This window comes from Paraburkholderia madseniana (assembly GCF_009690905.1).
GTDB classification, from domain to species: domain Bacteria; phylum Pseudomonadota; class Gammaproteobacteria; order Burkholderiales; family Burkholderiaceae; genus Paraburkholderia; species Paraburkholderia madseniana.
In genome coordinates this window covers 1-44,736 of record NZ_VOSW01000076.1, presented here as the reverse complement: position 1 = coordinate 44,736, position 44,736 = coordinate 1, and the positions used below count along the sequence as shown (strand labels likewise).

The following is a 44,736-nucleotide window of genomic DNA, read 5'->3' as shown; positions in this document are numbered from 1 at the left end:
CGCCGCTGGCCCACGACGAACGCCTGTTCCGCTTCGAGTTTCCGGAGCGTCCGGGCGCGCTGATGAAGTTCTTGTCGTCGATGGCGCCGAACTGGAATATCAGCCTGTTCCACTATCGCAACCAGGGCGCGGACTACAGTTCGATTCTGGTCGGCATCCAGGTGCCGGTAAGCGAGAACAGCGAGTTCGACCGCTTTATCACGACGCTTGGTTACCCGTGCTGGGAAGAGACGCAGAATCCCGTGTACCGATTGTTTCTCGCTTGATCTTATTGGACTAAAACGCGCAGATGGCTCTTTCGCTTGTCGACAAACTGGTGGTGGCAATCTCGTCGCGCGCGCTGTTCGACTTCGAGGAAGAGAACTGCGTGTACGAGAAGGGCAACCTGCAAGCGTATGAAGCATTGCAGCGTGAGCGGCTAGCTGTGCCCGCCAAACCGGGTGTCGCGTTCCCGCTGATCCGCAAGCTGCTGGCCTTGAATGCCGGTGGCCATCGGGTCGAAGTGGTGATCCTGTCGCGCAGCGATCCGATCAGTGGATTGCGCGCATTTCATTCGTGCAGGGAGTATGGGCTGGCGATCGAGCGTGGCGTGTTCACACGTGGGCGCGCGCCATTTGGTTATCTGAAACCGTTGAACGCCTCGCTGTTTTTGTCTGCGAATCAGGACGACGTGCGCGATGCATTGGCTGCCGGATTTCCGGCCGCGCGCGTCTTGCCCGAATCGGCGAAAATGGCGAGCAAGTACCCGGACGAGATCCGGATTGCCTTCGACGGCGACGCCGTGCTGTTTTCCGACGAAGCCGAGCGTATCTTTCAGAAAGATGGCTTGCGGGCATTCGTCGGCCATGAGATTCACAACAAGGATTTGCCGCTTGCGGATGGGCCTTTGAAGCCGTTGCTCGAAGCGCTGCACCGCCTGCAGAAACTCGCGGACGAAGCCGCACCGATGCATATTCGTACGGCATTGGTGACGGCACGCTCGGCCCCCGCGCATGAGCGCGCGATTCGCACATTGATGGCGTGGAACATCGAAATCGACGAAGCGATGTTCCTCGGCGGCCTCGACAAGAGCGCGTTTTTGCGCGAGTTCGAGCCGGACTTTTTCTTCGACGACCAAATTGGCCACTGCGAATCGGCCCGCGTCGTGACGGCGACGGGGCACGTGCTGAGTGGCATCGTGAACGCATCATGACACCCGAACAATCACCGCTGGGTAAGGCATCCACTTACACCGAACAATATGACGCTTCGCTGCTCTTCCCGATTGCCCGAAAGAATGCGCGCGAGGCGATTGGGATTGGCGCGCAGTTGCCGTTTTTCGGCACGGACATCTGGAACGCTTACGAGCTTTCCTGGCTGAACGCGCGCGGCAAGCCGCAGATTGCGGTGGCGACTTTCTTTGTGCCGGCTGATTCGCCGAACATTGTCGAGTCGAAGTCGTTCAAGCTTTATCTGGGGTCATTTGCGCAGACGGCTTTCGAGTCGATGGAAGTTGTGCGCGACACGATCAAACGGGATGTTTCCGCTTCATGCGGCGCGACGGTGTCTGTTCATCTGGCGGCGCCCTATGAGTTCGGCAAATTGCAGATGGAAGAGTTTGACGGGTTGTCGCTGGACCGGCTCGATCTCGATACCGATGTTTATCATCCTGATGCTTCGTTGCTGAAGGCTGCGTTTGACGAGTCGCCTGTTGAGGAGACGTTGGTTTCCAACCTGCTTAAGTCGAATTGTCCCGTGACGGGGCAGCCTGATTGGGGCAGTGTGCAGATTCATTATGTTGGGCCGCAGATCGATCATGCGGGCTTGCTGAGGTACATCATTTCCTATCGGAATCACACTGGGTTTCATGAGCAGTGCGTCGAGAGGATTTTTATCGATGTGCTTAAGGCCTGCCGGCCGGTGAAGCTTGCTGTTTATGCGCGGTATACCCGCCGCGGCGGGCTGGATATTAATCCGTTCCGGACGAATTTTAATTTGCCTATGCCGGATAATTTGCGGTTAGCGCGGCAATAAGGGGGCGTGGTTTTTTTGCCTGCGCGGCGCTTGTTGTCAGTGTTCTTAGGGCGTTGGCCTTTCCTTGAAATGTTAGTGGTCTATTAACAATTCAAGGAAAGGCCAAAGCCCCAGGCACACAGACAAACAAGCGCCGAGCAGGCAACCAAACCCCAAATCAGCGCCTGCGGCAAACAAAAAAGACCATCAAGCCGAAGGCTTCTTATACGCCACGCAATCAACCTCAACCCGACAATCAATCACCATCGAAGAAACCACACACGCCCGCGCCGGCGGATTCTCCCCAAAGTACTCCCGAAACACCTTATTGAACGAAGCAAAGTCACGCGGATCATCAAGCCACACACCACAGCGGACAACATGCTCCGCCCCATACCCAGCTTCCTTCAGAATACCGAAAACATTCTGAATCGCCTTGTGCGATTGCTCAACAATGCCACCATTGATCACCTCACCATTTTCCATCGGCGTCTGCCCGGAAACGAACAACCAGCCATCCGCTTCGACCGCCCGAGCAAAGGGCATATGTTGACCACCCGTACCCTTGCCACCTTCAACACCATATCGCTTCATCATCCAACTCCTTAAAAAGTCAGGCACGCGGCGCGAGCAACGCCACAACCGCTTGTCACATCAATCAGAAAACAAAAAAATCAAAACGCGCCGTGCGCATCACCCTTCGACGCCGCACCACGCGCCACAAAATGCCCTGCCCGTTCGCCGGTCACCGCGCCATCGCGATACGCCAACACGCCGTTCACCCACACAGCATCAATTCCATCGGCCGCCTGTTGCGGCTTCTCGAACGTCGCCGCGTCGCGCACTTTGGCCGGATCAAACAACACCAGATCCGCGTGATAACCGATGTGCACCTCGCCGCGCTGCGCCAAACCAAACCGGCGCGCAGACAAGCTGGTCATCTTGCGCACCGCCTCTTCAAGCGGCAGCAAACCGGCGTCACGTACGTAGTGCCCAAGCACGCGCGGAAACGCGCCCCACAACCGCGGATGCGGCAACGGATCGTTCGGCAATCCATCCGAGCCAACCATCGTCGCGGGATGCGACAGAATGCGCCGCACGTCGTCCTCGGACATGTTGTGATACACCGCGCCCGCCGGCTGCAAACGCTTGCCGGCCTCCTGCTGCGTGACGCCCCACTCGGCGGCAATCTCCCTGATCAGCTTGCCCGCCATCTCGGGATGCGGCTCGGACCACGTGATCGTGATGTCGATGTCGCCCGTCACCTGCTTCACGTCGAGCGTCGACGAACTGCGGTTATACGGATAGCAATCGCAACCGATCGGCTGCAAACGACGCGCGCCTTCCAGCGACTTCAGCACCTCTTCGCTACGCCCCCAATTCGACGGCCCCGCGCACTTCAGATGCGAAATCACCACCGGCACATGCGCGTGACGGCCCACCCGATACGCTTCGTCCATCGCGTCGAGAATCGCGTCGAACTCGGTGCGCATATGCGTCGTGTAAAGCGCGCCGGCGGCGGCGAGCGGCTCGGCCAGCGCCATCACTTCTTCAGTCGGCGCAGAGAAGGCGGAGCCATAGGCAAGCCCCGAACTCAGACCCAATGCCCCGTTCGACAACGCCTCTTCCAGTTGCGCGCGCATTCCGTCGATTTCCTTCGCGGTCGCCGCGCGGTCGAGCCGGTCCATCTGATTGCTGCGCAATGCCGTGTGCCCAATCAGCGCGCCGACATTCACTGCCGGACGCGCGGCGTTCACCGCTTCGACGTACGCAGCGAAAGTCGGGTACTGGAACGCATCGCGCTCGCCAAGCAGATTCATCGGATCAGGCGGATCGCCCTTCAGCGATACCGGCGACGCACTGATCCCGCAATTGCCGACGATCACCGTCGTCACGCCCTGCGTGATCTTCGGCAGCATTTGCGGCGACCGGATCACGTGCGTGTCGTCATGCGTATGAACGTCGATGAAGCCGGGCGCCAGCGCGCGGCCGTTCGCCTCAATCACCTCTTCGGCGAGCCAGTTCGACAGGTTGCCGATCGCGGCGATGCGGCCGTCGCGGATCGCGACGTCGCGTTCTACCGGCGGCGCGCCCGTGCCGTCGTACAGTTGCGCGCCGACGATCAGCGTATCGGCGGCTTCGGGATGCGAATGCATGGATCAGTCTCCTAACGGTTGTCGGTCGCCGCCGCCACGGTGCGCGTCGAGCGCGTGCTTCATGCGGCGCAGCAATTCGCGGCTCTCGTCACCCTGACTCACGGCAAGTTCAGTGACGAGCACATCGAGCGCCATCATCATCGCGTAACGCGACGACGACGGTTTGTAAATGAAATCGGTTTCAAAGGCGACGATCGGGATTACCCAATCGGCCAGTTTGGCCAACGGCGAAGCCGGCGCGGTCAGAGCGATCACGGTCGCCCCGTAGCTGCGCGCGATCTTGCAGTTCTCGACCATCTCGGGCACACGACCGGTGGTGGACAACGCGATCACTACGCACTCGCGCGACACGGTGCTCGCCACCATGCGCTGCAACAGGCCGTCCTGATAGGTCGCAACCGGCCGGCCGAGGCGCACGAGCCTGAAGCGCATTTCGTCGGCAAGCGCGGTCGAGCCGCCGCCCATGCCGAAAACGTAGATCATCCGAGCGGCGCGCAACGCGGCTGCGGCTTCGGCTAAAGGCGCCTGACGAAGAAGTTGGTGGTTATGTGCTAGCGCCGTTTGCAGTTCGTCGAATACGCGGGTGGCGATCGGCTCGGGCGCGTCGGTGGGTCCGCTCGCCTGCAGGAAGCGCTGACCGACAGCGGCCGCCTGCGCGAGCCGCAGCTTCAACTCCCGCACGTCGCGGCAACCGACCGCCTTGGCAAAGCGCGTCACGGTCGCGACACTCACCTCCGCCTGCTGGGCGAGCGCGCCAATGCTGGCGCGCGATGCGCCGGTCAGATCGTCGAGAATCAGCGCCGCTACCTTCCGTTCGGCCGAACGCAGTTCCGGCGCGCATTCGGCGATGCGCGCGACGATATCGAAGGCCAGCGGTTCGGCGGTCAGGTTCATTGCAGGCTGTGGGGTGTCTCGCGAACGCTTACAAAGCGCTTCGGGAAAACTATGGTACTAAATAACATTCCTCCAACCATCGTACTTTCGGTAACATGGTAAAGTCAACTTTGATTCGATTTAACTGGACGATGGAGCAGGGAGACATGAAAGTTACAAACTATCAGGGCGCAACGATTGATCCTTATAGCAAGGGCTTGGGCATGGTTCCGGGCACCAGCATCCAACTCATGGATGCTGCGCGCCTCGAGTGGAACCTGCTGAACGAAGACGTGAGCCTGCCTGCCGCCGTGCTGTACGCGGATCGTGTGGAACACAACCTGAAGTGGATGCAGGCATTCGTCGCAGAATACGGCGTCAAGCTGGCGCCGCACGGCAAAACCACCATGGCGCCGCAACTGTTTCGCCGTCAGCTCGAAACCGGCGCATGGGGCATCACGCTCGCCACCGCGCATCAGGTGCGCGCGGCGTATCACGGCGGTGTTTCGCGGATCCTGATGGCCAACCAACTGGTCGGCCGCCGCAACATGATGATGATCGCCGAATTGCTGAGCGACCCTGATTTCGAGTTCTTCTGCCTCGTCGATTCGGTCGAAGGCGTCGAGCAACTGGGCCAGTTTTTTACGTCGGTACGCAAGCCGCTGCAAGTATTGCTCGAACTCGGCGTGCCGGGTGGCCGCACCGGCGTGCGCGACGAAGCGCAGCGCAACGCGGTGCTTGAAGCAATCGCGCGCTATCCGGATGTGTTGAAGCTGGCGGGCGTCGAGTTGTATGAAGGTGTGCTGAAAGAAGAACACGAAGTGCGCGAGTTCCTGCAGAGCGCGGTCGCTGTGACGCGCGCACTCGTTGAGGAAGGACGATTTGCCCGCACGCCGGCCGTTCTGTCAGGCGCCGGCTCGGCCTGGTACGACGTGGTCGCGGAAGAATTCGTGAAGGCCTCGGAGACCGGCAAGGTTGAAGTCGTGTTGCGGCCCGGCTGCTATCTGACGCATGACGTCGGCGTGTATCGCAAGGCGCAGACGGACATCTTCGCGCGCAATCCGGTCGCGAAGAAAATGGGCGAAGGCTTGCTGCCGGCGCTGCAACTGTGGGCATATGTGCAGTCGATTCCGGAACCGGATCGCGCGATCATCGGCCTCGGCAAGCGCGATTCTGCTTTCGACGCAGGCATGCCGGAGCCGTCGCGCCACTATCGTCCGGGCACCGAAGCGCCACGCGATATCGCGGCGAGCGAAGGCTGGGAGATTTTTGGCTTGATGGATCAGCACGCGTATCTGCGGATTCCCGCGGGCGCCGATCTGAAGGTAGGCGACATGATCGCGTTCGACATCTCGCATCCGTGCCTGACGTTCGACAAGTGGCGTCAGGTGCTGGTGGTCGATCCGTCGTATCGCGTCACGGAAGTGATCGAAACGTTCTTCTGATCGTGATAGAACCGGCGCGTTTCACCGTGAGGTGGCGCGCCGTTTGTTGCAGTTGAGTCGGGCTTAAGCCTAGCGAGCCGGGCCGGCCTCCGCCGTGTCGGACACCTGGGCAGCCGACGCGGCTGCCGCGCCAGTCGTAGCAGCCACTTCGCCGATCCGCACTTCCAGCATCTTCAACGCCCCCGACAACGCGCTCAGCGCTTCGTCCGGCAACGCCGCCATCGTGTCGTGCAAAAAAGCATTGCGGCGCGGCAGGCTGGCTTCGGTCGCCGACCGTCCCGCTTCGGTCAAACGCACATTGGTCACGCGGTTGTCGTGCGTATCCATGCTGCGAGCAATCCAGCCTAAACCCTCCAGCGTTTTCAGCTGCCGAGTCAGCGCGCCCGGATCGACGCGCAAGCGCTCGACCAGCCGCTTCTGCGAAGATTCGCCGGCCTGCTCGTGCAGCGCAAGCAGAATGCGCCAGCGCGGCAACGGATGGCCCACGTGGGCTTCGAACGCCGACATGAACGCCCGATAAGTGCGGCCGAATTGTTGCATGACGGCGACGCGGTCCTGTTCTTCCATGATCTGTCAGTAAAACGGTAAGGCGAAAAAATCAGTCCGCGTGAATCACCGGCTCGAGCTTGCGCTGGAGCTTGACCGGCGGCACACGGCGGCTTTGCCACACGGACACCACGGCGATGATCGCCGCGAGCGCGAGACCCAGATGAATTGCTGAAACGAGCGCCTCGCGTGCACTCTCAAGCAGCATCGCGCCGTTGTGACCCGCATGCGTCAACTCGCCGAGCAAGGTGGTTTGCGCATCGCGATTGATGAGGATTTGCGGGTCGCCGAGATCGGCAAACCACTGCGACGCGTGATCGTTTTCCAGCGCGCTGCGCACGCCGCTCGCGTACATATGGCTGATCAGCGTGCCGGTCAGCGCCGTGCCAATCATCCCGCCGATCATCCGCAGCGACTGCAGCAGCGCGGTAGCGATACCGAGGTGTTCGCGGCCCGCAGTCTGCTGCGCGAAGATCGTCAGATTCGGCATCACGAAACCGAGGCCGAGGCCGCCGAGCACCATGAACGACATCAGCAGCCATTGCGGCATGGCACGCGTCGCGACGACCACGCCGAGACACGACAGCGCCACCAGCGCAAAGCCGACGTACAGCATCAGATTCGGATTGCGTACACGCGAGACGATACGTCCGTTGGCGATACTGCCGATCGTGATGAATACGACGAGCGGCGTAATGACGAGCCCCGCCTCTTTCGGTGACATCCCGAAACCACCTTGAAATAGCAACGGTGCGTAGAACAGCAACGAGAACATCGTGAAACCGCCCAGCACGGCGAGCGTGAAGAGCGCGGCCAGACTGCGATTACGAAACATATCCACCGGCAGAATCGCCGTCGGGCAGCGCTTTTCCCACTGCCACAAGCCGTATGCCGAGGCGACGCTCAGTGCAAGCAGCGCGAAGGCGCTCAAGGTGACGCCGTGCTTCGGCAACAACTCGACGAACAACTGCAGCGAGCCAAGAGCCACTGCGATCAACAACGCACCCGGCCAATCGAGCCGCATCTTGCCTTCGTGCTCGATGTGCCGCAGGTGCGGCAGGAAGCGCCAGACGAAAAATAGCGACAGCAAGCCGACCGGCAGATTCACATAGAACACTGAGCGCCAGCCGTAGTACTGCGTGAGAAAACCGCCGAGCGACGGCCCCACCGCGTTCGCAATCCCGAACGCCGAACTCATCAGCACCTGCCAGCGCAGTCGCACGACCGAGTCGGGAAATAGATCAGGAATGCACGCGAAGGCTGTGCCGACCAGCATGCCGCCGCCAATGCCCTGCAAGCCGCGCGCGAGCACGAGGAACAGCATGTTGTTGGCAGCGCCGCAGAGCACCGAAGCAGCAGTGAATACGACGATCGATGCGATCACAAATGGCTTGCGCCCGTAGTAATCGCCGAGGCGGCCGAAGATCGGCACGGTGATCACCGAGGTCAGCAAATACAACGTGCCGACCCACGCGTAGAGCTCGAAACCCTTCAGCTCCGCGACGATCGTGGGCAACGCGGTGCCGACCACGGTCTGGTCTAGTGCGACCAGCATCGAAACGAAGGAAACGCCGAGCATCGCCAGCAGCGACTCACGGAACGGTAAAACTTGCCCACTCGAGTGGTGGGCCGCGGTATGGACAGCCATTTTTTGATGGGGCAACAGTTGACTCGTCAAACGATTTGGAATCATACCATGAGGTGATGCTCTAAGCTGGAACGCGCCGGTGCGGCTCACCGCATCGGCAATCGACTGAAGAATGGACAATACATGACGCCAGGGAGGCACATGGAGCCGAGTTCGCTCGCAGCACAATCCTTATCGGACGACGACCTGAGCGCGCTGCGACGCGCGAAACACGAACTGGAGAGCCCCGCGCTGGCGATGAAACTGGCGAGCATCGTCGGCTCGCCGCTCGAGAAGCTGCTCGCGCGCATGCCGGCTTTTGCCAACGAAAAGGTCACGGATGCGACGGAACTGGCATTGCGCAAGTGCCTCTCGATCGCGCTGCGCACGCTGGGGCGGCAGGCTGGCGCCTCGCCCCTCGTGGTGCCCGACAAGCCGAGCAACCTGCTGCACAAGTTCGCCGTGGCGACCACCGGCGCGGCCGGCGGCGCATTCGGTCTGTTCGCGCTGCCAGTGGAGTTGCCGGTCACGACCACGCTGATGTTTCGCTCGATCTGCGACATCGCGCGCAGCGAGGGCGAGGATCTGTCGTCGATCGACACGCAACTGCAATGCCTGACGGTGCTCGGCATGGGCGGCACCTCGAAAGCCGACGACGACGCCGACTTCGGCTACTTCATCATGCGCGGTGCGCTGGCACAGGCGGTATCGAAGGCTTCATCCGAAATCGCGACGAAAGGCTTCACCGCGCATGGCTCGGCGGCCTTGTTACGCTTACTCAACACGATTGCCGCGCGCTTTTCGGTGCAGGTGAGCGAGCAGATCGCCGCCAAGTCGATTCCGGCGATCGGGGCGGTGCTTGGCGCGATGGTCAATACGGTATTCATCGACCACTTCCAGCAGGTCGCGCACGGCCACTTCACCGTGCGGCGGCTGGAGCGGCAATACGGCCAGGAAACGGTCGAAGCCGCCTATCAGGCGATCGACGTCACCCTGGCTGGCTGAGCGGCCGTGTCACGCCCGCTCGTTGCACTCGTCACGCGCCGCACGAAGGCCGCGGCGCGGTCGAGCGCGCGGCCGCCCTCCGGGATGAACGGCGTGAACAAGGGCCAGACGTGCGGCATCTTCTTCCACACCTCAAGTTCGCAATCGACGCCCGCCGCGCGCGCCTTGTCGGCAACGCGTTGCGAGTCGTCTAGCAATACCTCGGTGCTGCCCGCCATGATGAAGAGCGGCGGCAAGCCGTTCAGGTCGGCATAGACCGGCGAAGCGTAGGGATGCGTGGCGGGCGTGTCGCCGAGATAAACCTGCGCGGCCCGCGCGATCGCGGGACCGCTGAACATCGGATCGAGACCGTCGTTGGTGCGAATGGTGGCGCCGGCAGCCGCCAGATCGGTCCACGGCGAGAACAGCAGGCAGCCTGCCGGTAGCGGATCGCCGGCGTCGCGCAAGGCGACTACGGTAGCGAGTGCAAGGCCGCCGCCCGCTGAATCCCCCGCGATCACAATCGACTCGGGCGGCGTGCCGTCCGCGACCAACTGACGATAGGCCGCGGTTGCATCGTCGAGCGCGGCCGGGAAGCGATGCTCGGGCGCGAGACGGTAGTCGAGGGAAAAGATCGGTGCGTTCGCACGCGTGGCGAGGTCGAATACGAGCGAGCGATGCGTACGCGGCGAACAGAAATAGTAGCCACCACCGTGGCAATACAGCACGATCGGGCCGCTCCCGGAAGTGGACACGCCGTCAGCCGGCTCGATCCACTCACCCTGCAGTGGCCAATTGTCCGGCCCGTACGATTCGCGCAGACGCCAACCGCCCGGCACACGCGGCGACCAGGCGCGCTTGGCCGTCAGCGCACGCGCCTTCTCGACATTGATACTCGGCTTGAGGGTCTGCGGTCGAAACTGCTTACGCAGATACCAGCACGCGAGTGCACTTTGCCAGCTCATCAGGACACGCTCCTTCGATAGTGTCCCACATGGTACGTGCAGTCGCCGCCGCGCCGGTGGACGGCGGCTTCTAATCCCGAAAAGGCGCCCGCGCCACCGGGCAAGGTTTTCCTCGTTTTCCTCTGGCCTAGTTCGCCGGCAAAACCTGTCCGCGAATCTCGCCCGTCGGATTCTGCTCAGTATGGACGTTGAAGTACCACTGTCCCGCCATCAGGTCCGTCACCTGCTGTTCGGTGAGCGCCGCCGATCCTTTGATCGGGCTCGCGAGCGCGTCCTTCCCGATCGGCACCTGGACCTTGGCGTTCTGCCCGACCGGCGCAGGACCGTGGAAGTGCGCGGCGGTTGCCGGACCACTCAGCCCTTCATAGGTGATCGTCCATTGCAGGGACTTGGTCGACGTATCGAACGTGGCGTTCAACATGCCGTGCCCGTGACTCACGCGCGGCGGCACTTCGCTCGACGGCTCGAGATCGGCCTTCAACGCCACCGTATCCGCAAAGGCGACGCCCGACGCCAATGCCCACACCACCACAGCAAGATTCAGTTTTCGAAGCGCAATCATGGTCTTCTCCGGACTTTGATGCACCGCCGCACCGACATTTCGGTCACGCGCAGAGCCACCACATACTAGTGCAAATCCGTTGTAGCTGTTTGCGTCGGGGTCAAATGACATCGCGGCGATCTGCGCGACGCCTTCTTCGATATTTACAAACAGTTAATTGCGCAATTTGTACTGAATCTTTTGCGTCATCCCGACTATGCTTCCGGTTGCGAGAAGTGACTCCTTCATCGAGGGATGTCTCCAAATCTTTAACGCGGCTTCGGCCGCGTTTTTTTTCGTCCTCTCGATTCGACGCGTGGATTTACTCACGAGCGCGCGCCAATGCGATCGCCCAAGCGAGGCGCTACAGCCTCGCTTCCGTGCGGTGCGGTGCGGTGCGAAGCAGCGTCACGCAAGTAATGCAGCCTGCTCCTCGATTCCATCGAGCATCGCATTGCACTTGCGCGCCAATGCCAGCCCGTCGCTGCGCAAGCGTTCCGGCGTCTTGACGGTGATATCCCGGCGGTAGTCTTCCAACGCGTTGAGCAGCGGCGGGTATTGCAACACGCTCGCCGCGCCTGCCACGCGATGATGCCACTCGCGCAGACGCTCGACCTCGATGCGTTCGAGTAGCGGCGACAATGCCTGCACGTCTTCGCGCACCGATGAAACGAATGAATCGAGCAACGCCTTAACGGTCGATTCGCTCCCCCACAACTGCGTCATGTGACTCAGGTCGACCGGGACAAATGGCTCTGCGCCGCCATGCGCATCCGGCCCGGAAACCGGCGGTGCGTTGACCGCTTCAGCAGGAGCAGCTTGCCATGCGCTGTCAGTGCCGAACCAACGGCTCAGGTACTCGCGTAGCGTAGCAAGTCGCGTCGGCTTGACGAGGCAGTCGTCCATGCCGGCGTCACGACATAGCTTCAGGTCCTCCGGCGCGGTGTTCGCGGCAGATCGATTGGCCACGCACGAACATTCTTATAACTTCTGCCTTTCTGGGGGACAATCGCGATACAGGCGGCAACTCGCTCGCGTCGTCTCGAGGCTGGGCAAGCGCTTCGATGATGGAGCGGCCGACGTACACCTCACCCCTCCTGCTCGCCTCTATCGCTTGCTTCCGGCATCGTCAGGTCGGTGACGAGCACATCGCATGGCGTGCTCTCCAACAGCGTGATCAATGAAGTGGGCGTAGCCGCTTCGCCGACAATGGCGACACCGGCGCGCATTTCCAGCGCGGCCCGAACGCCAAGCAGAACGAAAGGATGATCGTCCGCAAGAATGACTCGAACGTTCGTCATGATTTGTCTCCGTTGTTGTAGGCATACTCAGCAAACGTATAGGGAAATACCGCTCGCTTCACGCGTGCTCTAATGGCCCAGTGGCGTTGGATGCCACACTAGGGGCGGCCATGAAACCACTGCTACAAACCGGAGAAAATCGGAGCGCTCTGAAACCCGCCAACAATTTGATAGTCCATTGCGAAACTATCAAAGCAGGAATGCGCAATTATGCAAATCGAATATGCGAGAATTTTTCCGTCGCTGTTTGTTTGCTTCTGAAAAGCACTGCAGCGACGAGAGCGCGCGCCGCCGCTCTCGTCGCGTGAAAAATAACGAATTTGACCAGCAGCATGACGCCACCGGCCACCATTACTTCATCATGTGGCATCACAAGCGCGTGCCGCCGTCAGCTTGCTAACGCGAGCAGTGCGCGGAAATACCGGTAACGCGATCAAGGCGCATGCACTGGCTACCGCCCACACCATCGGCCACGAACCCACCGACAACAGCAGCGGAATCGCGAGCGGCGTCAGGAACAACGTGAGAAAGACGCAGGTATTGCCGATCGCGAGTGCGGTGCCTGCACGGCTCGTCCCCGCGAGTGTCGCGAGTTCCGTGAAGGCAACGCCGTGCCATGCGGATGCGCTTATGCCGCCCAGCACGATCATCAGCGCGACCACCGCTGTCATCGCCGTATGGTGCATCCCGGCCAGACCCGTCACCAGCGCGAGCGAGGCGAACAGCACCGCGGTCAGCACGCTGCAGGCGCGCATGTAAGCACGTCGATTGCCGCGCCGGTCGGTCCACGCACCGCTCCAGACCCGCGCAATCGCAGCGCCCGTTTGCACGGCCGCCATCGTCAAACTGATCGCCAGCACACCGGCGCGGCCGAAGTCGTGCAGGAAGACGGTCCCGAATGTCACGATGGCAATCTGCGGCACACACAACGCGCCGGCGCCGAGCGCCACGCGCCAGATGCCGATGTCGCGTAACGGCGAAACCTTCACCGGCACCGCACCTGCACCTGCTCCGGCAACCGCAGCGTTGCGAGCCGGACCCACACCGTTCCCTTCGACGTGCGAAGGCTCGTGCAACCACCACCATGCGAACACCGCAGTAATCGCGCACGCAAGGCCCAGCACGGTGTACGCGCTGGCAAAGCCGAATCGCGAGGCAAGCGCCGGCAAGATCAGCGCGCCCAGGCCTCCACCGGCCGGCACCGCAGTCTGCCGAATGCTCATCGCGAGGCCGCGCTCACCTTCGCGAAACCAGGCCATCACCGCACGGCCACTCGAACCGTTGACGCTGCCGCCGAGTAGGCCGACCAGCAACAAGCCGAGCGCGAGCGTCGCCACGCCCGGCACATGCGAGCCGGACGGCACCGCGAACAACGCCAGCCCGGCTAGCGCCGCGGCAGTCGAAAGAAGCCCCAGCAACAGCACGCGGCGATCACCCCAACGATCGGTCAGGAGTCCCCATGGCAACTCGCTGACCGCGATGCCCAAACCGAGCATGCCGAGCACCAGCCCCAGCCCGTCGTTGCCGAGGTGATAGCCCGAACGCAAAAACACGGCCGTGGTCGGAATCCCTGAGAAAGCGGCCGAAAAGCTCGCGTTCGCCGCAAAGCCGACTCCCAGCACTTTCCACCGATGGCTCGCCGTACGCTCACCCGGCACCCGCACGGCGGCAATCGAATCGTTTCCCATGACAGCCTCTGCAATGAATGAATTGGAGGTATCCTACGGCTGGGCAATCCATCGGAAAAGCCGGAAAATCAGATGATTTCCATCGGATACACCGAATCATGAGCCAGCGCGGATTTGACCTGACGCAGTTGCGCACCTTCGTCGCCGTCGCCGAATCGGGCAGCGTTTCGGCGGGCGCGGAGCGCGTGTTCCTGTCGCAGTCGTCGGTGAGTGAGCAACTGAAGAAACTCGAGGAACGCGCTGGCCAGCCACTCTTCGTGCGCAGCAAGCAGGGTGTGACCGCCACGCCGGCCGGTAGCCGCCTGCTCGATCACGCGCGCCGCATCATCGCCATGAGCGAGGCGGCGTTCGAGGACCTGCAAGGCCGCTCGCTCGACGGCGAACTGCGCATCGCCATCACGGACTACTACCGTCCGCTCGACATCGCGCGCATTCTCAAGACATTCTCGGAACAGCATCCGCGCCTGAAACTGCACGTCACCGTGCAGCCGAGCGCGGTGATCGATAGCAGCGCCGGCGACGATGCGTCGTACGACATCGGCCTTTCGTTGCGGCTCGTCACCGGGAACGCACGCTCCACCAACCGGCGCGGCAGCGCGCAAAGCACCGTGGTGCGGCGCGAGAAACTGCTATGGGTCTGCGCGGCCGATGCCAGTCCGCGGCCGGCCACGCCTTATTCATTGGTATTGCTACCGTCGAGTTGTCAGTTGCAGCGCTTCGTCGTGAAACTCCTCGATGAGCACAAGGTGCCGTATCTGGTGTCGCATTCGGCCTCGGGAGTGGCTGGCTTGCAACTAGCGCTGAAGGCCGGGCTGGGCATTTCCTGCCTGAACGAATCATCGATCGGCGGGGGCCTGGTAGCCTGTCCGCAGAGCGTCGGGTTGCCCGCACTGCCCGCTGTCGAGTTTCATCTGTTGCCGGGGCGAATCGGCGAAAGCGAACGCGTCAGTAATGCACGCACGGCGTTGATGCATCTCTTCAGTTGACGCGCTCCGCGTCGATGCGCGCGCTGCGACTCAAGGAACACGACAGAAACGCAGCGCATCAATCGCATTCGGCGATGCAGTCCGCACTCGAACCAGACACAGAACAAATATCGATGGCGCTCTAATCGACGCCTGTGCTGATAAAATACGCCACCAATTGACCTATCAAATTTTATTGACGCATCGGATAAATTCCTGCAACCTGCTACACGTCTGCCGCACGCATCAAGCGTTATTACCGCAGCCCGAAAGCCGCCACCCATTGGCGCACTCAGGCAGATCATTGCTTTATATAGAAGTTGCATTGCCGCATCGCTTCAATACTGTGCCTCCTTAATAAGTCCGTTTCGATTTGCTGTTCATGCAGTCGTTATGAAAAAGAATTGGCAGGCTTGTCATGCATCGTTCATCGAATCCGATGAGTGAATTCACGAGCGAATGCATGAGAAATAAATAGCGAAAATAACCGTTCCCTCGGCGAGGCCTCGCGTGCATCGTAGATCTATCGGATTTTCGATTCTGGTGGTGCTTTACGTCATGTGGCGTGGCGCGGCGTTCGCAGCCACCGACGCGTCAGCCGCGATGCCCTCTGCCATGGACGAGCGCGTGCGTGCCTGCACCTCGTGTCATGGCGTGCAAGGCCAAGGTCTGAACAATGATTACTTCCCGCGCATCGCCGGCAAACCGGCCGACTACCTGTTCAATCAGTTGAGTGCGTTTCGTGACGGCGGCCGTACTTATCCGCCAATGGGCTATCTGCTCGCCTTCCTGCCCGACGACTATCTGCGCAAGATCAGCCAGTACTTCGCGGACCTGCAACCGCCCTACCCCAATTCCGATCACACCGACGTCGCACCGGCAGTGCTCGCAGCCGGACAACGGCTCGTCACCCAAGGCGACCCGGCACGCAAGATCCCGGCGTGCATCGCGTGTCATGGAGCGCGCATGACGGGTACGCAACCTGGCATTCCGGGACTGCTCGGCCTGCATGCGAGCTACATCGCCGGGCAGATGGGTACGTGGCGCTCGGGCACACGTCACGCGCTTGCGCCGGACTGCATGCATTCGATCGCCGTCAAGCTGACCGACAAGGACATCACCGCGGTATCGAGCTGGCTCGCGCGCCAGCCGCGCCCTGCCGATCCGCGGCCCTCGCCGGCGTCCGCTGAGCGGCTGCCGCTTGCATGCGGGAGCCAACCGCAATGAAGCCGACCTTCCGCTCGAGCCGCCCTGTTGCGTATGCCATGACGAAGCGCCGTCGCACCGCTGTTTCGCTCGTCTCCTGCTTGCTGGTTGCCGGCTTGATCGTCGGTGGCGGCGCCGCGCTTTTCAGCGCACCGCGTGCGTTGTTGATCGCAGAGGCGAGCGCGGCTGAAGCCGTGCCTGTCGCCACGACCGCCACGACCGCAATGGCCACTGCCGACAAAACCGACACCCGTCCCGACATCGTCAAACGCGGCGAGTATCTGGCGCGCGCCGGCGACTGCGTCGCCTGCCATACCGCGCCGCGTGGCAAGCTGTTCGCCGGCGGCCTCGCCATGGATACGCCGTTCGGCACGCTGTATTCGCCGAACATCACGCCGGACGCGCAGTACGGCATTGGCACATGGAGCGAGGACGCGTTCTTCAAGATGATGCGCACCGGCCGCACGCCGGACGGCACTCTGCTCTACCCTGCGATGCCGATCGCTCAGTACACCAAGGTCACACGTGAAGACTCGAACGCAATCTTCGCGTACCTGAAGTCTGTGGCACCGGTACGCGAGCCGAACCACAAGCACACGCTGCGCTTCCCGTTCAATCAGCGCAAGCTGCTGTACGGCTGGCGCACGTTGTATTTCCGTGAAGGCGAGTTCCAGCCGGACCCGACCAAATCGGTCGAATGGAATCGCGGCGCGTATCTCGTCGACGGGCTCGGCCACTGCACGATGTGCCACACCAAGATCAACATGCTCGGCGGCTCGTCGCAAAGCGAACAGTTCGCGGGCGGTCTGATTCCGGTGCAGAACTGGTACGCGCCCTCACTCACATCCGATAAAGACGGCGGTCTCGGCGACTGGAGCATCAAGGACATCGTCGATCTGCTGCAAGCTGGCATTTCCGATCGCGGCGCTGTGTACGGGCCGATGGCCGAAGTCACCTATCACAGCCTTCAGTACATGACGGAAGATGACGTCAAGGCGATGGCCGTCTATCTCAAGACGTTACCGGACAACCGCGGCCGCAAATCGGGCCCGTCCGCACCGACCAATACCAACGTGTTCGCACTCGGCGAAAAGATCTACGCCGACAAATGCGCGCTATGCCACGGCGCGAGCGGCGAGGGCCAGTTGCAGCACTACCCGCCGCTCGCACGCAACCAGTCGATCGAAATGGACTCCGCGGTCAACCCGATCCGTATCGTGCTCAATGGCGGTTTCCCACCCGGCACCGCGCGCAATCCCGAGCCGTACGGCATGCCTCCGTTCGGTCAGGAGTTGAACGACACCGATGCCGCCGCCGTCGTCACGTATATCCGCACTGCGTGGGGCAACCACGGCCAGCCGGTGACGTCCCGCGAGGTCAACGAATTGCGCAAAGCGCCGCTGCACTGAACCTGAACCGCTGCACCGGAGAATCTCCAGATGGAAGCGAACGATACCCGCAGCGCGGCCCCACCTACGGATGAAGAAGTGGAACGCGTCGTCGCGGCCGGCCCGCACGGTGCGATCGCCGTGGCCGGTGTCGCCACGCTGATCGTCATAGCGATCTGGTTCGGCTTCTACTTTCTTGTCTTTCTGCCGCGCGGCGTCATCCACTGACTATGTCGACTGATTCCAATCACCAACCGGGCAGCGGCCACGAAGTCGCCTTACGCGCCGAGCGCCGCTGGGCGATTTTCGCCACGGCGCTGATCGTGCTGATGCTCGTCGTCATCGTGTTCTCGGGGCTCCATTGGGCGATGATGCCGCCGTCGCGGGTCGAGACGATCGATCCTTCGCGCCTGCAACTGTCGGGCGAGTTCGTCGAAGACAACCTCGGCAGCGCCGTCGAGCCGGACGGTTCGGTCGTTGTGCGTTTCGTCGCGCAGCAGTATTCGTTTACGCCGCAATGTCTGCTGGTGCCCGCCGACACGCCGATCACGATCCGCACCACCAGCGCCGACGTCGTGCACGGGTTGCTCGTGACCGACACCAACATCAACACGATGGTCGTGCCCGGCTATGTCGCTACGCTGAATACCCGCTTCGACCAACCCGCCGATCACACCATGCCGTGTCACGAGTTCTGCGGCTTCGGCCACCAGACCATGTGGGCGCACGTCAAGGTCGTCGACAAAGCCACGTTCTTCGAGCAAGCCCGACAATCACGGAGGCTCAGCTGTGTTTCACGCTAAGCGACTCGTTCTCGCGCATTTCTGGCTGGCCTTCATCGCGTTTCTGGTCGCGCTGCTGCTCGGCGCGTGGCAGATGCTGGTACGCAGCCCGCTGGTGCCGTGGGTCGGCGACCCCGAACTCTACTATCGATCGGTGACCGCGCATGGCTCGGTGATGGCTTACGTGCTGCCCACCCTGGTTTCAATGGGCTTTGGCTACGCGATCGTCGAACTCGCGCTGGCACAACGGCTCGTCGGTCTGAAATGGGCGTGGGCCGCGTTCATCATGCTGGCAGTTGGCGCGGTGATGGCTATGGTGCCGGTCGCGCTCGGCAAAGCTTCGGTGCTCTACACCTTCTATCCGCCGATGATCGGCAGTCCGTTCTATTACCTTGGCGTGGTGCTGGTGGTGGTCGGCTCGTGGATCTGGGTCGCGCTGATGCACGTGAATCTGCGCATCTGGAAGCGTGCGAATCCTGGCAAGCCCATACCGCTCGCGATGTTCGCCAACGTCGCAGGCGCGTATCTGTGGGCATGGACCGCGATCGGTGCGGCGCTCGAAATCCTGTTCCAGATCTTGCCCGTCGCCTTCGGTCTCACCAACACGATCGATGCCGGCCTCTCGCGCATCCTGTTCTCGTGGACGCTGCATGCGATCGTCTACTTTTGGCTGATCCCGGCTTACATCGCGTACTACACGCTGGTGCCGCGTGCGATCGGCGGACGGCTCTATAGCGATTCGATGGCGCGCGTGTCGTTCATTCTGTTCCTCGTATTCGCGATGCCGATCGGCATTCACCACCTGTTCGCCGATCCGCAGGTCGGCTCGGGCTTCAAATTCCTGCATGCGGTGTTCACCGGCATGGTGTCCGTGCCGACGTTGCTGACGGTGTTCACCATCTGCGCTTCTGTGGAAATCGCCGGACGGTTGCGTGGTGGCAAAGGCGCGTTCGGCTGGTTGACCACGTTGCCGTGGCAGAACCCAATGATGCTGGTGATCGCATTTTCGTTCGTGATGCTGGGTCTTGGCGGTGCGGGTGGCCTGATCAACATGAGCTATCAGTTGAACTCGTCTGTGCACAACACGCAGTGGGTGACCGGACACTTCCATCTGATTTTCGGCGGGGCGATCGTCATCATGTACTTCGCGATCGCGTACGAACTGTGGCCGCAACTGACCGGCCGCGCGATTGCATCGGTGAAACTGGTGCGTACGCAACTGTGGCTGTGGTTCATCGGCATGATGGTGGTGACGCTGCCGTGGCATTACGTCGGTCTGCTCGGTGCGCCGCGCCGCATGGCCTACTACGACTACAACATGCCGGGGATGGAATCGCAGGCGTTCTGGGTGGGGATGTCGGCGGTGGGCGGAATGATCCTGGTGGTGTCGGGCATGCTGTTCATCTACATCCTCGCGAAGTCGCAATTCGGGCCGCAGGTACAGCAGCAGAGTTTCCGTTTCGCGAGCGCGGTGCAGCCAGTGGAGCACGTGCCTGCCGCGCTCAATAGTTTCGGCTTGTGGGTGGCGTTGATGATCGGGCTGACGGTTGTCAACTACAGTGTGCCGATCGTTCAGTTGCTCAGATTGCCGCAGACGTCCGTGCCGGCAGTTGTCGTTGGAGCGCAGCGATGAGTCAGGAACGCGTCTTCAGCTTGCGCAACCCGTGGTTCACGGCGAGCCTGGGCGGCACGATTGCGATTGCCGTGGTGGCGATACTGATCGGCTTCATCTGGTTGCCATCGGCGAACAGCGGATTCAGCGAGCGCGGCTTATGGGCGACGATTTGCAGCGCGGCAGGCGCGCCGTCGAGTTGGTACGGCGGCGCCAATATTGCCGGTCCGGCGCCGAGCGAGGTGGTGGTCTTGCCGCCTTTGCGGCGGGCGCGCGCTGACACGAATTCGATTGGCCGCGGCGCGACGATCGCGACGCAGAATTGCTCGATGTGTCATGGCGTGCTAGGCACGGTGCAGGTGACGGCGCCCGCGTTGGCCGGGCAGTATGCCGACGTGGTCTATAAAGAGTTGCGCGACTATCAGAACGGTGTGCGGCAGAACGCGGTGATGCAGCCGATTATTGCGGCTCGCAGCGATCAGGATCTGCATGATTTAGCGGCTTATTATGCTTCGCTGTCTCGCGCGCCGGCGGCCGAGGTTTTGCCTGTAGGCGTTGGACCGGATGCGAATGCTGTGAAGCTTGCGATGCAGGGTGATCCGCAGCGGAATATTGCACCTTGTGCGGCCTGTCATGGACAGTCGGATCGTAAAGGGGCTGCGCCCTGGCTTGGGGGACAGTCGTCCATTTATCTCGCTGCGCAGATGCGCGCGTTTGCTTCCGGTGCCCGGCATAACGATATCAATGAGCAGATGCGGAATGTGGCTCGGCAGATGACCTCGGCGGAGATCGATAGCGTGGCTAAGTATTACGCGGCGCAGCAGTGACCGTTTGAGCCTGGTTTAGCCTTTGCGGCGCTTAACCGCGAATAGCATGTCAGAAGGCCCGCACTCAGCGGGCCATTTTTTGCCCAATGTCTTACGCGCGGCTCGCGCCTTTTTCATTGCTTCTGCGTGGTGGCCTCTAGTGCCGGTTAATGTGCAACGGCGGCGGCCTGTGCACCCGCTTCTGCTCGCGACGCGACCTTTGTGCGCACCGGTTTGGGTCGCGTGGTATCTGCGGGTTTCGCGTTCAGCTTTTCATCTGATTTCTTCCGCACTGCCTCAGACAGAAGGCTCGCGGCACGTTTGGCCGTGATGCGGCTATGAGGCACGTCCTTCGCATCAAGCGCGATCACCTGGTACAGTTCGCGGTCGCATTCAATCTCGCGCTCGTATCCTTCGCCAGTTTCGACAAGCAGTTCCAGCAACGCTTGTTGGCTTTGCCGTTCTTCCCTTGTCATGCAGGGAGTCCTACGTATTGAGGCCGCAAGCGTAACCAGTCGCTTAAGTTGATCCAACTGCCGGTTGCACAAATCGAAAGCTGAGAGCGCGAGTTTCTCGTACTGGAGCGCATCAACGGGCGCGCGTGAGGTTGCTTGAGGGTTCTTGGTAGATTTGCTCATGGTGCGATTTCCGGTTCGTTCCTGAATCGCCCGACACTCGCTGAAAGGTGAGCGGGCACGTGGTGAGGTTGACAGACCGGGCGAAATACGAAACCGGCGAGCCTCTCGGCTTCCTCACCACGACCCGCCCATTGAACGCGGCGCGCGTAGGTGAGCACTACCCACTTTCGCGGGCAGTGCCGTACTTCGCTGCGGGCTGTCAAACCCGCGCCGTTTTGTCTAACGGCAGGAACAATCTAACGCACCTATTTTTTAAGACGATCAACCAAACAGGCTAAACGCGCGAATTATAACTAATCTTTACATTTGGCCTGGCGCGCACCCTGTACTGATTTTCATGCAGCGCACGCAAGCGCTCGATCACCCTTCAGCACACTAGGTGGTCTGCCGCATCAAGCCGCTACAAACTCACCCGCATCAACCTTCCGCGGCGCAGCCGCGGCCCCACCTTGCCGACCGGCAAGAGAAGAGTCCCCACTCCCCGTCTGAAACACAGCCACCGCCGAAGTCAACCTGCGAGCCTGCTCCTCCAGCGAACCAGCCGCAGCAGCAGCCTGCTCAACCAGCGCGGCATTCTGCTGCGTCACCTCATCCATCTGCGCAACAGCCAGATTCACCTGATCGATCCCGGTGCTCTGCTCAAGCGCAGCAGCCGCGATCTCACCCATGATCGAACTCACGCGCGAAATCGAATTGACAATCTCGGTCATCGTCGACCCCGAGCGCTCGACCAACTGCGAGCCCGCCTGCACGCGAGCCGTCGATGCATCGATCAACCCTTTGATCTCCTTTGCCGCCGCGGCGCTTCGCTGTGCCAACGACCGCACTTCGCTCGCCACCACCGCAAACCCACGCCCTTGCTCTCCCGCGCGCGCCGCCTCGACCGCCGCGTTCAACGCGAGAATATTGGTCTGGAAAGCAATGCCTTCGATCACGCCGACAATGTCGGCAATCCGGCGCGAGTCGTCGACGATGCCATGCATCGTGCCCACCACCTGCTCCGTCAGATCGCCACCCTGCGCAGCAAGACTCGATGCACCCTGCGCCAGCGAACTCGCCTGCTTCGCGTTGTCCGCGGTCTGCTTGACCGTCGAGGTCAGCTCTTCGATGCTGGCTGCCGTTTCTTCAAGCGACGCGGCCTGTTCCTCGGTACGTTGCGACAGATCAGTATTACCCGCCGCAATCTCGCTCACGCCCGTATCGATGGATTCCGTACCGTGACGCACAGCGTTCACCGTCTCGATCAGCGAGTCCTGCATCTTGCGCAACGCCGCTGCGAGACGGCCCATTTCGTTATTGCTCGTCACGTCGATCCGGCCGGTCAGATCGCCATTGGCAATTCGCTGAAACTGCGCAATGGTTGCGTCGACCGGGCTGACAATGGCCCGCACCATGACCGCCCGTCCGATCAAGGCGCCCAGCAGCGACAGCCCCATACCGATCGCCACCGTAATGCAGATTGCGTAGAACAGATCCTGTGCATCCTGATAACGCTGTGCGCCGTGATCGATTTGCAATTGCTCGAGCGTGAGCATGGCCTTCTCGTACGCGCTGTAGAGCGACGACAGCTTGTGCGCCTGCAACTGCTCAAATGCGGTCTTGTCGCCGGACTTGAGCGCGGCCAGCGCCGGATCGACGCCCTCGTGCAGGAAGGTGTCGCGCTTGTCCTGCATGTCCTTGATCAGGCGCTGTTCGTCGACATCCGTGCTCGCGCGGCTCACATAGTGGGCAAGGCGATCGTTCGATGCTTTCTGGTACTGATCAAAGCGATTGAGCACCGCGTTCGCACCGTCCTGATCGTTCAGGTCGACCAACGATGCGTAGGTCGCCAGCGCCAGACGCAGGCGCAGCAGTTGTCCAGCGCTACCTTCGAGGTCGGCGACTGCGGGTGTGTCCACGGTGTACATCTGTTGCAGCGACGCGTTGCTCGAACGCAACGACAACAGTCCGGCTGCAGCGCCGAACAGCAGCACCACGCCGAAGAACACAATCATCAAGGTAAGGCAGGTGCGAATCGACAGATTTTTAAGCATCGGACTGGTCTCCATTGGGCTGCCTGACCGAACGTTTCAGAAAATTAGCCTCGGCCACGCGTGCTGCGCCCAAGCCCATACGGCCAGGTCCGCAACCTTTGTTCAAAATTTAAGCGAATGCCACATAGATGGTCTACGGCGGGATTACAGAGAACTTTATGGTTGATGGCGCATACGGTTGCGATACATCAACATACGAGCGGAAGTCGGCCGCTGTTTGAGCGGGGGCATTTGCGGGACTACCCGGGTGGTCGGCAGGCAGTGGTTGGTAGAAAGTGACGAATCGCGCGTCTCCGGAGCATTTCTATGTCAGAAATAGGCTCGGCCCTGCTGGTTTTCGCCTTACTGCTTGTCGGAACCGGCTTTGGCGTGTGGGTGCGACCGTTGCTGCCTGAGGAGCACAAGGCACACGAAACCGTACAACTCATCCAGCTGGTTATCGGCATGTTGGTGACGTTTGCCGCTTTGGTGCTGGGGTTGATGACGGCGTCCGCGAAATCCAGTTTCGATACCGAGTCGAATGATTTGCGCACCTATGCGGCCGACCTGATCGAGTTAGACACGACCTTGCGGGAGTACGGCAGCGATACCGATGAGGCCCGCAACCTGCTGCGCGTGTACACCGCGGCGGCGATTGCGTCGACATGGCCGGGCGAGCCGGCTCCAGCCGGTGACTATCCGAAGAACATCGGAACACAGGACAACTCGCAGAAGCTGGAGAACGTACGGCTCGGCGACATGCTAACCGCGGTGGGCAGGCAGTTGCGGCAATTGCGAGCGCACGACCCATTACAACAGCGCGCGCTCGATGATGCCTTGACGCAATATCGGCGAACTGTGGATGCCCGATGGAAAATCATCGAGGAAGCGCACAGCTCAATTTCTCTGCCTTTCTTGATGACGCTGACGTTCTGGTTGTGCGTGATTTTTCTCAGCTTCGGATTGATCGCGCCGCGCAATGCGTTGGCGCTGGTCACGATCTCGCTTGGGGCCGTGTCGATTGCTTCCGCTATCTATGTGATTGTCGATCTGGATACACCGTTTTCCGGGCCGATTGTCGTTTCCAGTTTGCCGATGAGAGATGCACTGGAGCACCTCAGGCGGTGATTTTTTGACTTTGGCGGCGGCGTTATCCCGACTGAGTGCGCGGAGCACGCACGTCTTTCCGCCTAATTGATGCCGATGCGCAAATAAAAAACCCGCGCTCCATAGGAGGGCGGGCTTTTACCAACAAAAAACTATTTTAGTCAGAATTAGAACGGAATATCGTCATCCATCTCATCAAACCCACCGCCGGCCGGCGCGCTCGGACGGCTCGAACCACCACCGCCGCCACCGCTGCCGCCACGCGAAGCGCCGCCGCCCGAAACCGCGCGACCGCCACCGCCGCCGCTACGCTCCGACGGCTCACCGCGGCTGTAACCACCTTCGTCGCCACCGCCGCCACCCGTCGAACCGCCACGGCCACCCAGCATTTGCATCTGCTCGGCGACGATTTCGGTCGAGTAACGGTCGGTGCCGTCCTGAGCCTGCCACTTGCGGGTGCGGATGCGCCCTTCCAGGTACACCGACGAACCCTTCTTCAGATATTCGTTCACGATTTCAGCAAGCCGGCCGAAGAACACCACACGGTGCCATTCGGTTGCTTCCTTCATTTCGCCGGACGTCTTGTCCTTGTACCGATCCGTTGTCGCAAGGCGGATGTTCGCCAGTGCGTCGCCGCTCGGAAGATAACGGACTTCCGGATCGGCTCCGAGATTGCCGACGAGAATGACCTTGTTCACGGATGCCATGAGTTTCTCCTGTTGATTCTGTTACGGGCGGCGCGGCAACGCGCGGTTCGCGTCTGATGGCCGGCAGGCCGGAGACCAGAACTGCGCCTCTGCCCGCCACCGGGTGAGTTCTGTCAAGAAACGCCGGGCCGTCCCAAGTTTCCTTGCCCCCCTCGGGGGGCCTGGCGCGGAGCGCCAGGGTTGGGGGCGCTCTTACGCCTTGCGCGGCGGCTGTTTCATATTTGCCGCGATTATAAGCCAGCAAAAGACGAGTCCCGAGCAAGTAAAAAACACCGCGCTCTGACCGTCCGCCTTGAGCAGCCAGCCGCCGACCACCCCACCCAGCGCAAGACCGATCGACTGCGTGGTGTTGTACACGCCCGCCGCCGCGCCCTTGCGGGTTCCCGGCGCCAGTTTCGACACCAGCGAAGGCTGTGACGCTTCAAGAATATTGAAGCCCAAAAAGTAGACAAAGAGGATCGCCGCCACAGTCAGAATCGTATGCGGTGCGACGCCCAACAACAACTGTCCGATCAGGATAAGACCGATCGCGGAAAGCAGCACGATTTTCATTTTTCCGCGTTTTTCGGCGGCGATGATCGCCGGGACCATCATCACGAATGAGAGGCCCATCACCGGCAAATACACCTTCCAGTGCGACGCGACCGGCAGGCCACCGGCTTCGAGAATACGCGGCACGACGAGGAACAACGCAGTTTGCGTGGCGTGCAGCACGAGCACGCCGAAGTTCAGGCGCAGCAGTTCGACGTTATGCAGCACCTCGGCGAACGGCGCGCGCACATGCACTGGCTTGGGCGCATCCGGCACGACCCACAGCACGAGGCCGATCGCCAGAATCGAGAAAATGCCGACCAGCGTGAACAGGCCGCTCATGCCGACCCACTGGAACACGATCGGCGCACCGACGATCGCCACCGCGAACGAAACGCCAATACTGCCGCCGACCATCGCCATCGCCTTGGTGCGATGCTCTTCGGAGGTGAGATCGGCGATAAACGCGATCACCGCGGACGACACCGCGCCCATGCCCTGAATCACCCGCCCGACGATGATCCACGTCATGTCGTGCGCACCCGCCGCGACGAAGCTGCCAAGCGCGAAAATCAGGAGACCGATCGCAATGACCGGTTTGCGGCCGACCTTGTCGGAGATCCAGCCATAGAAGATGTACAGCATCGACTGCGTCACGCCGTACGCACCCAGCGCGATCCCCACCAGCAGCACGTTGTCGCCGCCGGGGATGGTCTTCGCGTAGATCGAGAACACCGGCATGATCATGAAGAGACCGAGCATGCGCAGCGCGAAGATGGCGGCGAGCGACACGGTCGCGCGCATTTCAGGCGCGCTCATGCGTGAGGATGTTGCGGACGGATTGGACATCGGGAACGTTCTTTGAATGAGCGGGGCGGCAAACATACGGCGCGGCATTCGGGCCGGCGGCCTTGCCAGACGCTCGTCCGGCGCCTCGCGGCGCCTTGTACTCGCGAAAAAGGGCCCCAGTTAGACCTCTTTCCCGCGGCGCTGGACCGCAGCCTTACAGCTTGCCTTGCACCTTGTTCGGGCTGTCAGGAAGCCGTAACGGCGGTCTTGAAAAGTCGTTATAGTAGCAGGTTTAGCCTCCTCCTCTTTCCGCCAGGTCACGGGCCAAGTCTTGGAATAACGCGTGGAACAAATCCGTATCCGTGGGGCTCGCACCCACAACCTGAAGAACGTCAATCTCGACCTCCCACGTCACAAGCTCGTCGTGATTACGGGCCTATCCGGCTCGGGTAAATCGTCGCTGGCGTTCGACACGCTCTACGCGGAAGGACAGCGGCGCTACGTCGAAAGTCTCTCCGCCTACGCCCGCCAGTTCCTGCAATTGATGGAAAAGCCAGACGTCGATCTGATCGAAGGCCTGTCGCCGGCGATCTCGATCGAACAGAAGGCGACCTCGCACAATCCGCGTTCCACGGTTGGCACCGTCACCGAAATTCACGACTATCTGCGGCTATTGTTCGCACGGGTCGGCACGCCGTACTGTCCGGACCACGAAATTCCGCTGGAAGCGCAAAGCGTCTCGCAGATGGTCGACGCGGCGCTCGCCCTGCCGGAAGAGACCAAGCTGATGATCCTCGCGCCGGTGGTGGCGAACCGCAAAGGCGAGCACGTCGAGCTTTTCGAAGAGATGCAGGCGCAGGGCTTCATCCGTTTTCGCGTCCGCTCGGGCGGCGGCACGGCCAACGAAGGCGTCGCGAAGATCTATGAAGTCGACTCGCTGCCGAAGCTCAAAAAAAACGACAAGCACACGATCGACGTGGTCGTCGACCGGTTGAAAGTGCGCGGCGATATGAAGCAGCGCCTCGCCGAATCGTTCGAAACGGCGCTGCGTCTCGCCGACGGCCGCGCGATCGCGCTGGAAATGGATACGGACAAGGAGCATCTGTTCAGCTCGAAGTTCGCCTGCCCGATCTGCTCGTATTCGCTGCAAGAACTGGAGCCACGCCTCTTCTCGTTCAACAACCCGATGGGTGCGTGCCCGGAGTGCGACGGCCTCGGCCAGATCACCTTCTTCGATCCGAAGCGGGTTGTCGCGCATCCGTCGCTGTCGCTGGCGGCGGGCGCGGTGAAGGGCTGGGACCGGCGTAACCAGTTTTACTTCCAGATGCTGCAAAGTCTCGCGGCGTTCTACGAGTTCGACATCGACACGGCCGTCGAAGACCTGCCGGAGAAAGTCCGCAAGATTCTGCTGTTCGGTTCGGGCAAGCAGGAGATTCCGTTCTCGTACATCAACGAACGCGGCCGCACTTCCGTGCGCGAGCATGTGTTCGAAGGCATCATCCCGAACCTGGAGCGGCGTTACCGCGAGACCGATTCGGTCGCGGTGCGCGAAGAGCTCGCCAAGTATCAGAACAACCAGCCCTGCCCCGCTTGCGCCGGCACGCGGCTGCGTCGGGAAGCCCGCTTCGTGCGGATCGGCTCGAACAGCGACGCGCGCGGCATCTTCGAAATCAGCGGCTGGCCGTTGCGCGACGCGCTCGGCTATTTCCAGACGCTGCGGCTCGAAGGTTCAAAGCGCGAGATCGCTGACAAGGTCGTCAAGGAAATCGTCGCGCGCCTGATGTTCCTGAATAACGTCGGGCTCGACTACCTGTCGCTGGAACGCAGCGCGGAAACGCTGTCGGGCGGTGAAGCGCAGCGGATTCGCCTCGCCTCGCAGATCGGTTCGGGTTTGACCGGCGTGATGTACGTGCTGGACGAGCCGTCGATCGGTCTGCATCAGCGCGACAACGATCGGCTGATCGCCACGCTCAAGCATTTGCGAGACCTGGGCAACTCGGTGATCGTCGTCGAGCACGACGAAGACATGATCCGCATGGCCGACTACGTGGTCGACATGGGGCCTGGCGCGGGCGAGCACGGCGGCATGGTGATCGCCGAAGGCACGCCCAAGCAGGTCGAGGCGAACGCGGCTTCGATGACCGGGCAGTACATGTCCGGTGCCCGCAACATCGAATTCCCGGACGAGCGCAAGGAACCGGACGAACGCCGTCTGCGCATCGTCGAGGCGTACGGCAATAATCTGCAGCACGTCTCGCTCGATCTGCCGGTCGGCCTGCTGACCTGTGTGACCGGCGTGTCGGGTTCGGGCAAGTCCACGCTGATTAACGACACGCTGTATCACGCGGTCGCGCATCACCTGTATGGCTCGTCCACCGAGCCGGCGCCGTACGAGTCGATCGAAGGTCTGGAGCATTTCGACAAGGTCATCAACGTCGACCAGTCGCCGATCGGCCGCACGCCGCGCTCGAATCCGGCCACTTACACGGGCCTGTTCACGCCGATCCGCGAGTTGTTTTCGGGCGTGCCTGCGGCGAAAGAACGCGGCTACGAAGCGGGCCGCTTCTCGTTCAACGTGAAGGGCGGCCGCTGCGAATCCTGCCAGGGCGACGGCGTGCTGAAGGTGGAGATGCACTTTCTGCCGGACGTCTACGTTCCCTGCGACGTCTGTCACGGCAAGCGCTACAACCGCGAAACACTGGACGTCCAATACAAAGGCAAGAACATCAGCGAAGTCCTCGACATGACGGTGGAGAACGCCTACGAGTTCTTCAAGCCGGTGCCGGTCGTGGCACGCAAGCTGAAAACCTTGCTAGACGTGGGTCTCGGCTATATCCGGCTAGGCCAGTCGGCCACCACCCTGTCGGGCGGCGAGGCACAGCGCGTCAAACTTTCGTTGGAACTGAGCAAGCGCGACACCGGTCGCACGCTATACATCCTGGACGAGCCGACCACCGGTCTGCACTTTCACGACATCGCATTGCTGCTGGAAGTCATTCATCGTTTGCGAGACCAGGGTAATACTGTCGTGATCATCGAGCATAATCTCGATGTAATAAAAACTGCCGACTGGGTCATCGATCTCGGCCCCGAAGGCGGAGCCGGCGGCGGTCAGATCATTGCGCAAGGCACGCCGGAGCAGGTTGCCAAGTCGAAGGCAAGTTTTACCGGTAAGTATCTGGCGCCTCTGCTGAAACGCATTGCCAGTAGAAAGTAACGCTGCACAACACGGGTTGGAGACGGAATAAGCCATGGCCAAGCGGAATCAGGCGAGCGACGACGGGCAAGTGCAGGACCTCCGCCCACGCCCGGTCAGGCTGACTAGCGACATGAGCCTGCCGAAGCTGTCGGCGGTCGAAATCGGCAGTTATGTGCTGATGCTGATCGGAATGTGGGCGATCATCGAACTGAAGCTGCTCGGCGCCTTGCTGGCCGGGCTGCTCGTGTTTCAACTCGTGCACACCATCGCGCCGCGCATCGAACGGCATATGTCGAGTCAGCGCGCGCGCTGGCTCGCGGTGGTGATCCTCTCGACAGTGATAGTCGGTGCACTGACGGGGTTGACGCTCGGCATCATCGAACATTTCGAGAGCGACGTGCCGAGCGTGCAGAAACTGCTCGACCAGGCGATGCAGTTGATCGACCAGGCGCGCGGCCGGATTCCGCAATTCGTCGCCAACTATCTGCCGGTCGATACAGACCAGATGAAGACCAAGGCTGCCGAGCTGATGCAGACGCATGCGAACATGCTGCAGCAAAGCGGTAAGACCGCGGCGCGCGGCTTCACGCACATTCTGATCGGCATGATCATCGGCGCGATCATCGCGGTCGGGGCGCAGAAGCATATGCAACGGCTGCCGCTGTCCACAGCGTTCGTCACGCGCGTGACACGTTTCGCCGACGCCTTCCGCCGCATCGTATTTGCTCAGGTGAAGATTTCCGCGATCAATGCGGTCTTCACCGGCATCTTTCTGCTGGTGGTCCTGCCGATCTTTCACGACACGCTGCCGCTTTCCAAAACGCTGGTGCTGGTGACGTTTATCGTCGGCTTGCTGCCCGTGATCGGCAATCTGATTTCGAACACGATCATCGTCGCGGTGGCACTCTCGGTGAGCTTTCCGGCGGCGATCATGTCGTTGGTATTCCTGATCCTGATCCACAAGCTGGAGTACTTCCTGAACGCGCGCATCGTTGGTGGTCAGATCGAGGCGCGCGCCTGGGAACTGCTGATCGCAATGCTCGTGATGGAAGCCGCGTTCGGCATCCCCGGCGTGGTTGCGGCGCCGATCTTCTATGCGTATATCAAGCGGGAATTGATTTATCTGCGGCTGGTGTGAGCGTCAACCAGACTGCGATCCGGGCTTAGCGGACGAGCGAAAAGCGGCACTTCGGTGCCGTTTTTTTTGCGTCGACGGTGTTCAGGTGGTCAGATCCACGCGGCGCCAATCGCTTACTAAAAACTTGCGGCAGGCCACTCGCTTCACATAAGATGCGAACAATTCCCATTTACATTTCGACACCGTGATTCGCCGTTTCCCCTCATTTTCCATTCCGCCGGCTCGCCCATGAGGCGGCAACTCGTCCGCCTGCACCGCTGGTTCGGTGTCGCCATTGCGCTGTTTCTGTTCGTCGCCGGCCTGACCGGCGCGATCATCGAGTGGGATCACGAACTCGATGCGGCGCTGAACCCGTCGTTCTTCAAAGCGCGCACCGCCGGCCCGGCGCTACTGGGACTCGAGTTGGCCCGCCGCGTCGAAGCGGCCGATCCGCGCCTGCAGGTGACGTATCTGCCGCTCGACGCTGAACCCGGCCACACGCTGCAGATGATGGTGCTGCCGCGCACCGACCCCGCGACGAAGCAGCCCTACCCGCTCGACTTCAACCAGATTGCCGTCGACCCCGCCACCGGCGACATCCAGGGGCGGCGCGAGTGGGGCGCCGTTTCACTCGCGCGGCTCAATCTGATTCCGTTCATCTACAAGCTGCACTACACGCTGCAATTGCCGTTCACCGGCGGCGTCGATATCGGCACGTGGCTAATGGGCATCGTTGGGATCGTGTGGCTGTTCGACAGCGTGGTCGCCCTTTGGCTATCGTTTCCGAGCCTCAAGGCATGGCGCAAGTCGTTCGCATTTCGTCTCGGGCGCGGCGGCTATGCGCTCACCTTCGATCTGCATCGCTCGGGCGGCGTGTGGATCTGGGGCTTGCTGGTGATCGTCGCGCTAACGTCCGTATCGATGAATCTCGCCGGGCCCGTGGTTCGGCCAGTCGTGTCGCTAGTCTCAAAGCTCACGCCGGATCCGATCAACAACCCGGAAATTCTGCGTGCGCCGCAGCCAGGCGACCAGGTACTGAGCCGCGAGCGCATCGTGCAACTAGCCGAGCAAGCCGGTAAGGCGCAGAACCTGAAGGTGCCACCTGGCGGCGTCTACTACGCGGAATTCCTGCACGCCTACGGCGTCGGCTTCTACGCAAGCGGCGACGATCACGGCGACATCGGCCTCGGCAATCCGTGGATGTATTGGGACGCGGCCACCGGCAAACTGCTCGGCGCGCAGATCCCCGGCAAGGGCACGGCGGGCGACATCTTCATGCAGGTGCAATTCCCGCTGCACTCGGGACGCATTCTCGGTCTCGGCGGGCGGATTCTGATTAGCGCGGTGGGGATTGCGGTCGCGGTGCTGAGCGCAACGGGACTGCTGATCTGGCTAAAGAAACTGAATGCGCGCCGCCGTTCGGCACAAAACGCTCGGCTCGCGCTGGACGCGCGGGATGCGGGTGGCACCGCAATGCAGCCCTGATCTGAAGAGGGCGCGCCCGACTCATTCGGCGCAAGCTTGCAGCGGGGTGATGCGGCCACGGTTTGGCCGCCCCACTGCAAGCGCATTAACTACGCTTAACGAAACACCACCGTCTTGCTGCCGTTCAACACGACGCGATGCTCGACGTGCCACTTCACCGCGCGCGCAAGCGTCACGCATTCGACGTCGCGGCCGATCGCCGTCAGTTGCTCCGGCGTCATGCTGTGGTCGACACGCTCCACGCCCTGCTCGATGATCGGACCTTCGTCGAGATCCGTCGTCACGTAGTGAGCCGTTGCACCGATCAGCTTCACACCGCGGTCAAACGCCTGGTAATACGGCTTCGCACCCTTGAAGCTCGGCAGGAACGAATGGTGAATATTGATCGCGCGGCCGGCGAGCGATTCGCACAGTTGCGGCGACAGAATCTGCATGTAGCGCGCGAGCACCACCAGATCGGCTTGATGCTCGTCGATCACTTCGAGGACGCGCGCTTCCTGCGCGGCCTTCGCGTCGGGTGTGCCGCCCATCAGCGGGAAGTGATGGAACGGGATGTCGTAGCTGGCCGCAAGTTGATAGAACTCCTTGTGGTTCGAGATGATCGCCGGAATCTCGATACCCAATTGACCGGTGCGATAGCGGAACAGCAGGTCGTTCAGGCAATGGCCGATCTTCGACACCATGATGATGACGCGCGGCTTCACCGACGCATCGTGCAATTCCCAGCGCATACCGAACTGCTCAGCGAGCGTGGCGAACGACGTACGCAACACGTCCTGGCCCGGATCGCCACCGACCTGCTGGAAATGCACACGCATGAAGAACTCGCCGGTGCGGCTGTCGCCGAACTGTGCGGAGTCGAGAATATTGCTGCCACGTTCGAACAGAAAGCCCGAAACCGCGTGGACGATGCCGGGCCGGTCGGCGCACGACAGTTTGAGGATAAAGCTGTGATCGGTCGACATGACCTGGGTGACTCCCTTCTTCAGTGCGTGGTTTGTTCGGTGTGTCTTATTCGATGCAGCGTGCTACAGCGTGACCTGGCTTGCCCGCCGTACCCGCGCCCAACTAGCGCTTACGCAAGCACCGGTGGCGCGAACAGCGTCTCGATGCCCGGACACGCGTCTTCATCGATCCAGCGGCGGCGCAGCAGGCAATCCAGCGTGGCGAGACTCGCATCCACGGTCATCGCGCCTTCTTCGATCCAGCGCGCCACTTCGTCGATGCGCGCGAGCCGGTGTTCGCCCACTTCGCCATCTTGATTGCGCGGCGCGAAATCGGCCGGCAGCGCCAGGTCGTAGATAAAAATCTGTTCGGCCTGCGTGCCTTCCGGCAACGATTGCAGCACATGCGCGGTGCGCCCGGCCGTGGCGCGCGCGGCGATCTCCTCGGGAATGCCAGCTTCTTCCCAGCATTCCTTGATGATCGTCGCCTCGATGCCGAAGCCCCAGCCGATCCCGCCAGCGACGACATTGTCGAGCATGCCTGGGTCGGTGGCCTTGGTGTCGCTGCGGCGCGCGATCCACAATTGCGGGGCGCCATCCGCGTATTCTACGACGCCGTTCAGATGCACCGCGTAGGTCATCGTGCCGAAGAAGCGCGACGCCGCGCGTTCGATGTAGGCGAGCGGCGGCGCATCGAACGCATTGCGAATCGCGTAAGTCTCGTTGCGCCAGCCGGGAATGCGGCCATCGGCGGCAAGTGCACCGATCACGGAACCGAGCGCTGCGCTGCGCAGATCGACGGTATTGAACACAGGTGCGAGCGTGACGCGCGTACTGTCGATTTCAAACACATCGGGCCAGCGCGCGAGCAACGGAACATCGGTCGAGCGAATCCAGCCGACCTGCTCGGCGTCGATCCAGAACGGCAGATGCGCGTCTATGTCGAAGTGGCGCGCGGCGGTGATGCAAGGCAAAGTCATTCAAAGCTCCAAACTGGTCTTCTGCCGCGTTCGGTTGGTGTCAGCCGGGGCAGCAGCTTCAATCGCGTCAATCACGCAAGGCAACGCGAATCCCAATCGCGATGAACGTCGCACCAGCAAGCCGATCAAGCCACACGCCCACGCGCGGCCGGCGCTTCAGCCAGCCGCCGATCATCCCCGCACACACGCCGAACAGCGAAAACACCACCACGGTCTGCAACATGAACAACACGCCGAGTTCGAGCATCTGCACCGTGACGCTTTGCGTGCCGCGCGGCTGCACGAATTGCGGCAGGAACACGACGAAGAACAGCGTCACCTTCGGATTCAGCAGATTGCCGAGCACGCTCTGGCGAAACACCGCGTTCAACGGTTGCGGCGCGCGCTCGTGCGCTGTGGCGAGGCCCTGGCTGCGCAACGCCTTGATGCCGATCCAGATCAGATAGGCGGCGCCGGCCAGCTTGATCACTTCAAACGCAACCGGCGACGAACGCAGCAACGCGGCCACGCCAAGCGCGGCCAACGTGGTGTGAAACGTGATGCCGGCGGCAAAGCCGAGCGCGGCGACGAGTCCCGCCGCGCGGCCTTGTGAGATGCCACGCGCGAGCACTTGCAGATTGTCGGGGCCGGGCGCCATCGTGATAGCGATCGAGGTTGCGAGGAACAACAGGAAGTTGGGCATCTTTTCTTACCTTTGTTGTATGCAGGAAGAAGTTGGCATCCAGCGCTCAATGGCCGCCGAATTCAGTCACCGTATAGAGCGGCAGGCCCGCTTTACGCAGCAAGGCCGAGCCGCCGAGGTCAGGCAGATCGATAATCGCCGCCCCTTCGATCACCACCGCGCCGAGCCGCTCAAGCAGAATCTTGCCGGCCATCATCGTGCCGCCGGTGGCGATCAGATCGTCGATGATCACGACGCGGTCGCCCGGCTTGCAGGCGTCCTCGTGAATCTCGACGGTCGCGGTGCCGTATTCGAGTTCATAGGATTGCGCGACCCGCTTGTACGGCAGCTTGCCCTGCTTGCGGATCGGAATGAAGCCGAGGTTCAGCTCGTAAGCCAGAATCGGCCCGATGATGAAGCCGCGCGCGTCCAGCCCGGCGATGTAGTCGAGCTTCGCGTCGATATAGCGCTGGACGAACAGATCGATCAGCACGCGCAGCGACTTCGGCTCCTGCAGGAGCGGCGTGATATCGCGAAACTGCACGCCCGGCTGTGGCCAGTCGGGCACCGTGCGGATGTGGCTTTTGATGTAGTCGGCCGCAGCGAGCGGCGCGCTCGCGAGCGCGTTGGACATGATGTCTCCGGATGGACCTCGGTGGGTCCGATGAAAGGCTAAATCAGGTGCGGCCGGCTTAGGCGCGGCCCGCAACACCGGTCTGGCGAAACCACTCCAAGCAACGCCACGCCGGTCGCACCGTTATTGCTAAGCCGCAGCGGCACCTGCGCGGCGGTGCTTCGAGAGCAGCTCTTCGGCTTCGGCCAACTGTTCGGGCAGACCGCGCAACACCACGATGTCGCTCGCGCGCAGCTTGGTGGACGGGTCCGGCTCGACGCCACGAATGCCGTGCCTGCGAATCGCCGTCACCTCGACGCCCAGATCGAACAGGCCCAATTCCGCCAGCGTTCGGCCCACCGCGTCCGAGTTTTCGTCGACCGGGACCGATTGTAGCCGCACCTGTTCGTGGCCGTCGTCGTCTTCCATGTCGTCCGCGCCGTGGAAATAGCCGCGCAGCAGCGCGTAGCGCTCGTCGCGCATTTCCTCGACCCGCCGCACCACGCGCCGCATCGGCACGCCCATCAGCACCAGCGTGTGCGAGGCCAGCATCAGACTGCCCTCGACGATTTCCGGAATCACCTCGGTCGCGCCGGCGGCCAGCAGCTTTTCCAGATCGGCATCGTCGACGGTACGAACGATCACCGGCAGCGTGGGCTCCAGCTCGTGAATATTGTGTAACACGCGCAATGCCGACGGCGTGTTCGCGTAGGTAATCGCGATCGCCGCGGCGCGATGGATACCGGCGGCAAGCAGCGATTCGCGCCGCCCCGCATCGCCGAACACCACAGACTCACCTGCTGCCGCCGCGGCCTGCACGCGATCGGGGTCCAGGTCCAACGCGACATACGACAGACCTTCATGCTCCAGCATGCGCGCCAGATTCTGCCCGGCCCGGCCGTAGCCGCAAATGATCACGTGACCGCTTTGCTTCAGGCTCTGCGTTGCAATGCGCGTCATCTGCAAGGACTGCATCATCCATTCAGTCGACGACAGCCGCAGCACGATTCGATCGGCGTTCTGGATCATGAAGGGCGCGGCCAGCATCGACAGCAGCATCGCCGCGAGAATCGCCTGCAGCAGGGTGGCGTCGACAAGATGCTTGTCGAGAATCAGGTTCAGCAGCACGAAGCCGAACTCGCCGGCTTGCGCAAGGCCGATACCGGTGCGCATCGCGACACCCGGCGACGCACCGAAGAGGCGCGAGAGCCCGGTCACCATCACCGCCTTCAGCAGGATCGGGCCGACCAGGAAGCCGAGCACGATGAACGGATGCTCCCAGATCACACGCGGATTCAGCAGCATGCCGGTCGTGACGAAGAAGAGGCCCAGCAGCACGTCGCGAAACGGCTTGATGTCCTCTTCCACCTGATGCCGGTAAGGCGTTTCGGCGATCAACATGCCGGCGATGAACGCGCCGAGCGCGAGCGACAGGCCGAACTTGTCCGTGATGAACGCCGCGCCGAGCGTCACCAGCAGCAGGTTGAGAATGAACAGTTCCTGCGAACGGCGCCGCGCGACCACGTTGAACCAGCGCGTCATGAAGCGCTGACCCACTATTAACAATAGCGCCAACGCCACAACGATCTTGATGGCGGCCACCCCGAGCGCGCTGACGAGATCTTTCGAATCGCCGCCCAGCGCCGCGATCACGATCAACAGCGGCACCACCGCCAGATCCTGGAACAGCAGCACACCGAAGATGTTGCGGCCGTGCTCGGTTTCGATCTCGAGCCGCTCGGCCAGCATCTTGCTGACGATCGCCGTCGACGACATTGCCAGCGCGCCGCCCAGCGCCACGCTCGCCTGCCACGTGATATGCACCCAGCGCTCCAGCACGAAGCCGAGCGTGACCGCCACGGCAATCGTGCCGATCACCTGCAACAGGCCTAAGCCGAACACGAGTCGGCGCATCGAGCGCAGTTTGGAAAGCGAAAACTCCAGCCCGATCGAAAACATCAGGAACACGACGCCGAACTCGGCGAGATTCTGCGCGCCCGCCGAATCCGGAATCAAACCGAACGCGTGCGGCCCAACGACGATGCCGACCGTCAGATAGCCGAGCATCGGCGGAAGATTCAGAAAGCGAAAAGTCACCACTCCGGCCACTGATGCCAGCAGCAGGAACAGCGTCATTTCGAGGGGGGAAATCATCGGCTAAAACGCATCGGTAAAGCGTCCTCGTTCGTCAGCGGAACCGCGCACGAGAAACGCCGTGCGACAAGGTTGAGGGGCCGGTAAAGGCAGCAATAAAGACAGCGGCTTGGCACAGCAGGCCCGGCGCGGCGAACAAGCGCCTTTGCTATACTCCGCGAATGATAGCGAAAATCAATGGCGACCGGGCACTCGCGCTCGCTCGCGACGTGCTCGACATCGAAGCGGACGCCGTGCGCGCGCTTCGCGATCAACTCGACGATGGTTTCGTCGGGGCGGTCGACTTCATCCTGGGTTGCCGTGGACGCGTTGTCGTTTCCGGCATCGGCAAATCCGGCCACGTGGCTCGCAAGCTCGCGGCCACGCTCGCCAGCACCGGCACACCGGCGTTCTTCGTTCACCCGGCGGAAGCGAGTCATGGCGACCTCGGCATGGTGACGGCAGACGACGTGTTCCTCGCGCTGTCCAATTCCGGCGAAACTGAAGAACTCGTGGCGATCCTGCCGCTCATCAAGCGGCTCGGTGCGAAGCTGATTGCGATGACGGGCCGTCCGTCGTCGAGTCTCGCACAACTGGCCGACGTGCATCTGAATTCTGGCGTGTCAAAAGAAGCCTGTCCGATGAATCTTGCGCCCACCGCCAGCACCACCGCCGCGCTCGCGCTCGGCGATGCGCTCGCGGTCGCGGTGCTGGACGCGCGCGGCTTTGGCGCGGACGACTTCGCCCGCTCGCATCCGGGCGGCGCGCTCGGCCGGCGCCTGCTGACTTATGTGCGCGACGTGATGCGCACCGACGACCAGGTGCCGAAGGTGACGCCTGACGCGACCGTGCGCGACGCATTGTTCCAGTTGACCGCCAAACGCATGGGCATGACGGCGATCGTCGATCACAACGATCACGTAACCGGCATCTTCACCGACGGCGACCTGCGCCGCGTGCTCGAACGCGACGGCGATTTCCGCGAACTGTCGATTGCCTCGGTCATGACCGCCGGCCCGCGCACCATTGGTCCGGATCACCTTGCTGTCGAAGCCGTGGAACTGATGGAGCGCCACCGCATCAATCAGATGCTGGTCGTCGACGAAGCAGGCAAGCTGATCGGCGCACTCAACATGCACGACCTGTTCTCGAAGAAGGTGATCTGATGCCCGTCGCCCCCCTTACCGCCACTGAACGCGCAAGCCGCGTCAAGCTGATGATTTTCGACGTCGACGGCGTGCTGACCGACGGCGGCCTGTTGTTTACGGCGGAAGGCGACACGATGAAGGGCTTCAACTCGATGGACGGCCACGGCATGAAGCTGCTGCGCCAGGCCGGCATCGAAACGGCGATCATCACCGGGCGCAAGTCGGGCATCGTCGCGGTGCGGGCGAAGGAAATGAACATCGCCCACGTCTATCAGGGCGTGCAAGACAAACCCCAGGCGTTCGCCGACCTGCTCAAGCAAACCGGCATGACGGCGGAAGAATGCGGCTATATGGGCGACGACTGGGTCGATCTCGGCGTGATGCTGAAGGTCGGCTTCGCGGCGGCGCCGGCCAATTCGCATCCTGAAGTGATTGCGCGTGCCCATTGGGTCAGCGAGGCGCGTGGCGGCCACGGCGCGGCGCGCGAAGTCTGCGACACCCTGCTGCGCGCGCAGCACAAATATGAGGCGCTGCTCGCGGCAGCCTGTAGCGGCGAACAGCGAGGCCTCGTCGGATGAATCGGTTTCGCTGGACCTCACTGATTCCGCTCGTCGCGATGGCCGCCCTCGCCGGCATTACATGGTGGCTGCTGCAAGCCACGCTGCCGCGGCAGAACGAAGGCGTGGCGCGCCCCAAGGAGCACACGCCCGACTACTTCGCGGACAAATTCTCGGTTTCCGAACTTGATCAATCGGGCTCGACGCAATACCGCCTGACCGCACAGTCCCTGATTCATTACGAGGATGACGAGCTGAGCGACCTGGTCAAGCCGGCCATGCGCGCCTTCCAGCCCGGCAAGCCGATCGTCACCGCGACCGGCGACACTGGCAAGGTGAACGGTGACGCCTCGATCGTCGATCTGTACGACAACGCGCGCATCGTGCGGGCCGCCGGCAACGGCGATCCGCAGATGCAGGCAGATTCGCAGCATTTTAGGGTGCTGGTCAACGACGATGTGATCGAGACCGAAAAGCCGGTTAAACTTCAGCGCGGCATGTCTGTGATGACTGCCAGCGGCATGAACTACAACAACGTCACCCGGGTGATGCAGCTGTTCGGCAATGTGAAGGGCGCGATTGCCGCGTCCGAAGGCTCCGTCAGCTCGCCCAAGCAACCCGGGTAATCCATTCCAGGCGTGACTGCATGAACGAATCGTTCCCCCGTTTTGATACCGGCCGCTCGCGCACCCTGTCCGCGTGCCGCGCCGGACTCGCTGCGCTGATTGTCGCGCTGCCGCTTGCCGGCTTCGCGCCGCTTGCGCACGCCGACCGCGCCGACAAGGACAAGCCGCTGAACGTCGAAGCGGACAATATGACTTACGACGACCTCAAACAGGTCAATATCTTCACCGGCCACGTGGTCGCCACCAAAGGCACGATCGTGATCAGGGCCGATCGGGTCGAAGTGACGCAAGATCCGCAGGGCTACCAGTACGCCACCGGCACGTCGAGCGGCGGCAATCTGTCGTATTTCCGCCAGAAGCGCGAAGGCCTCGATGAATACATCGAAGGCACGGCCATCCGGATCGACTACGACGGCAAGCAGGATCTGACCACGCTCACCACCAACGCCACCGTCAAGCGCCTGCAAGGCCTCTCGACGGTGATGGACCAGGTGCACGGCAGCGTCATTACCTATGACGGCCAGAGCGACTTCTACACCGCGAAGGCGGGTAAGGACGTCGCCGGCCCGGGCAACCCGACCGGCCGCGTGCGCGCCATGCTGGCGCCACGCAATGGCGGCGCAGCGCCCTTGAACGGCGCGTCGGCCACGCTCGCGCCGTCCACCACGATCCAGGGAGCACCGAACCAGTGAGTTCCTCCGCGTCCCTCCCGAATCGCAAACCGGCCGGCACCAGCAGTTCGCTGGCGGTCCGCAACCTGAAGAAGCGCTACGGCTCACGCACGGTCGTCAAAGACGTCTCGCTCGACGTGAAAAGCGGCGAAGTGGTCGGCCTGCTCGGCCCCAACGGCGCCGGCAAGACCACCTCGTTCTATATGATCGTCGGCCTCGTGCCGCTCGATGCGGGTGAAATCGACCTGGACGGCAAGTCGATCAGCTTGCTGCCGATTCACAAGCGTGCGTCATTGGGCTTGTCGTATCTGCCGCAGGAAGCGTCGGTGTTCCGCAAGCTCAGCGTCGAGGAAAACATTCGCGCGGTGCTGGAATTGCAGGTCGAAGACAACGGCAAGCGGCTCAGCAAGGACACGATCACGAACCGCACTGAAGCCTTGCTCGACGAACTGCAGATCGCTCACCTGCGTGAAAATCCGGCGCTGTCGCTGTCGGGTGGCGAGCGCCGGCGGGTTGAAATTGCCCGTGCGCTGGCCACCAATCCGAGCTTTATTCTGCTCGACGAACCGTTCGCGGGCGTCGATCCGATCGCGGTGCTGGAAATCCAGAAGATCGTCAAGTTTCTGAAGCAGCGCAATATCGGCGTGCTGATCACCGACCACAACGTGCGCGAAACCCTCGGCATCTGTGATCACGCCTACATCATCAGCGACGGCAGCGTGCTGGCCGCCGGTGCGCCGAGCGACATCATCGAAAACGAAAGCGTGCGGCGCGTCTATCTGGGCGAGCACTTCCGCATGTAAGTGCACAAAGGATTGCCGGCGGTGCGAGCATGCATCCGCCGGACCCTTTGCGGCATCCGCACATCAGCATTTTTGACCTGGGCTGTCCCGCGCCCAGCGCCGCCGAAACGGGCGCACGCGTAATTGCGAGTGTCGCAATGTATCGCGGTCGTGGCAAACTCTCTACAATGAATCTCAACTTGCCATGAAAGCCAGCCTCCAACTCCGCCTATCGCAGCATCTTGCGCTGACCCCGCAACTGCAGCAGTCCATCCGGCTGCTTCAGCTGTCCACGCTCGAACTGCAGCAGGAAGTCGCAATGGCGATCTCGCAGAATCCGCTCCTCGAGAATGAGGACGACTGGATCGCGAGTCCCCTGCGCGTGGCGGCCGACGGCTCGCTGATCACCCAGGCGCCCAATTCCGCCCCACCGCCCGACCAGATGGGCGGCAATACGTCGTCTTCGTCCACCAGCAGCAGCGAGCGCGCCGAGAACGGCGAGCCGCAGGGTGTCGACGAATACAACGGCCTCGCGAGCGACAACAACGGCGACGCGTCGCAATGGGATCTTGGCGACTACGGCCGCTCCGGCAACGCCTCAGACGACGACGATCTGCCGCCGCTGCAAATCCACGAATCGAGCACCTCGCTGCGCGATCACCTGATGGCGCAACTTCGCGTCACCCAGGCGAGCCAGCGCGACCGCGCGCTGATCACCTTCCTGATCGAATCGCTCGACGACGACGGCTATCTCGCCGCCACGCTCGAGGAAGTGCTGACCGATCTGCCCGAAGAGCTCGAGGTCGATCTCGACGAAATGAACGCCGCGCTTGCGCTGCTGCATAGCTTCGACCCGGCAGGGGTCGGCGCGCGCTCCGCGTCCGAGTGCCTCAAGCTGCAATTGCTGCGGCTCGAACAGTCGTCTACGCGCACGCTTGCGCTCGACATCGTCGCCCATCATCTGGAACTGCTCGCGGCGCGCGATTTCACGCGCCTGCGCAAACACCTGAAGGCGAACGACGACGATCTACGCGATGCGCATGTGTTGATCCGCTCGCTCGAGCCGTTTCCCGGCGCCGCTTACGGCAAGGCGGAAGCGGACTACGTCGTACCGGACATCATGGTGCGCAAAACGGCACAGGGCTGGCAGGCAGAGCTGAACCCGGAAGTGGTGCCCAAGCTGCGCATCAACCATCTGTACGCGAATATTCTGCGCAATAACCGGGGCGATCCCGGCAGCGGATCGTTGCGCCAGCAACTGCAGGAAGCACGCTGGCTGATCAAAAATATCCAGCAGCGTTTCGAAACGATCCTCCGGGTCGCGCAAGCTATTGTCGAGCGTCAAAAGAGCTTTTTTGTGCACGGCGAAATTGCCATGCGCCCCTTGGTTTTGCGAGAAATTGCTGATACGCTGGGCCTACACGAGTCAACTGTCTCCCGTGTGACAACCGGTAAATACATGCTGACCCCATTCGGGACGCTTGAATTTAAGTACTTCTTCGGATCACACGTTTCGACTGACACGGGCGGCGCGGCGTCTTCCACGGCGATTCGCGCGCTCATCAAGCAACTGATAGGAGCGGAAAACCCGAAATCTCCTCTTTCAGACAGCCGCATAGCCGAACTGCTGGCGGAACAGGGCTTCGTGGTCGCACGGCGTACCGTTGCGAAGTATCGCGAGGCCCTCAAGATTCCGGCAGTCAACCTGCGCAAGTCTCTGTAGCCCGCCGCCTCCCGCGACGGGCATTTACCGGCCGCTCCGCAGTTGGCGGACAGGCCGGCCGATGCGACCTGCCAGAAGTCAGTCACCGGGGGGCGACTCAGGCAAGCCGACAGATCGACCGGACCTTCGTCATCGTGCGGAACAAGCGGCCTCTAGCTTGGAGAAGCACTATGAATCTGCAGATCAGTGGACACCACCTCGAAGTAACGCCTGCGTTGCGCGAATACGTGATCACCAAACTGGATAGGGTGCTAAGACATTTTGATCAGGTCATCGACGGCAGTGTGGTCCTCTCGGTCGACAACCACAAGGAAAAGGAAAAGCGTCAAAAGGTTGAAATCAACCTGCATCTGAAGGGCAAAGATATCTTCGTCGAGAGCTGTGACAGCGATCTCTACGCTGCGATCGATCTGATGATCGACAAGCTCGACCGGCAAGTGATACGCCATAAGGATCGCCTGCAAGGCCATCAGCACGATGCAATCAAGTACCAGCCGGCGCCGCTACTGGACGTGCCGCCGCAATAAGGAAGATTAGAAGGTCTGTTTACTTTCCTTCGTTTTCCTCATTCGCCCGCATTTGCGTATCCCCAGCCAAACCGCCCGAGACCGGGCGGTTTTTCGTTTCGGGGCGCGTTTTTCAGGCAGCCGGGCAGACCGGATCAATCCTGCGAAGAAACCCATGATGCATGGATGGCGCGCCGCACCATCCGTGGCTACCCTGTTCTATAATGTTCCGGTTACCATCGGGGTCGAGTTAGCTCAAACGGAAATCGGTCGGCCGGAGTCCTGCGCTTTCGGACTCCAACGCACGTCGCCGTGAGCCTCAAACGAATGGAACATCACTCAAACGCCCCAGCGAGGAGAACCCAGGCCACGTTTTCGCCTGTCAACATGAATCGTTTAGCCAAATTTCTTCCCCTCGAGAACGTCGTCGTCGGACTATCGGTCACCAGCAAGAAGCGCGTGTTCGAGCAAGCGGGCCTGATCTTCGAGAACCAGAACGGCATCGCCCGTAGCACGGTCACTGACAATCTGTTTGCGCGTGAGCGCCTCGGATCGACGGGGCTTGGTGAAGGCGTCGCGATTCCGCATGGCCGGATCAAAGGCTTGAAGCAGCCGCTCGCCGCATTCGTCCGCCTCGCCGAACCCATCCCCTTCGAATCGCCCGACGGTCAGCCGGTCTCGCTGCTGATCTTCCTGCTCGTGCCCGAGCAGGCCACCCAGCAGCACCTCGAAATTCTCTCGGAAATCGCCCAGTTGCTGTCCGATCGCGAAGCCCGCGAGCGCCTGCACACGGAAGAAGACCGCGAATCGTTGCATCGCCTGCTCACTCAGTGGCAACCTTGATGCATCGGCGGGTGTTCCCACGGCCCCCCTCCACCCCGCCTCCCGCCCGCCGGGGCGGGGGAGGGAGGGGGGGGGGGGGGAAAGAAG

The 44,736-nt window shown here is 61.8% G+C and carries 41 protein-coding genes and 2 pseudogenes; 24 read left to right on the top strand and 19 right to left on the bottom strand.

Annotated features, from left to right (window positions below; translation table 11 throughout):
* From FSO04_RS31970 to queF, 3 genes and pseudogenes are all read left to right on the top strand, one after another.
* Positions 1-266 (top strand): annotated as a pseudogene (locus tag FSO04_RS31970) (threonine ammonia-lyase, biosynthetic); the annotation flags it as partial.
* Positions 267-289: 23 nt separating this feature from the next.
* Complete coding sequence (locus FSO04_RS31965; protein WP_154565585.1) at positions 290-1,192, top strand: 5'-nucleotidase; 903 nt, start codon at positions 290-292, stop codon at positions 1,190-1,192.
* Entirely contained in the window at positions 1,189-2,013 is an 825-nt protein-coding gene (queF, locus tag FSO04_RS31960; RefSeq protein WP_054037665.1) for an NADPH-dependent 7-cyano-7-deazaguanine reductase QueF, read from the top strand. Before FSO04_RS31965 ends, queF begins: the two co-directional genes overlap by 4 nt.
* Positions 2,014-2,199: 186 nt before the next feature.
* Here queF and FSO04_RS31955 read toward each other — a convergent pair whose 3' ends face one another.
* The 3 genes from FSO04_RS31955 to FSO04_RS31945 all read right to left on the bottom strand — a co-directional run bounded on the left by FSO04_RS31955 (position 2,200) and on the right by FSO04_RS31945 (position 5,042).
* On the bottom strand, positions 2,200-2,586 hold the full coding sequence (locus FSO04_RS31955) for a RidA family protein (protein ID WP_154565592.1): 387 nt from the start codon (positions 2,584-2,586) through the stop codon (positions 2,200-2,202).
* 80 nt (positions 2,587-2,666) lie between these two features.
* Entirely contained in the window at positions 2,667-4,148 is a 1,482-nt protein-coding gene (locus tag FSO04_RS31950; RefSeq protein WP_154565584.1) for an N-acyl-D-amino-acid deacylase family protein, read from the bottom strand.
* Positions 4,149-4,151: 3 nt separating this feature from the next.
* Complete coding sequence (locus FSO04_RS31945; protein ID WP_154565583.1) at positions 4,152-5,042, bottom strand: MurR/RpiR family transcriptional regulator; 891 nt, start codon at positions 5,040-5,042, stop codon at positions 4,152-4,154.
* Between the two features lie 146 nt (positions 5,043-5,188).
* Between FSO04_RS31945 and FSO04_RS31940 the strand changes: the two genes are divergently transcribed.
* A complete protein-coding gene (locus FSO04_RS31940; protein ID WP_154565582.1) occupies positions 5,189-6,466 on the top strand; it encodes an amino acid deaminase in 1,278 nt (425 codons plus the stop codon).
* A 69-nt stretch (positions 6,467-6,535) separates the two neighbouring features.
* Here FSO04_RS31940 and FSO04_RS31935 read toward each other — a convergent pair whose 3' ends face one another.
* Positions 6,536-7,033 (bottom strand): MarR family winged helix-turn-helix transcriptional regulator, encoded by a 498-nt coding sequence (locus FSO04_RS31935; protein WP_154565581.1) that lies wholly within the window; start codon positions 7,031-7,033, stop codon positions 6,536-6,538.
* Between the two features lie 31 nt (positions 7,034-7,064).
* Positions 7,065-8,660: an MDR family MFS transporter gene (locus FSO04_RS31930; RefSeq protein ID WP_154565591.1), complete on the bottom strand. Its 1,596-nt coding sequence runs from the start codon at positions 8,658-8,660 to the stop codon at positions 7,065-7,067.
* Between the two features lie 141 nt (positions 8,661-8,801).
* Between FSO04_RS31930 and FSO04_RS31925 the strand changes: the two genes are divergently transcribed.
* A complete protein-coding gene (locus FSO04_RS31925; RefSeq protein ID WP_154565590.1) occupies positions 8,802-9,644 on the top strand; it encodes an EcsC family protein in 843 nt (280 codons plus the stop codon).
* On the opposite strand, the gene FSO04_RS31920 is transcribed toward FSO04_RS31925, so the two are convergent.
* The 5 genes and pseudogenes from FSO04_RS31920 to FSO04_RS31900 form a co-directional block, all read right to left on the bottom strand.
* The gene (locus FSO04_RS31920) at positions 9,614-10,588 is read right to left on the bottom strand and encodes an alpha/beta hydrolase (protein WP_154565580.1); all 975 of its coding nucleotides are present in this window, start codon (positions 10,586-10,588) and stop codon (positions 9,614-9,616) included. The genes FSO04_RS31925 and FSO04_RS31920 overlap by 31 nt on opposite strands.
* Positions 10,589-10,715: 127 nt before the next feature.
* Positions 10,716-11,150: a CHRD domain-containing protein gene (locus tag FSO04_RS31915; RefSeq protein ID WP_097391266.1), complete on the bottom strand. Its 435-nt coding sequence runs from the start codon at positions 11,148-11,150 to the stop codon at positions 10,716-10,718.
* A 387-nt stretch (positions 11,151-11,537) separates the two neighbouring features.
* Positions 11,538-12,080 (bottom strand): annotated as a pseudogene (locus tag FSO04_RS31910) (ATP-binding protein); the annotation flags it as partial.
* A 137-nt stretch (positions 12,081-12,217) separates the two neighbouring features.
* Positions 12,218-12,430 carry a response regulator gene (locus FSO04_RS47780; protein ID WP_233465045.1) on the bottom strand — a complete coding sequence of 71 codons (213 nt, stop codon included), beginning with the start codon at positions 12,428-12,430 and terminating at the stop codon, positions 12,218-12,220.
* Positions 12,431-12,789: 359 nt separating this feature from the next.
* Positions 12,790-14,118: an MFS transporter gene (locus FSO04_RS31900; protein ID WP_154565579.1), complete on the bottom strand. Its 1,329-nt coding sequence runs from the start codon at positions 14,116-14,118 to the stop codon at positions 12,790-12,792.
* 98 nt (positions 14,119-14,216) lie between these two features.
* Between FSO04_RS31900 and FSO04_RS31895 the strand changes: the two genes are divergently transcribed.
* The 7 genes from FSO04_RS31895 to FSO04_RS31870 all read left to right on the top strand — a co-directional run bounded on the left by FSO04_RS31895 (position 14,217) and on the right by FSO04_RS31870 (position 20,898).
* A complete protein-coding gene (locus FSO04_RS31895) occupies positions 14,217-15,104 on the top strand; it encodes a LysR family transcriptional regulator (protein ID WP_154565578.1) in 888 nt (295 codons plus the stop codon).
* Between the two features lie 489 nt (positions 15,105-15,593).
* The gene (locus tag FSO04_RS31890; protein ID WP_168435920.1) at positions 15,594-16,310 is read left to right on the top strand and encodes a c-type cytochrome; all 717 of its coding nucleotides are present in this window, start codon (positions 15,594-15,596) and stop codon (positions 16,308-16,310) included.
* A complete protein-coding gene (locus FSO04_RS31885) occupies positions 16,307-17,698 on the top strand; it encodes a c-type cytochrome (RefSeq protein ID WP_154565577.1) in 1,392 nt (463 codons plus the stop codon). The genes FSO04_RS31890 and FSO04_RS31885 overlap by 4 nt, the downstream gene beginning before the upstream one ends.
* Before the next feature lie 30 nt (positions 17,699-17,728).
* Positions 17,729-17,905: a hypothetical protein gene (locus tag FSO04_RS46520; RefSeq protein ID WP_166618295.1), complete on the top strand. Its 177-nt coding sequence runs from the start codon at positions 17,729-17,731 to the stop codon at positions 17,903-17,905.
* 2 nt (positions 17,906-17,907) lie between these two features.
* Complete coding sequence (locus FSO04_RS31880; RefSeq protein WP_154565576.1) at positions 17,908-18,480, top strand: cupredoxin domain-containing protein; 573 nt, start codon at positions 17,908-17,910, stop codon at positions 18,478-18,480.
* On the top strand, positions 18,467-20,092 hold the full coding sequence (locus FSO04_RS31875) for a b(o/a)3-type cytochrome-c oxidase subunit 1 (protein ID WP_168435919.1): 1,626 nt from the start codon (positions 18,467-18,469) through the stop codon (positions 20,090-20,092). The genes FSO04_RS31880 and FSO04_RS31875 overlap by 14 nt, the downstream gene beginning before the upstream one ends.
* Positions 20,089-20,898: a c-type cytochrome gene (locus tag FSO04_RS31870; RefSeq protein ID WP_154565575.1), complete on the top strand. Its 810-nt coding sequence runs from the start codon at positions 20,089-20,091 to the stop codon at positions 20,896-20,898. The genes FSO04_RS31875 and FSO04_RS31870 overlap by 4 nt, the downstream gene beginning before the upstream one ends.
* A gap of 146 nt (positions 20,899-21,044) precedes the next feature.
* Here FSO04_RS31870 and FSO04_RS31865 read toward each other — a convergent pair whose 3' ends face one another.
* Positions 21,045-21,515 (bottom strand): hypothetical protein, encoded by a 471-nt coding sequence (locus FSO04_RS31865; RefSeq protein ID WP_154565574.1) that lies wholly within the window; start codon positions 21,513-21,515, stop codon positions 21,045-21,047.
* 392 nt (positions 21,516-21,907) lie between these two features.
* A complete protein-coding gene (locus FSO04_RS31860; protein ID WP_154565573.1) occupies positions 21,908-23,548 on the bottom strand; it encodes a methyl-accepting chemotaxis protein in 1,641 nt (546 codons plus the stop codon).
* Positions 23,549-23,854: 306 nt separating this feature from the next.
* Here FSO04_RS31860 and FSO04_RS31855 point away from each other — a divergent pair, with 306 nt between their 5' ends.
* Positions 23,855-24,655 carry a bestrophin-like domain gene (locus FSO04_RS31855; protein ID WP_154565572.1) on the top strand — a complete coding sequence of 267 codons (801 nt, stop codon included), beginning with the start codon at positions 23,855-23,857 and terminating at the stop codon, positions 24,653-24,655.
* A 146-nt stretch (positions 24,656-24,801) separates the two neighbouring features.
* Here FSO04_RS31855 and FSO04_RS31850 read toward each other — a convergent pair whose 3' ends face one another.
* Both FSO04_RS31850 and FSO04_RS31845 read right to left on the bottom strand, forming a co-directional pair.
* Positions 24,802-25,341, bottom strand: a complete 540-nt coding sequence (locus tag FSO04_RS31850) for a single-stranded DNA-binding protein (RefSeq protein ID WP_154565571.1) — start codon at positions 25,339-25,341, stop codon at positions 24,802-24,804.
* Between the two features lie 192 nt (positions 25,342-25,533).
* Positions 25,534-26,721, bottom strand: a complete 1,188-nt coding sequence (locus tag FSO04_RS31845; protein WP_154565570.1) for an MFS transporter — start codon at positions 26,719-26,721, stop codon at positions 25,534-25,536.
* A 283-nt stretch (positions 26,722-27,004) separates the two neighbouring features.
* Here FSO04_RS31845 and uvrA point away from each other — a divergent pair, with 283 nt between their 5' ends.
* The 3 genes from uvrA (at position 27,005) to FSO04_RS31830 (ending at position 32,462) form a co-directional block, all read left to right on the top strand.
* Positions 27,005-29,878 carry an excinuclease ABC subunit UvrA gene (gene uvrA, locus FSO04_RS31840; RefSeq protein WP_168435918.1) on the top strand — a complete coding sequence of 958 codons (2,874 nt, stop codon included), beginning with the start codon at positions 27,005-27,007 and terminating at the stop codon, positions 29,876-29,878.
* 34 nt (positions 29,879-29,912) lie between these two features.
* Positions 29,913-30,998, top strand: a complete 1,086-nt coding sequence (locus FSO04_RS31835) for an AI-2E family transporter (RefSeq protein WP_154565569.1) — start codon at positions 29,913-29,915, stop codon at positions 30,996-30,998.
* A gap of 228 nt (positions 30,999-31,226) precedes the next feature.
* Positions 31,227-32,462 carry a PepSY-associated TM helix domain-containing protein gene (locus FSO04_RS31830; protein ID WP_154565568.1) on the top strand — a complete coding sequence of 412 codons (1,236 nt, stop codon included), beginning with the start codon at positions 31,227-31,229 and terminating at the stop codon, positions 32,460-32,462.
* Between the two features lie 95 nt (positions 32,463-32,557).
* Here FSO04_RS31830 and purU read toward each other — a convergent pair whose 3' ends face one another.
* The 5 genes from purU to FSO04_RS31805 all read right to left on the bottom strand — a co-directional run bounded on the left by purU (position 32,558) and on the right by FSO04_RS31805 (position 37,814).
* Positions 32,558-33,427, bottom strand: a complete 870-nt coding sequence (gene purU, locus FSO04_RS31825; RefSeq protein WP_154565567.1) for a formyltetrahydrofolate deformylase — start codon at positions 33,425-33,427, stop codon at positions 32,558-32,560.
* A 110-nt stretch (positions 33,428-33,537) separates the two neighbouring features.
* Positions 33,538-34,386 (bottom strand): NUDIX hydrolase, encoded by an 849-nt coding sequence (locus FSO04_RS31820; RefSeq protein WP_154565566.1) that lies wholly within the window; start codon positions 34,384-34,386, stop codon positions 33,538-33,540.
* A 67-nt stretch (positions 34,387-34,453) separates the two neighbouring features.
* Complete coding sequence (locus tag FSO04_RS31815) at positions 34,454-35,068, bottom strand: LysE family translocator (RefSeq protein WP_154565565.1); 615 nt, start codon at positions 35,066-35,068, stop codon at positions 34,454-34,456.
* 46 nt (positions 35,069-35,114) lie between these two features.
* A complete protein-coding gene (locus FSO04_RS31810) occupies positions 35,115-35,681 on the bottom strand; it encodes an adenine phosphoribosyltransferase (RefSeq protein ID WP_154565564.1) in 567 nt (188 codons plus the stop codon).
* A gap of 129 nt (positions 35,682-35,810) precedes the next feature.
* Complete coding sequence (locus FSO04_RS31805; protein WP_154565563.1) at positions 35,811-37,814, bottom strand: monovalent cation:proton antiporter family protein; 2,004 nt, start codon at positions 37,812-37,814, stop codon at positions 35,811-35,813.
* 161 nt (positions 37,815-37,975) lie between these two features.
* On the opposite strand from FSO04_RS31805, the gene kdsD reads away from it, so the two are divergent.
* From kdsD to FSO04_RS31765, 8 genes are all read left to right on the top strand, one after another.
* Complete coding sequence (kdsD, locus tag FSO04_RS31800; RefSeq protein WP_154565562.1) at positions 37,976-38,959, top strand: arabinose 5-phosphate isomerase KdsD; 984 nt, start codon at positions 37,976-37,978, stop codon at positions 38,957-38,959.
* Positions 38,959-39,519, top strand: a complete 561-nt coding sequence (locus tag FSO04_RS31795; RefSeq protein ID WP_154565561.1) for a KdsC family phosphatase — start codon at positions 38,959-38,961, stop codon at positions 39,517-39,519. Before kdsD ends, FSO04_RS31795 begins: the two co-directional genes overlap by 1 nt.
* Complete coding sequence (gene lptC, locus FSO04_RS31790) at positions 39,516-40,124, top strand: LPS export ABC transporter periplasmic protein LptC (protein WP_154565560.1); 609 nt, start codon at positions 39,516-39,518, stop codon at positions 40,122-40,124. Before FSO04_RS31795 ends, lptC begins: the two co-directional genes overlap by 4 nt.
* A gap of 20 nt (positions 40,125-40,144) precedes the next feature.
* Entirely contained in the window at positions 40,145-40,816 is a 672-nt protein-coding gene (gene lptA / locus FSO04_RS31785; RefSeq protein WP_154565559.1) for a lipopolysaccharide transport periplasmic protein LptA, read from the top strand.
* Positions 40,813-41,598, top strand: a complete 786-nt coding sequence (gene lptB, locus FSO04_RS31780; RefSeq protein ID WP_168435917.1) for an LPS export ABC transporter ATP-binding protein — start codon at positions 40,813-40,815, stop codon at positions 41,596-41,598. Before lptA ends, lptB begins: the two co-directional genes overlap by 4 nt.
* Before the next feature lie 184 nt (positions 41,599-41,782).
* Positions 41,783-43,300 carry an RNA polymerase factor sigma-54 gene (locus FSO04_RS31775; protein ID WP_154565558.1) on the top strand — a complete coding sequence of 506 codons (1,518 nt, stop codon included), beginning with the start codon at positions 41,783-41,785 and terminating at the stop codon, positions 43,298-43,300.
* Positions 43,301-43,470: 170 nt separating this feature from the next.
* Positions 43,471-43,827 (top strand): ribosome hibernation-promoting factor, HPF/YfiA family, encoded by a 357-nt coding sequence (gene hpf, locus FSO04_RS31770; RefSeq protein ID WP_028199089.1) that lies wholly within the window; start codon positions 43,471-43,473, stop codon positions 43,825-43,827.
* 306 nt (positions 43,828-44,133) lie between these two features.
* Positions 44,134-44,649 carry a PTS sugar transporter subunit IIA gene (locus FSO04_RS31765; protein ID WP_074285509.1) on the top strand — a complete coding sequence of 172 codons (516 nt, stop codon included), beginning with the start codon at positions 44,134-44,136 and terminating at the stop codon, positions 44,647-44,649.
* The last annotated feature ends 87 nt before the right edge of the window (positions 44,650-44,736 follow it).

Coding starts and splice junctions, on each gene's coding strand:
- FSO04_RS31860 (WP_154565573.1), bottom strand. CDS start 23,548: ATGCTTAAAAATCTGTCGATTCGCACCTGCCTTACCTTGATGATTGTG.
- FSO04_RS31775 (WP_154565558.1), top strand. CDS start 41,783: ATGAAAGCCAGCCTCCAACTCCGCCTATCGCAGCATCTTGCGCTGACC.
- FSO04_RS31935 (WP_154565581.1), bottom strand. CDS start 7,033: ATGGAAGAACAGGACCGCGTCGCCGTCATGCAACAATTCGGCCGCACT.
- kdsD (WP_154565562.1), top strand. CDS start 37,976: ATGATAGCGAAAATCAATGGCGACCGGGCACTCGCGCTCGCTCGCGAC.
- FSO04_RS31940 (WP_154565582.1), top strand. CDS start 5,189: ATGAAAGTTACAAACTATCAGGGCGCAACGATTGATCCTTATAGCAAG.
- FSO04_RS31835 (WP_154565569.1), top strand. CDS start 29,913: ATGGCCAAGCGGAATCAGGCGAGCGACGACGGGCAAGTGCAGGACCTC.
- FSO04_RS31895 (WP_154565578.1), top strand. CDS start 14,217: ATGAGCCAGCGCGGATTTGACCTGACGCAGTTGCGCACCTTCGTCGCC.
- FSO04_RS31820 (WP_154565566.1), bottom strand. CDS start 34,386: ATGACTTTGCCTTGCATCACCGCCGCGCGCCACTTCGACATAGACGCG.
- hpf (WP_028199089.1), top strand. CDS start 43,471: ATGAATCTGCAGATCAGTGGACACCACCTCGAAGTAACGCCTGCGTTG.
- FSO04_RS31885 (WP_154565577.1), top strand. CDS start 16,307: ATGAAGCCGACCTTCCGCTCGAGCCGCCCTGTTGCGTATGCCATGACG.
- FSO04_RS31795 (WP_154565561.1), top strand. CDS start 38,959: ATGCCCGTCGCCCCCCTTACCGCCACTGAACGCGCAAGCCGCGTCAAG.
- lptA (WP_154565559.1), top strand. CDS start 40,145: ATGAACGAATCGTTCCCCCGTTTTGATACCGGCCGCTCGCGCACCCTG.
- FSO04_RS31815 (WP_154565565.1), bottom strand. CDS start 35,068: ATGCCCAACTTCCTGTTGTTCCTCGCAACCTCGATCGCTATCACGATG.
- FSO04_RS31870 (WP_154565575.1), top strand. CDS start 20,089: ATGAGTCAGGAACGCGTCTTCAGCTTGCGCAACCCGTGGTTCACGGCG.
- FSO04_RS31805 (WP_154565563.1), bottom strand. CDS start 37,814: ATGATTTCCCCCCTCGAAATGACGCTGTTCCTGCTGCTGGCATCAGTG.
- FSO04_RS31945 (WP_154565583.1), bottom strand. CDS start 5,042: ATGAACCTGACCGCCGAACCGCTGGCCTTCGATATCGTCGCGCGCATC.
- FSO04_RS31845 (WP_154565570.1), bottom strand. CDS start 26,721: ATGTCCAATCCGTCCGCAACATCCTCACGCATGAGCGCGCCTGAAATG.
- FSO04_RS31900 (WP_154565579.1), bottom strand. CDS start 14,118: ATGGGAAACGATTCGATTGCCGCCGTGCGGGTGCCGGGTGAGCGTACG.
- FSO04_RS47780 (WP_233465045.1), bottom strand. CDS start 12,430: ATGACGAACGTTCGAGTCATTCTTGCGGACGATCATCCTTTCGTTCTG.
- FSO04_RS31855 (WP_154565572.1), top strand. CDS start 23,855: ATGTCAGAAATAGGCTCGGCCCTGCTGGTTTTCGCCTTACTGCTTGTC.
- FSO04_RS46520 (WP_166618295.1), top strand. CDS start 17,729: ATGGAAGCGAACGATACCCGCAGCGCGGCCCCACCTACGGATGAAGAA.
- FSO04_RS31920 (WP_154565580.1), bottom strand. CDS start 10,588: ATGAGCTGGCAAAGTGCACTCGCGTGCTGGTATCTGCGTAAGCAGTTT.
- FSO04_RS31955 (WP_154565592.1), bottom strand. CDS start 2,586: ATGAAGCGATATGGTGTTGAAGGTGGCAAGGGTACGGGTGGTCAACAT.
- FSO04_RS31925 (WP_154565590.1), top strand. CDS start 8,802: ATGGAGCCGAGTTCGCTCGCAGCACAATCCTTATCGGACGACGACCTG.
- FSO04_RS31950 (WP_154565584.1), bottom strand. CDS start 4,148: ATGCATTCGCATCCCGAAGCCGCCGATACGCTGATCGTCGGCGCGCAA.
- FSO04_RS31915 (WP_097391266.1), bottom strand. CDS start 11,150: ATGATTGCGCTTCGAAAACTGAATCTTGCTGTGGTGGTGTGGGCATTG.
- FSO04_RS31865 (WP_154565574.1), bottom strand. CDS start 21,515: ATGAGCAAATCTACCAAGAACCCTCAAGCAACCTCACGCGCGCCCGTT.
- FSO04_RS31965 (WP_154565585.1), top strand. CDS start 290: ATGGCTCTTTCGCTTGTCGACAAACTGGTGGTGGCAATCTCGTCGCGC.
- FSO04_RS31830 (WP_154565568.1), top strand. CDS start 31,227: ATGAGGCGGCAACTCGTCCGCCTGCACCGCTGGTTCGGTGTCGCCATT.
- FSO04_RS31765 (WP_074285509.1), top strand. CDS start 44,134: ATGGAACATCACTCAAACGCCCCAGCGAGGAGAACCCAGGCCACGTTT.
- purU (WP_154565567.1), bottom strand. CDS start 33,427: ATGTCGACCGATCACAGCTTTATCCTCAAACTGTCGTGCGCCGACCGG.
- FSO04_RS31930 (WP_154565591.1), bottom strand. CDS start 8,660: ATGGCTGTCCATACCGCGGCCCACCACTCGAGTGGGCAAGTTTTACCG.
- FSO04_RS31880 (WP_154565576.1), top strand. CDS start 17,908: ATGTCGACTGATTCCAATCACCAACCGGGCAGCGGCCACGAAGTCGCC.
- queF (WP_054037665.1), top strand. CDS start 1,189: ATGACACCCGAACAATCACCGCTGGGTAAGGCATCCACTTACACCGAA.
- FSO04_RS31850 (WP_154565571.1), bottom strand. CDS start 25,341: ATGGCATCCGTGAACAAGGTCATTCTCGTCGGCAATCTCGGAGCCGAT.
- lptC (WP_154565560.1), top strand. CDS start 39,516: ATGAATCGGTTTCGCTGGACCTCACTGATTCCGCTCGTCGCGATGGCC.
- FSO04_RS31810 (WP_154565564.1), bottom strand. CDS start 35,681: ATGTCCAACGCGCTCGCGAGCGCGCCGCTCGCTGCGGCCGACTACATC.